Below are 57671 nucleotides of genomic sequence, written 5' to 3' on the forward strand. Positions count from 1 at the left end.
CAATCCGCCGCCTTTCTTATAAAATCCTCATCATTCATTTGATGGGGATTTTTTTTTTTTGGATGAAAATCAAAAATAGCTTTAAACTTTCTTTTGGAGAAGTAATAAATCGCTTTCCTTTGCCTTATGGATAATAGAAAAACCTTATTGATTATCGGGATCGTGTGGCCAGAGCCAAAATCCTCTGCAGCAGGAAGCAGAATGATCCAGCTTGTTGATATTTTTAAGCAATTGGATTTTACAATTGTCTTTGCAAGTGCGGCGCAAGAAGGAGAATTTTCTTTTCCTCTGGATGAAATGGGTATTGAAAGGAAAAATATTCTTTTAAATGATGCTGGTTTTGATGCTTTTGTTTCAGAATTACAGCCAAATATTGTGCTTTTTGATCGATTCATGATAGAAGAGCAATTTGGTTGGCGTGTATCTCAATCGTGTCCAGACGCTTTGAAAATATTGGATACAGAAGATTTGCACTGCCTTCGGTTGGGAAGGCAGAAAGCATGCAAAGAAAATAGAGATTTTGATATTTCTGATTTGTTTTCGGATGTTTCTAAAAGAGAAATTGCAAGTATTTTAAGGTGTGATATTTCTTTAATGGTTTCCGAATTTGAAATAAATCTTCTTAAAGACCAATTTAAAATAAATGCTTCTGCTCTAATGTATCTTCCATTATTTGCAGAAAAGAATTCTGAAGTTAGTGATTTTAATAAAAAAGAAGGTTTTGTATTTATCGGGAACTTTCTTCACGAACCCAATTGGAATTCTGTTTTATACCTAAAAGAAACAATTTGGCCATTAGTTCATAAACAACTGCCAGGTGTCACGCTGAAAATTTACGGTGCTTATCCTTCTCAAAAGGTTTTGCAATTGCATAATCCTAAATCTAATTTTTTAATTGAAGGAAGGGCTGAAAATGCTTCAACGGTAATATCTGATGCCAGGGTAATGCTGGCGCCTTTGCGATTTGGAGCTGGAATTAAAGGAAAACTTTTGGAAGCGATGCAATACGGAACTCCGAGTGTTACCACGTCAATAGGAGCTGAATCGATGCACGATGCGTTATCTTGGAATGGTTTTGTAGAAGATAATCCTCAAGAATTTGCAAACAAAGCGGTGCAATTATATAACGATGAAAATCTTTGGAATGAAAGCCAGCAGAATGGTTTTGAAATATTAAAAGCTAAATTTTCCAGAGAGCTGTATTTTTCAGAGTTTAGTGAGAAAATAAATTACTTGTTACATAATCTTAAAAACCACAGAAATGAAAACTTTATAGGCCAAATCCTGCAACATCATACGTTGCGCAGTACCGAATATATGTCAAGATGGATTACCGCTAAAAACAAGAATTTATAAATAAAAAAATCCCGTTCTGAAAATTCAAAACGAGATTTTTATTTATAAGGAAATTAGCTTATGCTAGCATCGTAACCGGATTTTCCAAGTATTGTCTTAAAGTCTGCAAGAATTGTGCTCCTGTAGCTCCATCAACAGTCCTGTGGTCGCAAGCAAGTGTTACTTTCATTGTGTTTCCAACAACAATCTGTCCGTTTCTTACCACTGGTTTTTCAACAATTGCACCCACAGAAAGAATTGCAGAGTTAGGTTGGTTGATGATAGAAGTAAATTCTGTGATACCAAACATTCCTAAGTTAGAAACCGTAAAAGTACTTCCTTCCATTTCGGCAGGCTGTAATTTTTTGTTTTTTGCCCTTCCAGCAACATCTCTCACATTACCGCCAATTTGAGTCAAGCTCAATTGATCAGCAAATTTAAGAACTGGAACTACCAAACCGTCTTCAACAGCAACAGCAACTCCAATGTGAACGTGGTGGTGGATCACCGTAAAGTCCTCTTTCCATTGTGAATTTACCTTTGGATGTTTTTTCAATGCCATTGCGCAGGCTTTGATAACCATATCATTGAAAGAAACTTTCGTATCTGGCAATGAATTGATTGTATTTCTTGAAGCCATCGCGCTGTCCATTGCTACTTCGATTGTCAAGTAATAATGTGGCGCTGTAAATTTAGATTCAGCAAGACGTTTGGCGATCACCTTACGCATTTGTGAATTTTTAATTTCTTCAGAAGAAGTTTCTCCTGCAGCAACAAATGGTTTTACAGCAGTTGCGCTTTCTGATTTAGAAGCTTGTGCAGCTGGTGCTTGTGCAGGCGTGAAGTTTTCGATATCGCTTTTCACGATACGTCCGTTTTCACCCGTTCCTTTTACTTGAGCAATATTTATTTTTTTCTCTTCAGCAATTTTTTTAGCCAATGGAGAAATGAAAATTCTTTTGCCGTCAGAAACCGTTTCGATTGATTCTTCCTTCGAATCTTCTTTCTTAGTTTCTTCCGTTTTTGTTTCTGATTTTTCCTCAGATTTAGCTTCTTCTTTTGCAGGAGCTGCAACAGCACCGCTATTTTTATAGTTAGCAGCAATTCCAGAAACATCAGTTCCTTCTGGTCCGATGATTGCTAAAACGCTATCAACAGGAGCAGATTCTCCTTCTTTGATTCCGATTTCTAATAAAGTTCCAGAATTGAAAGATTCAAATTCCATTGTTGCTTTATCCGTTTCAATTTCAGCAAGAATATCGCCTTCGGCAATTTTATCGCCTACTTTTTTCAACCAGGTAGCTACAGTTCCGTCAGTCATTGTGTCGCTCAAGCGTGGCATAGTTACCACTACAACACCTTTTGGCAATGAAGCGCTTTCGGCCTTTGGAGCTTCTTCTTTTTTATCTTCTTTCGGAGCTTCCTCTGATTTTTCTTCAGATTTAGTTTCCTCTTTTGGAGTTTCTTCCTTTTTATCAGATGAACTTGCGCCACCTAATAAATCTGAAATATCTTCACCTTCTTTACCAATAATTGCTAAAAGTGAATCAATTGGAGCTGATTCTCCTTCTTGAATACCAATGTGCAATAAAGTTCCAGAATTAAACGATTCGAATTCCATTGTTGCTTTGTCTGTTTCGATTTCAGCAAGAATGTCTCCTTCTTTAATTTGGTCCCCAACTTTTTTCAACCATGTCGCTACAGTTCCTTCTGTCATAGTATCGCTCAAGCGAGGCATTGTGATTTTGATTGCCATATTGATTATAGTTTATGAGGGATGAAAGGATAGTTTTCTTGTTCGTAAACAACATCATAAAGTTGCTGTACTTCTGGAAATGGAGATTCGTCAGCAAATTTTGCGCATTCTTCTACCAATTCTTTTACACGTTCATCAATGGCTTCAATTTCTGCTTCAGTAGCATAATTGTTTTCTTTGATTACATCTAAAACTTGAGTGATCGGGTCAATTTTTTTGTACTCTTCAACCTCTTCTTTTGAGCGGTATAATTGTGCGTCAGACATCGAGTGTCCTCTGTAACGGTATGTTTTCATTTCAAGGAAAGTTGGTCCGTCACCACGGCGCGCTCTGTCGATCGCTTCGTGCATTGCTTCAGCTACTTTCACAGGATTCATTCCATCAACTGGTCCACAAGGCATTTCATATCCTAAACCAAGTTTCCAGATATCAGTGTGGTTTGCAGTTCTCTCCACAGAAGTTCCCATTGCATAACCGTTGTTTTCAACGATAAATACCACTGGAAGCTTCCATAGCATTGCCATGTTAAAAGCTTCGTGCAAAGAACCTTGGCGTGCGGCTCCATCACCAAAATAAGTCATGGTTACACCGCCAGTTTCAAAATATTTGTCTGCGAAAGCGATACCGGCACCAACTGGAATTTGCGCTCCAACGATTCCGTGGCCTCCATAAAATCCTTTTTCTTTAGAGAATATGTGCATAGATCCGCCCATTCCTTTAGAGGTTCCTGTTACTTTTCCAAGCAACTCAGCCATTACAGCTTTTGGATCAACACCCATTCCGATGGGCTGCACGTGGTTTCTATAAGCAGTAATCATTTTATCTTTTGATAAATCCATTGCATGCAATGCTCCAGCTAAAACAGCTTCTTGACCATTGTATAAGTGAAGAAAACCTCTTACTTTTTGTTGGATATACAGAGCGGCTAATTTGTCTTCAAATTTTCTCCAAAGCAGCATGTCTTCGTACCACTTTAAGTAAACTTCTTTTGTAACTTCTTTCATTGTTTGTTTTTTGCTAAACGTTATCGTGCCAGTAAATTGCTAATACACGCGCAAAATAGTTGCCTCACACAAATTTGCGCTCCGAAGTGTCGGAATGCAAAAATAAGACATTCCGACTTAGAACTAAAACTTAAAAGGTAAATTTTAGGTATTTTTATAAATAGTTTTTATCAAACATGAACGGGAGCAGATTTTTTAACGAATCAGACTTGTACACTTCTCCGGATTCTCCCATAAAATAAATTTCAATGGGCGTTTCTTGTTTGAATTCATATTCTGAAATGGATTGCCTGCATCCGCCACATGGAGGAATAGGGGCGAGAACCGGTTTTTCGTCGGAAGTGGCAGAAATGGCCATTTTTAAAATTTTTGAGTCAGGATAAATAGCTCCGGCTTGGAATATGGCAACTCTTTCAGCGCACAATCCTGAGGGATACGCAGCGTTTTCTTGGTTGGATCCTAAAACTATTTTGCCGTTATCTAATGCAATGGCGCAGCCTACCCTGAATTTTGAGTAAGGGGCGTATGCTTTTTTTCTGATTTCAATGGCTTGGTTCATTAAATCCAAAAGGTCAGCGGTAAGCTCTTCTTTTGAATCAAAAACAGAGAAAGTTGTGGTAATGTTTATTTGTTTCATAAATGTATTTAGGAAAAAAAATCCAAATTACTAATGAAAGCAATTTGGATCTTTAGGTCTTTAAATTAGAATGCTAATATTCATCGTATTGGTCTCCGAAAGCAAAGCTTAGAGAGAAACGAAGTGTATTTTCAAGTGGGTTTCTTACTTTTGAAGCCGAGAATAAATAAGATACGTCCAGTTTTACAATGTTATATTTGAATCCGGCTCCAAGAGAAAGGAATTTTCGTGCTCCTTTTTCTTCACTTTCATTAAAATATCCCGCTCTGATAGCAAATGAATCTTGGTACCAATATTCAGCACCTAAAGCCCAAGTGAATTCTTTTAATTCTTCTTTCATTCCATCAGGAGCATCGCCAAAAGATTGGAAAATTCCTTCTGTCCAACCGATGGAATTATAGTCATTTACTTTATCAGGATCGACCTCGCCATTTTCATTACGAAAATCTGGAGTGGGAACTAATAATTTATTTACTTCTAAGTTAAGAGAAACTTTGTTGTATTCGTCAAAGATGAAATCAAATCCACCACCTAATTTCATATTTGCAGGTAAGAAATTAGCATTTGAATCTATATCGTCATTGTTATAGTTAAGTTTTGGACCTAAGTTTTGGAAATTAAATCCACCGCGCCATCTTCCGTTAAAGTCATCATAAGCGATTTCTTCTGATTGATAATATCCAGAAATATCAACGGCAAAAGAAGTTGCGGCAGAAGCGTCTCCGGTTCCGTCGGGAATTCTTAGACTTGAACTAATGAATCGACCAGCAACAGACATAGAAAAACGTTCGTCTAATCTTAATGAGTAAGATAAGTCAACAGCAAGTTCACTTGGTTTTACGATGTTTGGAGTATCATCTGCATTTTGTCTAAATTCTATTTCTCCTAAACTAAAGTATCTTAAACTTGCGGCAAAAGCACTTTGCTCAGAAATTCTATTAAAATAGGTTACCTGACCCAGTGCAATATCATTTGCCAAGTCAGTCAAGTAAGGTGTGTAACTTAAAGAAAAACCTTGTTTGTCAAGTGAAAAGGCATATTTTGCTGGATTCCATTGTTGTGAATAAACGTCAGGAGATGTAGCAACACCAATATCACCCATACCAGCAGATCTAGCGTCACCTGCAATCAACAGAAAAGGTACTCCGGTTGTGATTACGCGATCCTGTGCATTGGAAACATTGAATACTAAAGCGCAAAGTATTATTAAAGCGGTTTTTTTCATTCTGGTTGAATATTTAATTGAACAAATATAATATTTTATTAAAGGATAACAAGTTTCTCGTACTTTTCTGTTTTTTTATTTGTCAAATTAGATCTGACTGTGAGTTTATAAACATAAACTCCTTTTCCGATTCGGTCTCCAAAATCATCTTTTCCGTCCCAAGTAATTTCTCTTGAAAGGAAACCTTCCGTATTTACCACTTGATTAATAGTCTTTACAATTTTTCCTGTAATGGTTAAAATTTGTACTTGAACATCCAATGGTTCATAAGGTTTATTATGCGTAAACCAAAACTGTGTGTAATTCACAAACGGATTTGGATAGTTCAGCACGTTTGTCAAGGTAACATTTTCATCACCCACAACAATAAATTGAATTTCAGCCGTAACAGGATTATTGTAAACATCCCAAGCTTTAAATACAATTGTGTGCAAACCAACAGCTAAATCTCTAAAAGGGAAACGTACTTTTCCTTTGGTGTAATCGTCAAGTTCCGTTTCATAATAATCATTTAAGATATAAGGATTGTTTTCGTCTCCGTCTAAAATAGCAACAATGTCATGACCGATACCGCTGGCTGTGTTGATTCCGTTTTCATCTTCTAAAAAGGCTAAAAATATGGGCGATTCATTGGTGATTCCTCCTGAAATAAATGTTTCGTCATTCATATAAAGACGAACTCTTGGTCCAATATTGTCAGCCACAGCGGTTGGGTTTATGCCTCCAATTTTTATGTCAATATTATATCCGGTTTGATCTTCAAGCGCTTGTGTTTTTTTTGCGTAAAAGCTAACTCTTCCGTTTCCAACCGGGATTGTAATGTCTCTAGGGACAACAAAACTAAATTCAAAATTTCCGTTGGTCACGGAAGCATTTCCTCTGAAAATGGTTTCCCCTAATAAAGTGAAATCCATTAAAATTAATCCACCTCCATCAGAAGTTCCGTCGTTTCCTAAAGTTGATTTTTGTATGTTTTTGTCAAATATATTTACGGACAAATCGCCATTATAGTTTGAAAGCATGTTGTTTCCGGCAATATCTCTCACTTCACCTGTAAATTTCACGGGACTCAAGGCGCTTAAAACGAAGCTTGAAGTTTGAATTGGCTCGTCATTTACTTTTGTTAAAACAATGGTAGGTTTTGGGATTGGTAATTTTATGGCAGGGTCACCAATGTAAGAAACCATTAAAGTAGGTTGTTCATACGTGTTCTTGGCATTTTTTAAAGCTTCTGCCATTGAAATGTCGCTTGAATTGACAAAACCGAAAAGTTCTTCAGCTAGGTGTTCGTTGATGTCTTGACCTGTGTTAACATCGATTTGTCTTGTGGTTGTAACCATTGAAATGGCGCCGCCTTTTGGATTCCAATACATTTGTTCTCCTGCGGTCGGTCGGTAAGGATTGTCAAATCGAGTGAACTCGCAAGTTACTGTAATAAAAAGGGGGTATTTAAATTGGTTGGACAAGGTTTGTGCGTCTGTTTTTTCAAAAATCCTTTCTACAGCCAATCCATCTTCACCGCCGTGTCCAAAATAATTGACGACCAAAGCGCCTTGGTTTATGGCATCAAAGAAATCTTTTCTTGCCTTTGGGTACCTGAATCCTCCAGCAGAAGCTTCTTGGACATAAGAATCAGTGTGGATTTTTTTTACGTTGATAAAAGGTTTTTGAGCATAAATTTCATCCCCAAGGTCGTCAATACCTGTCTGGATTGAGTTTTCCCATGCAGCGTCAACATCATCTGAAACCAAAACAAAATTATTTCTCCATTTTCCATAAGATTCAACTGCGTGGTATTCGATAACTTTGGTTACCATTTCTTCTGCCTGTTTTAAATCTGAAACCAGCATTCGGCCTACGGAAATTTCCATATTGTCAGCTGCAGAACCCATTCTTCCTTCATTAGGGCCATACATGGCATAAAAATCATCAGTCATGTAAGAGCTACCTAAAGAAAAACTGTCCAAGACATGAAAAATCGGGACGATATTAGTATTATTCGGAATTCTGTTTTTGTAGTCAAAAGAAGCATCTCCAAATAAATTTAAATATTTCAGTCTATTATTAGGAGAAGATGCGTTATTGTAAATGTATTTTGCGAAATTTCTTATAGCGGCAATATCTTGCTTTCCCGAAGAAAATTCTTCATAGATTGCTTCTAGACTTATTACTTTTACATTTAACTGTGAATAATTTCTATGAAAATTTGCCAATCGCTCTGCTTGAGAGGTCAAAGATGCTGGTGTAACGATTAAATAATCTAAATCTTGAAAAGCACCTTGATTGTTCTTTAATATCGTTCCTTTTAAATTTTGATTGGCAACTCTTGATTTTGAATCTTTTAAAGGGCTTAAAAAGTTAGCATTGTCAACAGCAATGTAATTTCTGATTTCACCTAAGTAAGACTTAAAAGAAAAGTTGTTTTGGTTAGGGTTTAGCGTTTTTGAAACATTGTAAATATCTGTGATGTCCCAAATTTGGCTAATTCCCGAAGCATTTGAAAATTGATACTCAATTACTCCTGAGTTTAAGGCAGCATCATTTAATTGAAATCGAAACTGTTTCCCAAAACCATTCAATCTTCCTTTTGATCTCAGAATAATATAATCTAAGTAAGCATTTGCACTCGGTACTCCATTATTATTGTAAGTCAATTTTACAGTCACGGTTTCAGTGCTTGGGATATTTCCTGCGGTATTATCAGGGCTTGCCAAAGTAGAAGAGTTTGATCCTATTGCATCAAAGGTCATTGTTCCTATATTTTGGGTATTTGCGGTGACAGTCATATTATTTGTAGAAAATGAAGCGCCAGCAGCAGAAACTTGGATGTTTATTTGAGAAGCAGGCGCAAGATTTGGAAATTGAAATTTAAATTCTTGCTCATTTTCAATATTAAATTGTTCTCCAAACCATTTTCTGCCCAAACGTGCTACATTTATTCGGTCTACTTCGTGAAATTGATAATCGTCAAAAACAGTTGTTGTCATTGTTGGGGCTTGAGTAATAGCAGGCATATTGCCAATTCTTTTTCCTGGGCCTCCATTAGAAGTGATATAATAATAAGATTTGTCAGCAAAAAGATTGTTGTGCGTTTCGCTTTCTTCGTTCCAGTTGTCGACGCCTTCAGCATAAAATAAAATATAATCTGAATTGTCAAATCCTCCGTCTTCTTCGCCAATGATACTGATTGCATTTTCGGCCATATCATCAGGATAAGGAATGCTGTTTAAAAGAGGCAGCATTCGGCCACCGTTTCCATATATTTTTATGTTTCTTGGATCAACTCCGTTTAAATTCATTCCTAAACTTTGAATAAAACTTCGGGAGATTTTATAAACGCCCGATTTTGTAACATAAAAACGATAAAGATCTCCAGAGCTTAAAACAGAATTTGAAATTGCTGTAATGCTATTCGTGGAATAGGAAGTCATTTGGTTTTGTGCAATTGCAAAAGAATAAGAAAACGATTTTATTCTTTGGTAGGTGTTTCCTGATTTTATGATAGGAGAAACTTCAAAATAGGCTTTTTGACCACCATTATTATCCATATTTTTAATGGATGAAACAATAGAATTCGGGATTGATTTTTTGTTTAAATCGCCTAGATTTTCTTCAGATATAGACTCAAAAACAACGTTGCTCACAACGAATGATTTCTCGTCTACAAAACCATTTACAGGGATTTTTTTAACATATTGAATTTTATTTTTGGCAAAATCATAATAAAATGACGAAGACTTAAATGTAGGAATTTTGATTTTTATTTGTTCAGAAAAAACACCTGAGTTTTCAATCCATTCAATAGTAATTGTTTCTTTTTGCTGTGCAAAAGAATGGAGGGAAAAGAGGAGGGATAAGAGTAAAAATGTATTTTTCATCAATTTCAATAACGCTTAGTAATGGTATTTATTACGAATTTCAAAAATAATTTTTTTAACTTAATATTAAGTACAATAAACTGATAATATTTACGTTTTAGAAATGTGGATTTAACAAAAAATTAGTTTTTTATTATAATTTAAATTTTGTGTTGCGGTTTAACGGTTAATTATTATATTGCGGCTCGAAATTTATTACCTACTGAAAGTATGAAAGTAAACAAAATTATGGCTTTGAGGCTGATGCTAACTGCGGCATTAGTTGTGGGTGTTACTAGTTGTAGTAAGAACTCCAGCTCAAAAAACGCATCTTCTGCCACTGGTTGGAAAATCAATGACAAGAAAGGTGGGTTTCAATACAATTCTAATTTCAAGAAGCAAGAAACGGCTCCTGGACTTGTTTTGGTTGAAGGTGGAACATTTACGATGGGTAAAGTTCAGGACGATGTAATGCACGATTGGAACAATACGCCAAATCAACAACACGTTCAGTCTTTTTACATGGATGAGACCGAGGTAACCAATATCATGTATATGGAATACCTTGATTGGTTAAAAAGAGTTTTTGATCCAGAAGATGATAATTACAGAAATATTTATGAAGGAGCCCTTCCTGATACATTAGTTTGGAGAGACAGATTGGGTTATAACGAAACAATGACAAATAACTATCTTAGGCATCCTGCTTATGCAAGCTACCCAGTAGTGGGTGTAAACTGGATTCAAGCGGTTGAATTCAGCAAATGGAGAACAGATCGTGTGAACGAAAATGTTCTTGAAAGAGAAGGTTACTTAAAAAGAGATGCAAAAGTTACTGATGCAAAAGGGGAAAGTACCTTTAACACAGAAACATATTTGAATGCTCCAACAAAAACTTACGGAGGGAATGAAGAAATCGTTCTTAAAGGGAAAAGAGGGAAATCGAAAGATAGTACTAATTTATATGCTCAAAGAACTTCGGGTATCATTCTTCCAGAATACAGGCTTCCAACAGAAGCAGAGTGGGAATATGCTGCAGCTTCTGATGTAGGTAACAGAGAATATAACTTGTACAGAGGCCAAAAGAAATATCCTTGGAAAGGAAACTACACACGTTCTGGAAACAGGAAAGTGAAAGGAGATCAATTGGCTAACTTTAAACAAGGTAAAGGGGATTACGGTGGTATCGCAGGATGGTCTGATGATGGTGCTGATATTACTCAAAGCGTGAAATATTATCCACCAAATGATTTTGGATTGTATGATATGGCAGGTAACGTTGCAGAATGGGTTGCTGACGTTTACAGACCTATTGTTGATGATGAAGCAAATGACTTCAACTATTACAGAGGTAACGTTTACATGAAAAATAAAATCGGTGAAGACGGAAAAGCTGAAATTGTTACAGCAGAAACCATCGCTTATGATACTTTAGCAAACGGTAGAATCATGGCAAGAAATTTCCCTGGTCAAATTGCTCAAGTGCCAATCGACGAAAAAGAAACCTATTTGAGACAAAATTTCGACAAATCTGACAACAGGAATTACAGAGATGGAGACAAACAATCAACCAGATATTTTGACTTCGGAAGTTCTGAAGAAGGAGAAAAAGTAGATGACTCAAAAAGAATGTATGATTCTCCGAAACACAATGTGACTACAGACAGTTTAGGAAACATGGTGAGAAGATTTGACAAGTCTTCAAAAAGAACAACTTTAATTGATGATAATGTTAGAGTTTACAAAGGTGGTTCTTGGAGAGACAGAGCTTATTGGTTAGATCCAGCTCAAAGAAGATACTTCCCGCAAGATATGGCAACTGACTACATCGGATTTAGATGTGCAATGTCAAGAGTAGGTCCAAAATCTGACGGAAAGAAAAAAGCAAGAAATTAATTTTCAGTACATAAATTCCACAAAAGCCCTTTAATTAGGGCTTTTGTTTTATAATACAGTTTCTAAAAAATGGAAATTAAAAACATTCACAATTTATTTTTAAGTTGTAACTCCGTGTCAATCGATACCCGAAAAATCGAAAACAATTCGATGTTTTTCGCAATAACAGGCGAGCGATTTGATGCCAATACTTTTGCCGAAGAAGCTTTAAAAAAAGGAGCCTCTTTTGTAATAATCGACAATCAAGATTATTTTATAGACGAGAGAACCATTCTTGTGGAAGATTCTTTAAGAGCTTTGCAAGAGCTTTCTAAATTCCATAGAAACTATCTAAAACTTCCTATTGTTGCCTTGACCGGAAGCAACGGAAAAACAACGACCAAAGAATTGATCAACGTCGTTCTTTCAAAGAAATACAATACAAAAGCGACGGTTGGAAATCTAAACAACCATATCGGAGTTCCGTTGACGTTGCTTTCTTTCACTTCCAAGACTGAAATTGGAATTGTGGAAATGGGCGCGAACCACCAAAAAGAAATTGAATTTTTGTGTGAAATTGCGCAGCCAGATTTTGGATACATTACCAATTTTGGAAAAGCGCACCTCGAAGGTTTTGGCGGTACCGAAGGCGTAATCAAAGGCAAAAGTGAAATGTATCAGTTTCTTTCCGAAAACAACAAATTCGTTTTTGTCAATTTAGATGATACTATTCAAAGAGAAAAAACCGAAAAAAACCTGCGGATTACTTTCAGTCAAACCGATAAAAATGCGTCGGTTTTGATTAATGAAATTAAAGCCAATCCTTTCGTAGAAATCACTTATGATGGGATAAAAGTAAAATCAAATTTGATCGGTTTGTACAATGCAAATAACATCAACGCGGCGATCACAATCGGGAAGTATTTCAAAGTTTCAAACGAAGAAATTAAAGAAGCGATAGAAAGTTATATTCCAGAAAATAACCGTTCTCAAATGCTGGTCAAAAATTCAAACGAAATTATTTTGGATGCTTACAATGCCAATCCGAGCAGTATGGAAGTAGCGATCAAGAATTTTTTGCAGTTAGAAAAAGAAAATAAAATAGCTGTTTTAGGCGATATGTTTGAGTTGGGCGAAGAAAGTTTTGAAGAACACAAGCACATTGTTTCGTTGTTAGAAAATGAGCCTGAAGTCAAAACCTATTTTGTTGGAAGCCAATTTTACGCAAATAAAATGGATAGTGAATTTGTGTTTTTCCATGAAACTTTTGAGGATTTTTCAAATTTTATTAAAGAGGAAAAACTCCAAAATCAGCTGATTTTAATCAAAGGTTCTCGTGGCATGGCTTTAGAAAGAACACTGGAATTGCTTTAATTCAGATACTATATTTTAAATAGTACAGTTATAATTTTTATACTAAATAAATAACTTTTTTTTTGTTGGTAACAAAACAAGAGATGAGTTTTTTTGGTTTTTACGATAGGGAGCTTTGATTATAAGAATTTCTTACAACTTATGATTACAAGATTAGTTAGGCTTGCCTCAATCTCAAGAACAATTCGAGGTTTATGATTGCAACGGACAAAGAGTAAGACGAAATATAAATGAATAAAAAACGCTTCAGAAAACTGAAGCGTTTTTTTAAAAATTGTTGATGCTACGCTTCGAGTTTATTCCTTGAAAATTTTAAAAGTCTTAGCTTCTTTCTCATTAAATAATTTTAGTATATAAACGCCAACTGCAAGATTAGAAACGTCAACAGTGGTTTCAGGACCCAAACCTGTTTTTTTGTGTACTTCTTGCCCTAATTGATTGTAAATGTGTAAACTGCCAATGGCTGATTTATAAGTTATAGTCAGTGAATTTTTTGCAGGCACAGGGTAAATAGATAGTGACTGTGCATCAAAAGCCGGGTTGCTTAAAGTATTGACGTTCAAAATAAAGTCTAAAGCTTGGCCGTATCCTGGGAATTCGCCAAATCCAAAGGGGCTAAATGATATTGCACAAGGATTAATTACGGCAACTGATTCTTCATCTGTATATGTTTTTGTAATGCGTATACGTGTAGTTGCATTATTGGCGGTTGTAGGAACGGGAATATCCATAGCTACAAAAATGCCGTCAGTTCCGGTTGAATTGGTGAGTGTGCCTACTTCATAAATCTCTCCAGCGTCATTTAATACGCCGTTATTGTTCCAGTCAATAAATGCGACTATGTTAGTGTCAAAATTCCCTTGAGTGTTTCCATATACTTTAAGAGAGTACGTCTGGCCAGAAGCTACGGGAACAGAGGTGGCGGTAAAATCAATTAATACGTCAGTATCGTTAATGTTGTTAATCACCACGTTGTTGAAGCTGATAGAGGTGATTTCCTCAACAACTACTTCATCAGGTTCGGTAATACCACAATAAGGGTTTGGGAAAGTTTGCGCATTTATTACTGCTGTAAAAAAGGCAAAGACAAAAGTAATTTTTCTCATAATCTTGAAATTAGCATAATGCATTCAATTTACGGCAGTTACGCTAAAAACAAATTTTTTTTTGTAATTATTTAACTATTGTTTTTTAATAATAAAAAATAGTTAGATTATAAATACTGCGGTAGATGCCAATACAATGGAGAGAAAAGTTAAGCAAAAGAATTAGTTTTTTGCAAAAAAAATGGCGCTACCTTTTAAAGTTGCGCCATTTGGCATTTTGTGGGCGATGAGGGGTTCGAACCCCCGACCCCCTCGGTGTAAACGAGGTGCTCTGAACCAGCTGAGCTAATCGCCCTTTCGGGTTGCAATGTCTTGCGTTATTGCGTGTGCAAATATAAGCTAGTTTTTTAAATCTGCAAGCATTTTTTTTAAATATTTACAAAATTTCTGCAACTACAAAGGTACTTCCGCCGACATATATAAAATCGTTTTTGGAGGCGTTGTGGTTGGCTGCTTCATAAGCTTCTGAAACAGAATTAAATGCTTTTCCGTTAAGTTCAAATTCAGATGCTTTTTGATGTAAAATGGAAGCGTCTAATCCACGAAAAATATTTGGCTTGCAGAAATAATAGTTTGCATTTTTTGGAAATAAAGGCAGGACATCATCTAAATCTTTGTCATTCACCACGCCTAAAACGATATGTAAGGTGTCGAATTCTTCTCTTGACAACTGTTTCATCACGATTTCAAGTCCGTGTTTGTTGTGTGCCGTGTCGCAAATTATTTTTGGATGGGTTCCCAGTTGTTGCCATCTTCCTTGCAAGTTGGTATTTTTAACAACATTCCAAAAACCATTTTTTATATTTTCTTCCGAAATTTCAAATTGATTCTGACTTTGTAACACACGAATGGCTTGCAAAACCGTTTTCTTATTGTGTGTTTGATAATCTCCCACTAAAACAGATGGATAGGTTTTTTCGATCAAATCAGAGGCAAAAAAGATTTCAGATTGTGTTTTTTTTGCTTTGTTTTCAAAAACAGGTTTTGTTTCCGACGTGTATTCTCCAATGATAACAGGAGTTTTCGGTTTAATAATTCCTGCTTTTTCAGAAGCAATTTTTTCAAGCGTATTTCCTAAAAACTGAACGTGATCCAAACCAATATTTGTTATCACAGAAAGTAGTGGGGCAATTATATTTGTAGAATCTAGCCTGCCACCTAAACCAACTTCAATTATCGCAATATCGACCTTTTCTTCGCGGAAATAATCAAAAGCCAGACCAACGGTCATTTCAAAAAAACTCAACTGATTCTCTTCAAAAAAAGATTTGTGGGACTCGATGAAATCGACAACAAAATCTTCGGAAATATCTTGGCCGTTAATTTTTATTCTTTCGAGAAAATCTTTTAAATGTGGGGAAGTGTACAATCCAGTTTTATAACCCGCTTCCTGTAAAATAGACGCAAGAAAATGCGAAGTAGAGCCTTTTCCGTTTGTTCCGGCAACGTGAATGGTCATGATTTCCTTTTCAGGATTTTGGAGATGATTCGCCAATAAAATAGTATTGTCCAAATCTTCTTTATACGCTGAAGCACCTTGTGTTTGGTACATCGGCAATTGACCGAACATCCAGTCTAAAGTTTCAGAATAGTTCATTTAAAGGAGTATTATTCGCCTAATTTAAAGTTTACGACAATAAATCCGGTTTGTGTTTCTGGAGCATCTGAATCGGGTTGCCATTTGTATTTCCTAGCAGTTGCCAATGCGGGTTCTACCAAGCAAGGATTCGTATTTGTAGTTCCTTTTGCATATTGTGCGGCAATCACATTGCCGCTTCTGTTCACGGTTATCTGAACGACAACTGTTCCAAATTCATTGCACTTTTGAACCTCCTTGCCGCTGTTGCTGAGTTTTCTTCCATTCAAACCCCAGCCTTTACCGCTATTTCCAGTTCCGGTACCATAATAAGAATTGGCATACGGACTTCCGTTTAAAGCACCTTTGTTACCAGGCGTTTTATCTGGACCTTCGCCTTCGGTATTTTTTCCGTCAGATTTTGGTCCGTTTAATAAGTTTGACAAAGCATCTGAAGTGCTTTTTGAAGGTTGTTGTTTTACAACAGGTTTTGGTTTTACGGCTTCTTCTGCTGGTTTCTTCGTTGGCTTTTTGGTTTCTGAAAGAACAGGAGCGTCTTCCATATCTTGCGTTGTCAATTCTTCAGCGCTTGGTGTTGGTTGAGACGAAGAAGTGGGTTGTGGTGCTGATTGCACGGTTTCAGTAGAAGTTTTATTTTCTCCCGAACCCATTTCGGTATTGCCAAAATTAATTGCAATACCGTTTTCAGGTGGCGGATCCATATATGTAAGGCCTAAATAGAAAAAAAGAATAAGCAAGACGGCAATAATTGCTGTGCTTATGCCAAATGATCTTTGCTCTTCTTTTGTTTCTAAATATTTCATAATTTATGAATAAGATGTTCGTTTTGTTATTAATGTGGCTATAAGATTATTTTGGACGAACAGCCAAAACCACTTTTATTTGATTTTTATTGGCAATATCAAGAACGCCTACCGCTTTTTCAATTGGCACGCCTTCTTCAGCTCTTAAAACAATTGCTTTTTCTTTTTCGGTAGCTGCAGCAAAAATTCCAAGTAACCTGGATTCTAATTCAGCTTCGGGAACTTCTTCTTTGTCGATAAAAAATTTCAAGTCTTTGTTGATGCTCACAGAAATACTTTTATTGCTGTCAGTTTTGCCTTTTGCTTTTGGCAATACTAAATCTAAAGCGTTCGTGGTAACCATCGTTGACGTAAGCATGAAGAAAATAAGCAATAAAAAAACGATGTCGGTCATTGACGACATATTAAATTCTGGAGTTACTTTATTTCGGCCTCTAATATTCATATCTTAAGTTGGTTCATTTAACAAATCAAGGAAATCTACCGCATTGGCTTCCATTTGATAAACTACTTTATTGGTTTTTACCACAAGGTGATTGTATCCAATAAAAGCAATAATACCCACAACAAGTCCTGCAACCGTAGTGGTCATTGCAGTATAAATTCCTTCGGCTAAAGCACCAACTTCAATTTGTCCTCCTGCGCTTGCCATTTTATGAAAAGCTAAAATCATCCCGATTACTGTTCCCAAGAAACCAAGCATTGGTCCGGCTCCAGAAATAGTTGCCATCATACTGACATTTTTTTCAAGCTTGTAAATTTCAAGTCTTCCTGCGTTTTCAATCGCCGTATTGATGTCTTCTAATGGTCTTCCGATTCTTGAAATTCCTTTGTCAATCAGCCTCGAAACAGGAGAATTACTTTGCGCACAAAGCATTTTCGCGCTATCAATTTTTCCGGCAAGTATATTTTCTCTAATTCTATTCATAAAATTAGCATCAACTTTTGAAGCTGCATTGATGACCATTATTCTTTCAAAATAAATGTAAAGAGCAACGAAAAGCAATACGCCTATTGACAGCATAATTATTTGTCCGCCAATTCCACCGCTGGTCATTAAGTCCCAGATTGGTAAGGTTTTTTCAGTTGAAACTTCTTCTAAAACTTGTTGTGCCGCTACCGAAGTGGTGTCTGCTTGAAGAAAATATGCCATATAAATTAATTATTGTTTATTAGATAACGTTGTTAGGCGAAGTTAATTGTTTTATAGAAAAATTTATCAATTATTAGACCAATTGTTTCAAGGCAATTTCAAACGCAGTGGCGCTGATGTTTTTCTTGTCTGAATTTAAATTGTGCGCTTTTTGAATTGCATTTTTGATGGTTTCAGAAGTATCGTTGAAGATCGCTTCGTCTGTCATTTCTACTTTTTTCTCCATGAAATAAGCAAAAACTCTTGCCATGCCGCAGTTTGAAATAAAGTCAGGGATTAAGCTTACTTTTTGATCCGTAGCTTCCATAATTGACCCGAAGAAAATTTCTTTATCAGCAAAAGGAACATTCGCGCCACAAGAAATTACTTCTAATCCAGAAGCCGTCATATTATCTAATTGCTCTTGCGTAACCAATCTTGAAGCAGCACACGGAGTGAAAATTTCAGCACCGATTGTCCAGATTTTTTTGTTGATTTCCTCAAAAGGGATCATTCCGTCAGCAACCAACTGGTTTCCGTTTTTGTTTACGAACAGTGTTCGGATTTCTTCAAAAGTGAATCCGTTTTCGTTGATAACACCTCCGTCACGATCAATAATTCCGATAATTTTTGCTCCAGAACTTGCCAAATAATAAGCTGCCGCTGAACCCACGTTTCCAAAACCTTGAACAATCGCTTTTTTGCCTTTAATGCTTCCACCGTAAATATCATAGAAATGGCGGACTGCTTGCGCTACGCCAAATCCCGTAATCATATCTGCAACGGTGTATTTTTTATTTACATCAGGAGAGTAATTTGGATTTTCGATCACCTTCACAACACCTTGGCGCAATTGCCCGACTCTGTTGATTTTGTCAGCTTCTGTTGGTTTGAAATGTCCGTTAAAAACACCTTCTTGCGGGTGCCATAGGCCACATTCTTCTGTCATCGGAATCACTTCGTGGATTTCGTCAACATTTAAATCGCCTCCGGTTCCGTAGTAGCTTTTCAATAATGGAAAAACTGCCTTGTACCATCTTTCTAAAACGCCTTTTTTTCTTGGATCATTAGGGTCAAAGTTGATTCCAGATTTTGCACCGCCAATTGCCGGTCCAGAAACCGAAAATTTCACTTCCATTGTTTTTGCCAATGACAACACCTCGTTCATATCAAGACCTTTTCTCATTCGGGTTCCTCCACCTGCAGCGCCACCGCGAAGCGAGTTGATTACCGTCCATCCTTCTGCTTCTGTTTCGGCATCTTTCCAGTTGAATACAATTTCAGGTTCTTTATTTTCGAACTTATGTAATAAATCTTTCATTTTTTAAGTTGTGTTATTTATAGAATTGCAAATATAGTTTTAAAGTTAAGAGTAACAAAGTTCGTTCTCTTTACGGCAAATAAATTTTTCCAGAACTATGATCGTGTTTTGCGCCCGTTACGCTTGCCAAGGTATTAATTTCGTTTCTCAATTTCAACACGCCCAATAATCCAAAGATCAGGGCTTCCTTAAATTGGATGGTTTTATCATCGGGAATATCAAAAGTCATTTCTGGCAGGAAGTGCTTCATTCGTTCCATCAAAAAATCATTGTAGGCGCCACCGCCGGTCACTAAAAAACGTCCGGTTTTTTTAGGTAAAGCCAAAGCTGTTTGAAGGGCAATATGTTCAACGAAGGTTCGCAATTTGTCTTCCAGAAAAAGTGGCTGTTTTTCAATCAACGGAAGCACGGTTGTTTTTACGAATTCAAAGCCCAGTGATTTTGGATGTTTGGTTGAATAATATTCAAGCGAATTTAATTCGTTCAAAAGAGATTCCGAAATGGCACCGCTTCTTGCGATTTTTCCTTTATCGTCATAATTCAAGCCTAATTTATTGGCATAAAAATTCAAAACCGTATTTACCGGAGAAATATCAAAAGCAATTCTATTTTTATTTTCTTCAAAAGAAACATTGGAGAAACCACCAAGATTTAGGCAATATTCATAATCTGAAAAAAGAAAACGGTCGCCAATCGGAACCAACGGAGCGCCTTGTCCGCCTAATTCCACGTCTTGGACCCTGAAATCGCAAATGACTTTTTGATGTACTAATTTCGAAATATTCGGAAGATTTCCGATTTGCAATGTGAATCCGTTTTGTGGCTGGTGCAAAATCGTGTGTCCGTGAGAACAGATTCCGTCTAAATTTTCTAGCTTATTTTCTTGGATAAAATTCGAAATAATTCCTCCTAATAATAAGGTGTATTCCTCGTTCAGCGTTTTTAGTTCGTCTTCTGAAAAATCAACGGCATTTTTTAATTTAGAAATCCATTCTTCAGAATACGGAATCGCATTTGTTTCTTGAATTTCAAAAAACCATTTGTTTTCCTTATTTTTGAGAATAACATGGGCTAAATCGACTCCATCCAAAGATGTTCCTGACATAACCCCGATAACGTTATAGTTTTCCTTAATCATACTGCCAAAATTAAGTATTCTTATTGAAAATTTGATAATTAATATTTACATTTGGGCACAAAAAAAGAACAAACCGCAAATAATACCTTTATACATTATGGATTTTAAATTAACCGAAGAACACTTAATGATTCAGCAAGCAGCAAGAGATTTTGCTCAAAATGAATTATTGCCAGGTGTAATTGAGAGAGACGAACACTCAAAATTTCCAACAGAACAGGTGAAAATGATGGCTGAACTGGGTTTCATGGGAATGATGGTTGATCCAAAATATGGCGGTTCTGGATTAGACAGCGTATCGTATATTTTGGCAATGAAAGAAATCGCAAAAGTGGATGCTTCTGCGGCTGTTGTAATGTCAGTGAACAATTCATTGGTTTGTGCAGGTTTGGAAAAATACTGCAACGAAGACCAAAAACAAAAATATTTAGTGCCTTTGGCAAAAGGAGAAGTGATTGGCGCATTCTGTCTTTCTGAGCCAGAAGCGGGAAGTGACGCGACTTCGCAAAAAACAACAGCCATTGATAAAGGGGATTATTACCTGATGAATGGTACAAAAAACTGGATTACGAACGGCGCAACGGCTTCCACGTACATCGTAATTGCGCAAACAGATGTGGAAAAAGGGCACAAAGGAATCAACGCATTTATCGTTGAAAAAGGCTGGGCTGGTTTTGATATCGGGCCAAAAGAACAAAAAATGGGAATTCGTGGTTCTGACACGCATTCCTTGATGTTTTCTGACGTAAAAGTTCCAAAAGAAAACAGAATTGGTGCGGATGGTTTCGGATTTAATTTTGCCATGTCAGTTTTAAACGGTGGCAGAATCGGTATTGCTTCCCAAGCTTTGGGAATTGCAACCGGAGCTTATGAACTGGCTTTGAAATATTCAAAAGAAAGAAAAGCTTTTGGGAAAGAAATTTCAAAACACCAAGCAATCGCTTTTAAATTGGCAGATATGGCAACGCAAATCAGCGCGGCAGAATTGCTTTGCATGAAAGCGGCTTATGAAAAAGATAACGGCCAGGATATTTCACAATCAGGTGCGATGGCAAAACTTTTTGCGTCTCAAACTGCAATGGATACCACGATTGAAGCCGTTCAGATTCACGGTGGAAATGGTTATGTTCGCGAATATCACGTGGAAAGAATGATGCGTGATGCAAAAATTACGCAGATTTATGAAGGAACATCTGAAATTCAAAGAATCGTTATTTCAAGAAGTATTTTGGCGGATTAAGGTTCAAAATAAATAGATTCAATTGACATCAAAAAATCCAGCAATTTCTGCTGGATTTTTTTTGGAATAAAAGGTTCTAAAATATTATCTTTATCGTATGAGCCAGAAGCCAAGATCGTTAAAATTAAAAGTTATTATTGGATATTTATTGCTTTTTGCAATAGCAGTTTTGTCTGTTTGGTTTATTTATACCGAAATTTTAAAAACCGCAATTCCTAATAAAGATGCGACTTCAGACAACCAGCAAATCATTCAGATCAGTAATGCAATTGCCAATCTTTACGCTTCTGAAGCCGTGGGCAGAAATTCAATCTTGACAGGTTCTTCCTCTGATTATGCGGAATATAATCGACTTTTGGATAGCGTAAATTCTGAAATTGAAAATATAAAAACCATTAGCGATACTACGCAATTATCAAAATTAGATACGATCCAGGGATTGCTTCAAAAGAAAAGAAATAGTATCAACGAGATCATAAAATTCAGAAATTTCTACAACAAAGAATCAACATTTGACCGCGCAGTAAAGGGAATTTATAATGCAAAAGACTCTTTGTATAGGGAGATTAAGCCGGTAAAATTTTCTAAGAAAAATCAATTTACAGAATTTCTTGAAGCGGCATTGACAGAAAAACAATTAGATTCGTTAGGAAGACTGCAACTTTCAAATGATTCCTTGGCAATGGCTTTTGAAGGGGTTTTAACTAAATTAATTATAAAAGACAATAAGTTAAAATACCAGCTTTTTAAGAAAGAGCAGAAAATGCTGGATGAAAATAGAATTATTTCGGATCAACTGAGGATTGTGCTTTCTTCTTTAGAAAAGCAAATTCTAGAGAAATCCTACGTTAAAATTAACGAATCAAAAACGGCAATTGACAATATTATCCAAACCATTGCTTGGGTTGGAGCGATTACTTTTTGCCTGCTGTTAATTTTTGCCTACATCATTATTCGCGATTTGACGATCAACCAAAATTATCGAAACCAACTTGAAAAATTAAATTCTGAAAAAGAAGATCTGTTGCGAAGTAAAATGATGCTTTTGGCAACGGTAACGCACGATATTCAAACGCCGTTGGGAAGTGTAATTGGTTTTTCTGACTTGTTGAAAAATACAGAAATTAACTCGAAACAAAACCAGTATTTAGATAATATAAAGCATTCGTCTAATTATATTTTAAAGCTGGTGAATGACTTGGTTGATTTTTCGAAACTTGAAAACGACCGAATCAAAATTGAGAAGGTCAGCTTTAATTTTAAGGATTTGATTGAAAGCACGTGCAAGCCTTTAGAGCCGAATGCAGAGAATAAAGGAATCGAGCTGAATTGGGATGTGGAAGAGATCTTAGATAATAATTATGTTTCGGATCCTTACCGACTGAAACAGATTCTGACCAATTTGATCTCCAATGCAATCAAGTTTACGCAAGAAGGTTCGGTGGAAGTGGTTGCCAAAATTGAAGAGGGAAACATTGAAGTGTCTGTTTTAGATACCGGAATTGGAATTGCAAATAACAAACAAAAAGCTGTTTTTAAGGAGTTTACGCAAGCCCATGACGGAATTGAAAAGAAATTTGGCGGTACTGGTTTAGGACTGACAATTGCCAAGAAAATGCTCCGTCTTTTAGATGGAAAAATCAAGGTAGATAGTGAAGAAAATAAGGGTTCCATATTTACCATTACAGTTCCAGCGATAAAATCGGGTGTCCAGAAAATTGAAGAAAAGCCTGCTGTTGTTGATTCTCAGTATGATTTTTTACGGAATAAAAGAATCTTGATTGTTGATGATGACGTGATGCAACTGTCGCTGATTAAAGAAATTTTCTTGAATTATCCGGTGAAAGTCACCACTTTGGTGGATGCTTCAAAGGTGCGAAATCTTTTAGAACACGAACAATTTGATTTGGTTTTGAGCGATATCCAGATGCCAAATATTGATGGTTTTGAATTGGTTCGAATTATCAGGAATAATAATAATCCGAAGATTGCTTCAATTCCTGTTATTGCTTTATCAGGGAAAAGAAACTTAAATCCGGAAGATTTTACAAGTAAAGGATTTACGGCTTTTCATCCAAAACCGTTGAAGCTGGAAGAATTATTGCGTTTAATGGAATCGATTTTCAACGGAAAGCCAATGAATGTTTTCGTTCAGGTTGCAGATGCAAAAAGAGACGAAAAGTTGTTTGATTTGACAAGCTTGAATAAATTCACGCAAGATGATCCAGCTTCTTTAAAATTGATTTTGGATACATTTATTGCAAGCGTGGCAGAAAACACTTCGGTTTTAAATGAAGCTGTGGCGTCAATGGACGAGCATAAAATGTCTGAAGTGGCGCATAAAATGATTCCGATGCTGAAGCAGATGGAAGTTTATACCATTTCAGATTTGCTGGAACCCATTGAAGATGCGGTCTTAGATTTTGATAAAACGCAAATGGAAGACTATGCCAATTTGATTTTTGAGAAGTTGGACGAATTGGTGATAGAATTAAAAAAGTGCGTCGATTAAAGGTCGATGCTGTACAGTTTTAATTTGTTGTAAAGCGTTTTTCGGTCAATGTTCAATAGTTTCGCTGCTTTGCTTTTATTAAAACCAGCTTGTTCTAAAGCTTGGCGAATCGCTGCTTCTTCATTTTCTTTCGTATAAAGAACCACCGGAGGATTTTCACTCGCAGAAAGCATCTCCTGAGGCAAGACTTCAATCGGCACAAAGTCTTCCTTTGTTAGGAGAACAGATCTTTTAATGGTGTTTTTCATCTCGCGAAGATTTCCGGGCCAGTCATAATTCATGAACAAATCAATAACTTCATCATCAAAACCTTTGATGTCTTTTTCAAGATCTTCATTGGCTTGCGCTAAAAAGTGATGCGCAAAAATCATGATGTCGTGCTTTCTTTCGCTGAGCCTTGGTGCCTGAATGCAAAATTCATTAAGCCTGTGGTACAGATCTTCACGGAAATCACCACGTTTTACTGCTTCTGACAAATCTTCATTTGTGGCGGCAATAACCCTGATGTCAACTTTAATTTCGTGATTGCTTCCCACTGGTTTCACTTTTCTTTCTTGCAAAGCTCTCAGTAATTGAATTTGAACTTCATAAGAAAGATTGCCCACTTCGTCTAAAAATAAGGTGCCGCCATTAGCCGCTTCAAAATGTCCCACTTTGTCATTTATTGCTCCGGTAAAAGAACCTTTAATATGGCCAAAAAATTCGCTTGAGGCCAATTCTTTTGGAATAGCGCCACAATCCACAGGAATAAAAGGTTTTCCTTTGCGCTTGCTTTGCATGTGGATGGTGTGCGCAATATATTCTTTTCCGGTACCGCTGTCGCCAATAATCAAAACAGACATATTGGTCGGGGAAACCAGGCTGACGTATTCGTGAAGCTGGTTGGAAGTCGAACTGATTCCTTTTACAAAAGAGGCTTCTGAAGTTGCTGTATTATCTTTTTTCGGAGAATTTGCTTCTGGTTTGTCGGTTTTCTTTTTTAAGCACTGCTCAATGGTATGCAGGATTTCATCTGGATTGATTGGTTTTCCGACATAGTCATAAGCTCCCATTTTCATAGCGCTCACAGCAGTTTTAATGTCAGTATAGCCCGTCATCAAAATTACTTGGGTGTTAAAAGAAACTTCTTTGATAGATTTTAAAATCTGGATGCCGTCACTGTCAGGCAATCTGATGTCAGTCAAAACCACATCAAAAACCTGATCTTTAATTGCATTTTCGGCTTCTCTAGCTGTGAAAGCATTGGTAACTTCGTAGCCTTTTTTTTGTAAAAAAGTCTTCAGCATTACACAAAAAGATGTGTCATCATCAATCACCAAAATTTTCGAACTCATAAATGGATTTTATGTTTTTACAAATTTAAAATTTTAAACCAAATAGGAGTGTTAATATATGTTATAAAACAATAAAGGAGATGCCCCCACATCTCCTTTAGTATTCAGAGAATTAAAAAACTCTCTTTTCAACAAACTTAACTTAAATTTTGCTTCTTTATGAACCCATTTATATAGTAAATGGAACTTTTTATTGTAACTAAATACTTGCTTCTATTTGTTTTTAAAACTTTAAGCAGTAAATTATTATAAAGAATTATCTGTGTAATTCATTTTCATATGAGATAGTGAAAAAAGTGTGCCAAACTTAAATGGAAGGTTTTATTTTTTAGGACCCTTATTGTTGTTGGGTATTTGTCAAATATTTCTAAATACTTTGTTTTCTAAAAAGTGTGGAAGTGTGGAAATTCTCCCCAATAAAGTGTGGAAAAACTTAAAAGGGCCTTTAATTCTGGAAATAGATAGAAACAATAAAGGAGATGCCCCCACATCTCCTTTATATTGCAGTGAATTTTACAATTCACCTTTCAACAAACTTAACTTAAACTATGCTTCTTTAATGAATTCTCCTGTTGATGAAAAATAAGCCGTCACTGTTTTGCCATCTTTTGCCAAAACCAATTTGTATTCTCCATCAGCGGCCGTATGTGCTTCTTTTAATGTGTAACCGCCATATTTTGAACTGATGTTTTTCAACACGTCAGCAGGGATGGCAGAAGCTTCAATCGGAGTATATGTTTTTTCTTGTAAGATATTAATCTCATTCGAATTATTTATTTCTGTAGTGGCATCAGCATTAATTCCGAATCCTAATGCGATAACTGTAAGTGCTACAATCTTTTTCATAATATAAATTTTGTGGTAGTTGTGGTTGGTTTAATTTGATGAGGTAAATGAAATAAATGTGCCAAATGTATAATAGCGATGCGTTTTGTGTTCAAAGTCTTGTTTTGCAGTGCTTTGTGTTTATTTTTGAATATTCTTTAAATCTTTTATTTGTGTAATTGTGTAGAATTATACGGATTAATTTGTGGAATTCAACAGAAAAATCTTAAAAAACTGTCTTTTGACTAGAACACGAATTTTGAGGTGTCCATAACTGTTACTTTTTTTTTATTTTAGCAAAACCAATTTATAAGTTCTATGAAAAAAATTTTCTATCTGTTACCCGTTTTTATTTTTGGATGTAAGCCAAACCAATCCATTAAAGCTGATGCGCCTCAAGCGATAAATGAACTTTATCAAGCTAACGAGCAAGAGGTTTCAAAAACGCTTGAATTCCTGACTTCTGATGAATTGGAAGGAAGAGATCCAGGTTCAGAAAGTATGGAAAAGGCAGTTGCTTTCTTGGAAGATGTTTATAAAAAAAATGGCGTAAAACCTTATTTTGTTAGTTACAGAGATACGCTTTCTAACTTTGATAAAATGGCTTACAATGTGGTGGGTTTTATCGAAGGCAATGATCCCGAATTAAAAAATGAGTTCGTTGTTATCGGTGCGCATTATGACCATATCGGAATCGACCAAAAAGCGCTAGGAGATAAAATAAATAACGGGGCAAATGATAATGCTTCGGGAACAACGGCGGTTACGGAGGTTATTAAGTATTTTTCAAAATTCAAAAACAACAAGCGGAGTATTCTTTTTGCTTTCTTTTCGGCAGAAGAAAAAGGACTTTTGGGTTCTAAACATTTGGCAAAAAAATTAAAAGAGAAAAACTTTAATATTTACACGATGCTGAATTTTGAAATGATCGGTGTCCCGATGAAGCGAAATTACACAGCATACATAACAGGTTATGGAAAATCAAATATGGCGTCGAAGTTCAATGAATATGCAGGCAAAAATTTGGTCGGATTTCTTCAGGCTGAATTGACGTACCGTCTTTTCATGGCGTCTGATAATTATCCTTTTTTCACTGAATTTAATGTTCCTTCGCAAACGGTTTGTACCTTTGACTTCGAAAATTATGAATATTACCACAAACCACAGGACGAGTTTAAGTTGATGGATACAGCACACATGACTTCTTTTATCAATGAAATGTTGCCGGTTATTGAAAAAATGACCAATTCAGAAACAAAAGAAATTGCTTTAAAAAATAAATAAGAGAATACTTCTCGCAATTACATATAATGAAAAATATAATTATCTCGGGGACAAGTAGGGGAATTGGTTATGAATTGGCGCTTTTGTTTGCCAATGAAGGACATCAGGTGCTGGCAATTTCCAGAAAAACGCCTCAAGCATTATTAGAAAATAAAAATATTACGTGTCTTTCAGTTGATTTGGCGGAAGAAAATGACTTGCAAAAAGTTTCAGATTTTCTTTCTTCCACTTGGAAAAAAGTAGATGCAATTGTGCATAACGCCGGAGCTTTGGTTTTAAAACCTTTTGCTGAAACGACTTCTGCAGATTTTGAAAGAGTGTACAAAGTAAATGTTTTTGGAGTTGCATCATTAACCAGAATCGCATTGCCTTATTTGAATCCAGGAAGCCACGTTGTTACGATAAGTTCCATGGGCGGTATTCAAGGAAGTATGAAATTCGCGGGTCTTTCCGCATACAGCTCAAGCAAAGGAGCTGTGATTACACTTTCAGAATTGCTTTCAGAAGAATTTAAAGAAAGAGGAATTTCGTTCAACGTATTGGCTTTGGGTTCAGTCCAAACAGAAATGTTAGCAGAAGCTTTTCCGGGTTATGAAGCGCCACTTTCTGCAAAAGATATGGCTGATTATGTTTATGATTTTACTTTAAAAGGAAATAAATTTTATAACGGAAAAGTGTTGCAGGTTTCTTCTTCAACACCATAGATAATTATAAATAAATTGAACGAAACACTTTCAAAATATCTTCCTGAACACGCTGTCATACCTTGTTTTGAATTAATCAGGCTGAATGAAGTTCATCTGAAAATTGTGAACGAGCGAATGACACGCCACGGCGATTATAGAAAAGGGCCGGGTGGGAAACACGAAATCACGATCAATTCAAGCTTGAATAAATACAAGTTTTTAATGACTTTGATTCACGAAATTGCGCATTTGGTCGCTTTTAAAAAATTTGGAAGAAATATAAAGCCCCACGGAAACGAATGGAAATTTACGTTTCAGCAATTAATGGTTCCGTTTATCCGCCCAGAAATTTTTCCGAATCAGATTTTGCCTTTGTTAGCAAAACATTTCAGAAATCCAACCGCAAGTAGCGATACCGATGCCAAATTGTCATTGGCATTGAAACAGTTTGATGCTCAGAACGATAAAAATTATGTTTTTGAATTGCCTGCGGGAAGCGTTTTTAGAATTCACAACGGCAAGATTTTTAAAAAAGGTGCCTTGCGAATAAAACGCTATGAATGCCAAGAAATAAACTCGGGAAGAGTATATTTGTTTAACCCAAATGCTGAGGTGGAATTATTGCCACATTAAGTGTTAAATGAAATTAAAACTATTTTGATTTTAAATTTTAAATCAGAATATTTACTATAGAATAATACAAGTATAATGAATAAAAATTATTTTGCGATTTTAATGGCGGGCGGTGTAGGTTCCCGATTTTGGCCTGTCAGTACCAACGAATTTCCGAAACAATTTCACGATATGTTGGGAACAGGAGAGACGTTGATCCAAAAGACGTTCAGTCGATTGTCAAAGTTAATTCCTGCCGAAAATATATTGATTTTAACCAATGAACGTTACAATGATTTGGTTTTGCAACAATTGCCAGAAGTAAAACAAGAACAAGTTTTGTTAGAACCGGCGATGCGAAATACAGCACCTTGCATTTTATATGCTTCGCTGAAAATTCAAAAGATGAATCCAGATGCGGTGATGGTGGTAGCGCCAAGTGACCACTGGATCGAAGACGAAACAGCATTTGTGGAAAATTTACAGACGGCATTTGATTTCTGTGAAAAAGAAAATGCATTGATGACTTTAGGGATTCAGCCCACTTTTCCAAACACTGGTTTTGGATATATTGAATATAATAAATCAGACGAAAATTCAATTAAAAAAGTAAGCCAATTTAGAGAAAAACCTGATTATGAAACGGCAAAAACATTTTTGAGTGCGGGTAATTTTGTTTGGAATGCCGGAATTTTTATTTGGAGTGCCACTTCAATTACAAAAGCTTTTGAGCAATTCCAGCCTCAAATGAACGCGCTGTTTAATGAAGGTTTGCCCATTTATAATACGTCGGATGAAAAAACTTTTATTGAAGATAATTATGGTTTAGCCGAAAATATTTCCATCGATTATGCCGTGATGGAAAAAGCAGATAATGTGTATGTTTTGCCGGCCACTTTTGATTGGAATGACCTCGGGACTTGGGGTTCTTTATATGAAAAACTACCTAAGGATAATCAGTTGAATGCGGTTGTAAATGCTAATGTTTACTTAGAAAACGCTTCAAATAATATCATCAGAACCGATGCTAAAAAGCTGATTGTAATCGATGGTTTGAACGATTATATTATCGTGGATAAAGAAGACGTTTTACTGATTTATCCAAAAGGTAAGGAGCAGGAAATCAAGAGAATTACGGCTTTAATTTCAAAGTAAATCCAAAATAAAAATCAAAAAAAATCCTGAAACTCAATTGAATTTCAGGATTTTTTTTATTCAAATAAATCTTTTAATTGATTTTCTAAAGTAATTTTATTGAGGTTACCGCTACCTTTCCATTTTCCAATGATTTTGCCTTTTTTGTCAATTAAAATCTTATGGGGAATTCCGTTTAAAAAATAATCTTTTTCTATTTTTGTGTTGTTTTGAGCTATAGAAAAATGTTTCCAATTTGAAATATCTTCCTTTGAAATTGCAGTTTTTAATCTTTCTAAATCAGAATCGATAGAAACGCTGATAATTTCAAATCCAAGCTTTTTATACTTTGCGTAGGCTTTTTTAATATACGGTAATTCTTCCCGACAAGGAGCGCACCAACTGGCCCAAAAATCAATCAAGACATATTTTCCTTTGAAGCCAGAAAGAGCTATTGGTTTGCCATTTATATCGTTTCCTGAGAATAATGGTGCGATGCTTCCCACTTTACTTTGCTTAAAATACTTAAGCTGATCGGCCATTTTTTTTCCGCTTTCGCTGTTCTTAACTTCTGGGGATGCGTTTTTATAAATAGCTTCGTATTCATCATAAAAATTCTTTCCAGGTTGTCTCGAAATTTCTTGTTGAACAAGTTGAAAAGAGTAAAGGGAGTAAGGATGTTTCTTTGTAAAGTTTAAGTTTGCTTTTAATTGCGCAACATCATTTCTGTCTGAAATATTGTATAAATTATCAATATAATAATCAAGCTGTTCTTTCTCAGAAGCTACTTTGGTGGCTTTCAATTTATCGTTGCTTAGCGAAATAATTTTAAAAATGGAATCTCTGCTTTTACTTGTTTTAGAATTTAAGCTTTCTAATTGTTGCTTAATTTCCGACTCTGATAATTGTTGCGCATTACAAGTGAAAGTAAAAAAAGAAATGAAAATAAATAAGAATATTTTCATAATTAGATAATTTTAGTTTATTTATTATCTTCTTCTTCCGCTTCTGCCAAAAGATTTTCTCTTACTTTTTTAAATAAATCAGAAGAATAAACAAACTCAACAATTGATTTGTTTTTCGTTTCTAAAATCTGCTCGTTATCGCCTTCCCATTCTTTTAAACCGTTTTTTAAGAACACAATTTTCTCTCCAATTTGAAGTACCGAGTTCATATCGTGCGTATTGATAACCGTTGTCATTCCATATTCTTTTGTGATTTCTTGAATCAAGACGTCAATCACAATCGATGTTTCTGGATCCAAGCCAGAGTTGGGCTCATCACAAAAAAGGTATTTTGGGTTGTTCACAATCGCTCTTGCAATGGCCACCCTTTTTTGCATTCCTCCAGAAATTTCAGAAGGCATTTTTTTGTTGGCGTCCACTAAATTTACTCTTTCTAAAACTTGGTCCACTCGCTCTTTAATTTCGCTTCTTCTTTTGTTTGAAAACATTTTCAACGGAAAAGCCACGTTTTCTTCCACGGTCATCGAGTCAAAAAGGGCGCTTCCTTGAAAAACCATTCCGATTTCTGTGCGAAGTTCCCGTTTTTCATCTTTGGACAATTCAGAATATATTCTTCCGTCAAAAGAAATAATTCCTTCGTCAGGCGTATGAATTCCTAACAAAGTTTTAAGCATAACTGTTTTTCCAGAACCCGAACGCCCGATTATAAGATTCGTTTTTCCGGTTTCAAAAGTGGTTGAAATTCCCTTTAAAATTTGGGCTTCACCAAATGATTTTTTTATGTCTTTAACTTCTATCATGCGTTTAAAAGTAATTGTGTTAGGATAAAGTTCATCAAAATGACAACAACTGAAGTCCAAACAAATGAAACGGTACTTGCTTTACCAACTTCCAGTGCGCCACCTTTCATATAATAACCGTGAAATGAGGGAATGGTTGCTAAAATAAAGGCGTAAACCATTGTTTTAATAAAGGCGTAAACAATATGGAAAGGAATAAAATCAGTTTGAAGGCCTGTAATAAATTCTTCGCTTGAAGTTAAATTTCCATAAACCGCGGCCATGTATCCACCAAAAATTCCTAAAAACATACTCAATGCAATCACAAAGGGATAAAGGCATAAAGCAATGATTTTTGGAAAAACCAAGTAATTTAAGGAATTGACTCCCATGACTTCCAAGGCATCAATTTGCTCGGTAACACGCATCGTTCCAATACTTGACGTAATGAATGATCCCATTTTTCCTGCCATAATTATGGAAATAAAAGTAGGAGCAAATTCTAAAATTACCGATTGTCTTGTTGCAAAAGCAATCAACGTTTTTGGAATAATCGGGTTGGTCAAATTTAATGCAGTTTGAATGGCGACAACACCTCCGATGAAAAAGGAGATGAAAGCAACGATTCCTAAAGAGTCGATGATCAGGTCATCAATTTCTTTTAAAATCAGTTGTTTCATGTAAGACCATTTTGTCGGTTTGTTGAAGATTTCCTTCAACATCATGAAATAACGGCCAATTTGGGTCAAGTATCTTCTAATCATTGTGATTTTCTAAATAACGGCTAAAATACGAAATTAGTTATGAGTTGTAAGTTATGAATTTATTTTTTTGAAATAATCATAATCTATTAAAGGTTACAAATAAAGATAGAAAGGAAAGAAATGGCACGCTATTTAATTAACTTTTCTTTCATTTTTTTTAAGCGATAGTTTCTGATGAATTTGGCTTGTTCTTCAGTAACCAAAAGTGGTTTTTTGGCCGATTTGGCTTTCAAATAACCTTTGATGTAATCAAAAAACAAAAGCGGTTTTTTCTTCAATAGTGCCAATTTCGCAGAAGCAATAGACGTGATGATAAAACCATAACCTAAAGTATAAAATGCTTCTCCTTGTTTGTAACGCGCTGTTTTGTTGTAGTTTGCGCCCGTCGGTTTTAAATGTTTTATTTTTAAAGATGGATTGGTAACGACTTTCCAGTCATAAAATTTGCAAAGCAATTCGTCAACAGTATCCCAACCCATAGCTGGTTTTAAGTTGCCAATTTGAAGAAAACATTCTTTTCGATAGGCTTTAAAAGCACCGCGAATGTGATCTTTATCGGTAAGATTTTCTAAAATCCAATCACCACTTTTTTCAATGTAAGCAAAACCGCCGGCCATCCCGATTTTTGAATCTGATTTGAACGTTTCCATTATCGTTTCAAAATAATTATTTGGAAGAATTAAATCGGCGTCTAATTTTACAATCACCTCATAATTTTCGTCTAAAATTTCAAATCCTCTGTGAAACGCCTGAATGACTTTGCTTCCGGGAAGATGAATGGCTTCAGATGTTTTTTTTACCAAAGAAATAAAAGGAAATTTTGAAGCAAATTCTTGAACTATTTCTGAAGTTTTATCGGTAGAATTATCATCAACTACTACCACTTTTGACGGGAGCAATGTTTGTTCTGATAAAGATTGTAACGTTAAAGAGATAAAAGCTTGTTCGTTGTGAGCAGGAATGACAATGTAATAGTTCATAATTTCGATTTAAGAATTAAGAACTTTCTCTGCGTAAACAATGTAGTATCTGTTTGTAAATCTTCGTAATAACGGACGAATTCCAAACTTTTTTACCGGATTGGTCCATTTTTTTCTGTCGATGATTTTCCAGTCTGTTTTTTCAAGAAGCCAGTCTAATTGCCAATCTTCAAATTCGTGGTAATGCCGGTCCCACATATCGGTTTTACTGCGATATGCGGATGAAAACCACAAACGCATTGGGATTGAAATCACCAATTTGTCTGATTTAATGTTTTGTAAAACAGTGTAAGGATTCAGCAAATGTTCGAAAATTTCGAAAGCGGTTGTCACCGAATAGTTTTCGTTTTTTAAAGTCGATTGGTCTACATCTAAATCTTCTCCTTTGGTATTTGAAACTGAAAATCCTTCTTGTTTCATAATTTTTGAAAACGGATTTTCGACTCCTAAATCCAAGATGGTTTCAGAAGTGGTGATGTGTTTTTTAAGAAACTCAAGCGTGTGCCCGAATCGTTTATTTGGAAATGTTTTCTCGTACATTTTTTTGACAATTTTCGGGAGCAAAAGTACGACCTTTTTACCGTTTAGGTTCTTTTTAAGCAGTGAAGTTTGTGGATAGCACCGATTGAAGTGAAAATCCTTTTTTGGGGAATGGCTATTTTTTGCTGGAGAAAAAAAGCGACCAGCGGAAGCTCTTTTTTTGACTTGCAAAAAAAGCCATTCCCTAAAAAGATTGTAACTTAAAGCGGGATGGGCTTCTGAAAATTATAATCGATACGTGAAGGCGTTAATGTTCATTCCGGCACCCACCGATGCGAAAAGAATAACATCACCTTTGTGTAATTCTTGGTTTTTAATTTTGCCTTTCATCAGCATGTCATAAAGCGTCGGAACCGTGGCAACACTGCTGTTTCCGTGTTCATGGATGCTCATTGGCATAATGTTTTCTGGAGTTGGGCGGTCAAAAAGTTTGTAAAAACGATTAACAATCGCTTCGTCCATTTTTTCATTGGCTTGGTGGATCAAGATTTTTTTGACGTCAGAAATGTCAATTCCGCTTTTTTCTAAACAGCTTTTCATCGCGCAAGGCACGTTGCTTAAAGCGAATTCATAAATTTTGCGTCCGTACATTTTAATGTAGCGCACATCTGGGTCTAAATCTTTGTTGAACGAATTTCCGAAATACAAATAATCGGCTTCGTCATAAGCAAAAGTGGCGCTTTCATAAGATAAAAGTCCAGTTTCGTCTGGTGATTCCTCTACAATTGTGGCTCCAGCACCATCGGCATAAATCATCGAATCGCGATCGTGCGGATCGATAACTCTGGATAGCGTTTCGGCTCCGATAACTAGGCAACGTTTTGCCATTCCGGATTTAATAAACGCATTGGCTTGCAAAGTGCCTTCAATCCAGCCAGGACAACCAAAAAGAATGTCATAAGCGACACATTTTGGATTTTTTATGCGTAGTTTATTTTTAACTCTTGTGGCTAAACTGGGAACTGTATCTGCCTGTATTTTTCCGTGTTTTACATCACCGAAATTATGTGCAAGAATAATATAATCGATTGATTCTCTGTCGATTTTTGCGTCAGTAATTGCGTTCTCTGCAGCAATGGCAGCAATGTCTGAAGTCAGTAGATTTTCATCAGCATAACGACGTTCTTCGATACCAGTAATACTTTTAAATTTTCCAATAATGACCTCAGTAGAATGGGTAAGAGGCGTACCGTCCTCATTCAAAAACATATGTTTGTGGAAGTCTTGGTTTGTGACTTTTATTTCTGGAATGTAACTGCCAGAACCTATTATCTTGATATTCATTTTGGAAATTTTATATTATGCTAATGTATTAAAAATAAACTTTCTTACATAATAAAATGCTATGCATGCATATAATTATGAATTATTCAAATTTTTAATTTTTTGTTGCTGATAAATAAGTGATTAGGATAATTTGTGCATTTTAATTTGCATAACCGTAGCAATTGACAATGCTTTTGTTTTAATTATTTCTGAATTTTTGCCAGAAAAACTTTCATCAACAGTTAAATTAAAAGTATTCAGCCAGGTTTTAAAGTGTTTTTCATTCAGTTTTTCTTCTTGGTTCAAATCTAAGTGAATTTTCATCACATTGTTAGAATAATCTCCTTTTCCGAACAAGCTTAGATTCCAGAAATCGATAATTTTTGGAAGATGTGTTTCTAAATTAATTTTGGCAACATCTGTGAAAATATAACTTATAGTTTCGTCAGAAAATAATTTGGTGTAAAATTTAGATAAAAGAATTTCTAAATCTTGTTTGGTTTCAATGTCATGCATCCTTAGAAAATTATAAATTAAATGTACGGATTTTATCAGAAAAATAAAAACCCGATGAAGAATATTCATCGGGTTTTCTATAAATTATTTTGAAAATATTAGCTTTCCATATACGCTTCAATTGGAGCGCAAGAACAAACTAAGTTTCTGTCACCGTAAGCATCATCAACTCTTCGAACGGTTGGCCAGAATTTATTGTCAGCAATATATTCCAAAGGAAATGCAGCGTCTTCTCTTGTGTATGGAAAATCCCAAGTGTCAGAAGTCAACATAGCCAAGGTGTGCGGCGAATTTTTCAAGACATTGTTTTTGTCATCTGCCGAAGCTCTCTCGATTTCTTTTCTGATCGAGATCATGGCATCACAAAAACGGTCTAATTCTTCTAAGTTTTCACTTTCTGTAGGTTCAATCATCAACGTTCCTGCCACTGGGAAAGAAACGGTTGGTGCGTGGAAGCCATAATCCATCAAACGTTTTGCGATATCGGTAACCTCGATTCCCTTTTCTTTAAACGGGCGGCATTCGATAATCATTTCGTGTGCAGCGCGTCCCATTTCGCCAGAATACAAAGTATCAAAGTGACCGCTTAATCTTTCTTTAATATAGTTTGCATTCAAAATGGCGTGATGTGTTGAACTTGTCAAACCGTCAGCACCAAGCATGGTAATGTACCCGTAAGAAATCAAACAAACCAAAGCAGAACCCCAAGGCGCTGCAGAAATTGCTGTAATAGCATTTTCGCCACCTGTTGCAATTACTGGATTTGTTGGTAAAAACTCTACTAAATGTTTTGCAACACAAATTGGTCCAACACCTGGTCCACCGCCTCCATGAGGAATCGCGAATGTTTTGTGTAAGTTCAGGTGGCAAACGTCAGCGCCGATTGTTGCTGGATTTGTTAATCCAACTTGTGCGTTCATATTAGCACCGTCCATGTAAACCTGGCCTCCATTTTCGTGGATAATTTTTGTTACTTCAATGATTGAAGCTTCGTAAACACCGTGAGTTGAAGGATAAGTAACCATCAAACACGCCAAGTTATCTTTGTATTGGATTGCTTTTGCTCTTAAATCTTCCACGTCGATATTTCCGTTTTCAGACGTTTTAGTCACCACAACTTGCATTCCTGCCATTGTTGCCGTTGCTGGATTTGTTCCGTGTGCCGAAGCTGGAATCAAAGCGATATTTCTGTGAGAATCTCCTCTTGATTGGTGATAAGCGCGAATAACCATCAAACCTGCATATTCACCTTGAGCACCAGAATTTGGCTGTAAAGTTGTTCCTGCAAAACCAGTCACAACGTTCAATTGCTCTTCTAATTTTTTAAGCATGATTTGGTAACCTTCTGCTTGTTCCACTGGAGCAAACGGGTGAATGTTGTTCCAATTTGCCATACTTAAAGGCAACATTTCTGCAGCTGCGTTCAATTTCATTGTACAAGATCCCAAAGAAATCATAGAATGATTCAAAGCCAAATCTTTTCTTTCCAAAGACTTGATGTAACGCATCAGAGCGGTTTCAGAATGGTGTTTGTTGAAAACATCATGCGTCAAAAATGTTGAAGTTCTTTTCAACGTCTCCGTTAGCATTGACACATTCGCTAATTCGGTAACTTTTACAGTTTCTTTTCCAACAGCCTCCGCAAAAATAGCAACGATTGCGTTAATGTCAGTCAAGCTTGTTGTTTCGTTGAACGAAATTGAAATACTTTCGTTGTCTATATAATAGAAGTTGAATTCGTTTTTCTCTGCAATTGCTTTTACTTTTTGAGCATCCGCTTTCACCACAATCGTGTCAAAGAAAGAAGTATTCGTTTGGTAAACGCCAATTTTATTCAATGCTTCTGCTGCAGTTACTGCTGCAGCGTGTACTTTGTCAGCAATATATCCCAATCCTTTTGGACCATGATACACCGCATACATTCCAGCCATAACAGCCAAAAGTACTTGAGCCGTACAAATATTTGAAGTCGCTTTTTCACGTTTGATATGCTGCTCGCGCGTTTGCAAAGCCATACGAAGGGCACGATTTCCGTTAGTATCAACAGTCACACCGATGATTCTTCCTGGCATACTTCTTTTGTATTCTTCTTTTGTAGCAAAATAAGCAGCGTGAGGACCGCCATAACCCATCGGAATTCCGAAACGCTGTGTGGTTCCAACAACCACGTCAGCTCCCATTTCTCCTGGAGAAGTCAATTTCACCAAGCTTAAAATATCGGCAGCAACAGCGGTTTTAATATCGCTTGATTTTGCTTTAGAAATAAATTGAGCATAATCGTGAACCTGTCCAAATTTCCCTGGATATTGTAACATCGCTCCGAAAAATTCTGTTCCAAAATCAAACTCTTCGTGGTTTCCAATTACTAATTCCACACCAATTGGAGTAGAACGTGTTTGTAAGACAGAAAGTGTCTGTGGCAGGATTTCTTCCGAAACGAAGAATTTATTTGCGTTGTTTTTCTTTTGGTCACGCGTTCTTACGTCAAAAAGTAACGCCATTGCTTCTGCAGCAGCAGTACTTTCATCTAAAAGTGAAGCATTTGCAATTTCCATTCCGGTCAACTCGATAATTGTGGTTTGGTAATTCAATAAAGCTTCTAAACGACCTTGTGCAATTTCTGCTTGGTAGGGCGTGTACGCCGTGTACCAACCTGGATTTTCGAATACATTTCTTAAAATTGCAGCAGGAACAATGGCTGGATGGTAACCCAAACCAATGTATGATTTGAATACTTTGTTTTTATTTCCTAATTGCTGAATATGGTTTAAATATTCATATTCAGTCATTGCAGGTTCAAGATCCAATGGCGCTTTCAGGCGAATATCGTCAGGAAGCGTTTCATAAATCAATTGGTCAATTGACTCAACACCAATTGTCTTGAACATATGTTGTAGGTCATTTTCTCTGGGACCGATATGTCTTAAAGCAAAAGCATCTGTTTTCATATAATATGTAGTGGGTTGTTTTTTGTGGCACAAAAGTACTTATTAATCCCAAAATTTAATCGTTTTTTAACACGGTTTTTTTAGGAATTTTTCAACTAAAACGGTATGTTGTTAACAGTTTGGTTATTTTTGCAGTATGCACGGTATCAGGCGACTATTTAATTTTTATTTAAACGGAAGTATTCACGTTGCAATTGCTGTGCTTTCCTTGGTTTTGATGACCAATCATATGTTCCAGAATCCTTTTGATTTGGATATGGGGGGTTTCGCTTTTTTCGGAACCATCTTTGGATATAACTTTATAAAATTCGAAAGTTTTTTTAGAAAGAAAAAACCAATTTGGACCGAATTAAAGCTGATTGCTATTCTGAGTATTGTATCACTTTTACTATTCGGATATTTCTTTTTGCAGTTGGAAAGAGTGACTCAAATAACAGCGATTGTCTTCTTCGTATTGACATTTTTATATGCAGTTCCGTTAGTTTCAAACAAACCCAATATTAGAAATTGGAGTGGAATTAAAATTTATATCGTAGCTTTTTGTTGGGCTGGAGTGACGACTTTATTGCCGATGATTAACTCCGGAATCGAAATTTATCAAGATATTTTCATCAAATTTTGCCAACGCTTTTTATTGGTCATCACGCTAATCTTAATTTTTGAAATAATCGATTTAAAAAACGACGATTTGGCTTTAGAAACCGTTCCGCAAAAAATAGGAGTGAAGAAGACCAAGATTTTAGGAATACTTTTATTGGTTCCGTTTTATTTTTTAGAGTTTTTTAAAAGTGAAATCGATACAAACCAGCTTTTTATCAATGCTATTTTAGTCGCAATAACTTCGCTTTTTATGCTTTTTGCCAATGAAAACAGAAGCCAGTATTACACCTCTTTTTGGGTAGAAAGCATTCCGGTTTTTTGGCTGTTTTTACTGTGGATTTTCGGCTAATTCTTTAATGATTTCGTTCCGCTTTTTGATGAACGAAGTCATATAGTTTTTCAGAATTAGTGCATCAAAAAACCTTCCGAAAATACCAAAAGGCGTTTCGTAGAAAATAGTATCTTTCATAACCGTGTTCCCATTTTCAAATTCAAAAAAATGCTCATGGCGGAATGATTTAAAACTTCCTTCTGTCATTTCATCTACAAAATAAGTTGGAAAAACCATTTCAGAAATGAGGCTTTTATGGTTTTGGTAAATCCCAAAATGATTGCCTCGCCAAGTGACCGTTTCATTCAATTCAATCAATCCCGAAGTTCTTCCTGCAATTGCTTTTTCATTGGTTTGATGCGTCGAAAGTAAGTGAATATCGATGTTTCTCGAAAGATTGAAAACGGTTTCGATTGTTGCGTTTATAATTGTTGATAGTTCGATTTTAGCCATCATAGTTCGTAATGTCCAATTAAATTATAGATAAAGAGCCAAGAATTTACAACTGCGAATAATACAAAAAGGGTATTCATACAATAGCTTCCAATCTTGAAAATTAGTTTCTGTGGAATTTGGTACATCGGATAATATGCAATTTGTGTAGCAACTTTTCCAACCCAGTACAAGGCAATTAAACCTGTTAATGCTACTGCTAAAGCTGATTGTTCTTGTAATTCATTCGTGAAGATTATTGCAATTAATCCAAAACAAAAATTCAAGCCTTGAATATATCTTCCATAGGTTTTAGCAATTTCCTGATTCAGCGGTTTTAGTTGTTTGACATCATTATACCAATCAAAAACTTGATGGCGAATGTAAGGATAAATCAAAGCTGTGAATATCTGGCCGATACCACTTAGGATAATCAACCAATTTGGAATTTGAATGTTCATAGTTATAAGATTAGGATTAGAAAAGATAATGGAAAAAGCACCCAAGTGTAACACAAATAATTCGGTAATTCTAAAAGTTTTATCCTTCTGAAATGTTCCAGAAACATTATCAAGACGGTTGTTCCGAACCAACCAATAATCATAATTTCTGGAATACTCAAGAATTGATTCAGTATTAAAATCGGTGTCAAAAGTAAAGAGCCAAATATAGAAACAGTCATTAAGTTTCCGACATAATTCAGAATGACTTTTTTGTCAAATTTCATTAAAAATAAACTCTGAAAAAGGATTTGACCCAAAGCTAAAATCAATTCTTTGCTAAAATTTCCTTTTGGTAAATCGGTAATCAATTCTGAGAAATTATACAAAGTCAAATCCGTCATCAAAATTGCAAAAGCAATGTATAAAATTCGGTATTTGTAATTGAAACTTGGAGTACATTGAATGGTTTTTTCCGTTTTTTTATTCGGAATAATGACTTTTCGATTATAAGAAATAAAAGAATATAATTTTTTCAACAGAAATTTTATTACAGCAAAATTCCCGACTTTTTCCATCCAAGGAAAAGAATTTTCGATGACTTTAAGTAAGCTATCAATTCCATAAATGACTGTTTTGTTTTTGTTATCGACTAATGCAATTTCGTTGGAAGCCCTTTCAATATCAATAAAATTTTTCTCGTCTTCACTTAGGTTAGAAAAAGATTTTTTGCCATTTTCATCAAGCATTCCGGCCTTTATAAAACTAGTCGTATAAACTTGACAAAGCGGACAGTCTTCATCAAAAAGTAAGGTTTGATTTTCAAGTGTTTTCATATTTATAATTTTTTAAACTTTCAGAAAAAAATGAAACTTTTGATTAAATTTTTTTACTCTTATTTAATTCGATAATTAATATTGTTTCTTATTGTTCTCATTGAATAGTTTTTAAATGAATTATTTTTTGTCGGTTGTAAAAACTATTTCATAATTTTCATAACCAAACGGCCAATCCAATTGTCTTTGTATTCTGTTACTTTGTCAATCATATTGTCAGCTTTCAATACAAAATCATATAGTTTTTTTGTTTGGTCTACAAAATGTTTGGTTTCGGCAGATTTGTTTTTATCAATTGAAGAAACGTCTTTTAAAACTTTTAAAGCTGGTTTTATTTCGCGCTTGCTTCTTTCTTGCGCAATTTTTACGGCCAATTCATCCAGGTCTTTTTCAGCGATAAAAAACTCTTTCCGTTCGCCTGATTTGTATTCTTTGTAGACAATTCCCCAATCCATCAAAGCACGTAAATTCATGCTGGCGTTTCCTCTGGAAATCAACAATTCGTCCATAATATCTTCCATCGAAAGCGGTTCTGGCGAAACCATCAACAACGCGTGAATTTGCGCCATCGTTTTGTTGATTCCCCATTGCGAACCTAAAGCGCCCCAAGTTTGAATGAATTTATTTTTTGCTTCCTTAAATTCCATAGTTCAAATGTATCACTTTATTTTTAAACTTTCAATAATAATTGAAACATAATTTTAAATAATTGAAATCAGGTATTTATACGCTAAAGCATTGTTTGATTTTTTTCGTCCTTAGTGTTTTAAAACACAATATTTTTTAAGCCCCAAATTATATTGAAGTTTTTAAAAAAATACTTAATTCTTAACCTACACTAAATTATGCTAAACTTACCTCAAATCTTAGGTCCCGGCTTGTGGACCTATCGAAGCCTGCTCAATAATCCAGACTTCTCAGCAACTTTTGACTCACCTGAATTCGTATTGTATATCGATAAATTATAGGATATGGAAAATTCTATTTCAACTAGAAAAAGCTGTTGCTGTACCGGCAAGGCGATTGAAGATGAAAAGTCAAGTCTCCTAAAAGCAATTCCAAAAACCAATAAGACCTTAAAAGCGATTCCTTCCGTAGTGCTGAGCATTCTCATTGCTTTTTTTCCAAAATGTCCTCTTTGCTGGGCAGTTTACATGAGTATGTTCGGAAGCCTTGGCCTGGCTCAATTGCCTTACATGGGCTGGTTATTTCCGGTTTTAATTGGTTTCTTAGGACTTCATTTATATATGATTTATAAAAAATCAATGCCTGCTACTTACGGACCATTTCTTCTGAGCCTCATCGGGACGTTGCTCATCTTAATGGGGAGATTTTCCTTTGGCCATGAAAAATGGATATTGGTTTCAGGGATGATTTTCATTATTTCTGGATCATTGCTGATGCAGTTTCCAGCAATTTCCATTCATTTATTTAAAACAAAACACAATTAATATTTAATAAAACAATTATGCCTACAGCCAAAAATTTAAAAATTAGAAGATCAATTGCCGAGTTGCAAAAAGATTACAATGGGGGAAACAAAAAAGCCTTGGAAGATTTAATGCGTGCCTGGAAAGGCATCAAAGAGCTTCCTGCAGATAATGAAAATTCATTTTTTAAGCTGGGAGGTTTTCATGGAGAGCCTTTTAGAGGTGCCGGATGGGGGAATTCCGCTTATTGGGGAGGCTATTGCAATCACGGAAACGTGCTGTTTCCAACGTGGCATCGTGTGTATATTTTAAAATTAGAAGAAGCCCTTCAAAGCATCAAAGGTTGTGAAGAGGTGATGTTGTCCTATTGGGACGAAACAGACGAGAAAAGTTTGAAAAAAGGAATTCCATCTTGTTTGACAGATGAGTTTTTTACGCTTGACGGACAGCAAATTGCAAATCCGTTGCGCTCATTTGTTTTTCCTATAAATATTGTTGATAATGTGCAAGGAGATAATAATCTTTACAGCAAGCCAAAAGGATATGAAACAGTTCGTTATCCTTTGTCAGGACTTGTAGGAAGTGATGAAGCCCGTGCTGCAACCGCCGCGCACAATGCCCAATATGCAAATCACAATAAAAATGTTGAGCTGTTGAACGAAAATATTCTGAATTGGATGAATTCTAAAATCATAGTAAACGGAAAAGAAATACCTACAAATGTAAACCAGAAATTTAAAGATAGCCTGAACGCTCCTAATTTTACGGTTTTTTCAAATACCACTTCGGCAGCAGAATGGAATGCAAATCTTGCGGAAGGTGTGGCTCCAGTTGTTCCTCTTGAGTCGCCACACAATAGCATCCATTTGGCAGTCGGTGGCTGTGATTTGCCAACTTACAATCGTTCGCCAATTCCTGGTGCCAATGGCGATATGGGCGAAAATGATACTGCCGGATTGGATCCTATTTTTTACTTTCACCATTGCAATGTGGATCGTGTATTTTGGCTTTGGCAGAAAAAACATGGTTTTACGGACAGGCTTGAAATCATATCAGAATATCCCGGCACAAATTCAGTAGATGATCAAGGGCCAACGCCGGGAATAGCTCCAAATTCATGGTTGGATCTAGAAACTCCTTTGAATCCATTCAAAAAGATGGTAAATGGAAAAGAACAAACCTATACTTCTTTAGATTGTATAAATATTGAAAAACAGTTAGGATTAACTTACAGTGCTGGATCTTTAGAAGAGTCACGCAGCGCTAAATCATTACAGGCAGAAGGACCTGTAAAAGTTATTAAAGTTTCAAGGATTAATAAAGCGCCAATCAGAGGATCCTTTATGATTTCAGCCTATGCTATTATTGATGGAAAGAAAGAACACTTAGGTACAGAAGCTGTTTTGAGCCGGTGGAATTCTCAATTTTGTGCAAATTGTCAGACACATCTCGAAGTGAAAGCTTTTTTTAAATTGCCAATTTCAGAAGAAGTAGCGAAAAAGGGATCATTACTTTCTTTAGAAAACAGTGTAGAAATTGAAATACATGGAAGAGAAAATATGTTAAATCAAGATGGAAAACAAGGATTGCTGAAAGGTAACGCAAAACAGCAAGTGAGTTTTCAAATGGAAATTGTTTAAGCTTTTTAAGTAAAAAAAGCCAGTACTATTAGAAAAGTACTGGCTTTTTGATTTTATAGCAATCCTGCTCTTTTCAACAAAGCATCTGGTTTTGGTTCGCTGCCACGGAAGCGTTTGTACAACACCATCGGATGTTCGGTGCCGCCTTTTGAAAGTATGTTTTCCTGGAATCTTTTTGCTGCTTCTGGATCAAAAATTCCTTGTTCTTGAAAGTATTCAAAAGCATCGGCATCTAAAACTTCTGCCCATTTATAGCTGTAATACCCTGATGAATACCCACCTTGAAAAATATGCGAAAAGGAGGTGCTCATTGCATTTTCATTCACATCTGGATATAATTTTGTAGAAGCAAACTGCTCGTTTTCAAAATCTTTAATCGAAGTAATTCCTGTAGGGTCTTGTCCGTGCCAACCCATATCTAACAATCCAAAACTCAACTGGCGCATGGTTGCCAATCCTTCTTGGAAACTGGCACTTTCTTTAATTTTATGGATATATTCCGTCGGAATCAATTCTCTGGTTTGGTAATGGTGCGCGAATAAAGCCAACGCTTCCGGCTCATAGCACCAATTTTCAAAAATTTGGCTTGGCAATTCTACGAAGTCCCAAAAAACGCTGGTTCCAGACAAACTTGGATACACCGTGTCCGCAAGCATTCCGTGTAAAGCGTGGCCAAATTCGTGGAATAAAGTGGTTACTTCGTTAAAAGTCAACAGCGAAGGTTTGGTTTCTGTTGGTTTTGTGAAATTGCAAACAATTGAAATGTGCGGTCTTTCATTAATTTCATTTAAAACATATTGCGATTTGAACGAAGTCATCCATGCGCCATTTCGTTTTCCTTTTCTCGGAAAAAAATCAGCATAGAAAATCGAAACCAATTCTCCCGAAATGTTTTTTACTTCGTATGTTTTTACATCTTGGTGGTATTTTTCAATGGAATCCACTTCGCTGAAATTCAAGCCAAACAAACGTCCGGCAATCGTAAAAGCGCCGTCTAAAACATTTTCTAATTTGAAATAAGGCTTCAGTTTCTCATCGTCTAAATTGAATAACTGCTGTTTCAATTTTTCAGAATAATACGCGCTGTCCCATTTTTCTAAAGTTTCAATTCCGTCTAAATCTTTCGCGAATTTTTTCAATTGCTCAAATTCTTTTTCAGCGGCTGGTTTTGCTTTTTCAAGCAATTCATTTAAAAAAGCGCTCACTTTCTCAGGGCTTTCAGCCATTCTTTCTTCCAGCACAAAATGCGCGTGAGAAGCATAGCCTAAAAGCTGGGCTCTTTCAAAGCGCAATTTGGCAATTTTCAAGACAATCTCTTCGTTGTCAAATTCATTCTTCTGGAATCCTTTGGAACCAAAAGCAATCGCCATTTTCTTGCGCAGCTCCCTGTTGGCAGCATACGTCATAAACGGAACATAGCTTGGATAGTCCAATGTGAAAATCCAACCTTCTTTTTCTTGGGCAACAGCCAATTCTTTTGCGGCTTCAATTGTTCCTTCTGGCAAGCCTGACAAGTCTTTTTCTTCAGTAATGTGCAGTTCAAAACCTTGTGTTTCTGACAAAACGTTTTCGCCAAATTCCAAGCTTAGTTTTGATAGCTCTTTATCAATTTCACGAAGCTGGTTTTTCTTTTTTTCTGATAGATTGGCGCCGTTTCTGGAAAAACTTTTGTATTTTTTGTCTAATAAAGTCGTCTGTTCTGGATTTAGATTCAAGCTTTCCCTAGCATCATACACCGTTTTTACTCTTTGAAATAAATCGGCATTTAGCCGGATGTCATTTCCGAATTCTGATAAAAGAGGCGAAACTTCCTGAGCAATTTTTTGAATTTCGTCGTTGGTTTCAGCGGAATGCAAGTTGAAAAAAATACTCGAAATTCGGTCTAAAGTCGAACCGCTGAAATCCATCGCTTCAACGGTATTTGCAAAAGTTGGCTTCTCCGGATTGGCAATTATTGCATCTATTTCTTTTTTTGCCGAAGCAATTCCTTCTTTAAAAGCAGGAAGGAAGTCTTCATTTTTTATTTGCGAAAAAGGAGCAGTATCGTGTTGCGTCGTAAATTTTTCTGAAAGTATTGACATATAATTTTTCTAATTAATTTTTTGAACCAAGTAAAAATTATTTTTTTATTTGGCTGATTTCAAAAGTATAAAATTGAGAAATGATTTGAAAGAATCTTGTGAAAACGTTGAGAATTATAACGCAAAGTCCGCAAAGAGTAAACGCAAGGCTCGCAAATATTTTTTGTTTGCGTTCTTTACGAAATTCCTTTGCGGACTTTCTAGTTATAGTTTTATTTTTGTAGTCCTTCCGAAGCTTTGATAACAGCCTGTTTTAGATTTTCTTTATAAGAAATAATGGTTTCTAAAACCGAAGCATTTGAGCTTCCGATAATTTGTGCCGCCAAAATTCCAGCATTTTTAGCTCCGTTTAAAGCCACGGTTGCCACGGGAACGCCTCCTGGCATTTGCAAAATGGACAAGACAGAGTCCCAGCCGTCAATTGAATTGCTTGATTTTACCGGAACTCCGATCACGGGAAGCGGTGACATCGAAGCCACCATTCCTGGCAAATGTGCGGCACCGCCGGCTCCAGCAATGATCACTGAAATTCCTCTGGTGTGCGCATTTTTACTGAAATCAAAAAGTTTTTCAGGCGTTCTGTGTGCCGAAACGATATCCACTTCTGTTTCAATTTTGAATTCTTTTAATATGTCGATGGCTTCCTGCATGACTGGCATGTCAGAAATGGAGCCCATTACAATTGCTACTTTCATATTTTTTAATCTTAAAGTTTAAAATGTCAAGGTTGGATGTCTGAAGTCAAAGAAGTCCAACTGTCAAATGCTCTATTTGCTAATTACCCGAATCAATTTCTTCACTTCTTCTGCCACTTTTCTAGCTTCCGCAATATCTTCATTGACAATCGTCACGTGACCCATTTTTCTAAACGGACGGGTTTCTCTTTTGCCATAGATATGTGGCGTAACACCGTCAATGGCCATGATTTTTTCAATATTTTCATACACCACTTGTCCTGAAAAACCTTCTTCGCCGACTAAATTTACCATAATTCCGGCAACTTTGCTGTCGGTATTTCCTAAAGGCAAGTCTAAAATGGCACGCAAATGGTTTTCAAATTGCGAAGTATAACTGGCTTCGATGGAATAATGGCCTGAATTGTGCGGTCTTGGAGCGACTTCGTTTATCAAAATTTCATCGTCATTGGTTTGGAACATTTCCACAGCCAAAAGGCCAACGTGATTGAATTTTTCAGAAACATTTAAAGCGATTGCCCTTGCTTTTTCTGCCACTTTTTCATCGATTCTTGCCGGGCAGATTACATATTCCACTTGGTTCGCTTCGGGATGAAATTCCATTTCCACAACGGGATAGGTTTTGATTTCACCGCTCGGATTCCTGACAACGATTACCGCCAATTCATTTTTGAACGGAACCATTTCTTCTGCAATACATTCCACATTTGGCAAATTGTCTAAATCTTGGGCAGAACGGACTACTTTAACACCGTTTCCGTCATACCCAAACTCAGCGCTTTTCCATACGAAAGGTAATGAAATTATAGCATTTCCTACTTCTGATTTTAAATCTCCAATAGAATGAAATCGTTTGTGTGGCGACGTTGGGATATTATTTGCTACGTAAAAATCTTTTTGAGTTCCTTTGTTTTGTATGCCTCGCAACGTTTTTGGCGAAGGAAATACTTTAACGCCTTCGCTTTCTAATTTCTCTAAAGCTTCAATGTTGACCAATTCGATTTCAAAAGTCAGCACATCCACTTGTTTTCCGAAATTATATACGGTATCAAAATCCATTAAATTTCCTTGGAAGAATTTATTGCAGGCAATTCGGCTTGGCGCTTCTTCGCTTGGATCTAAAACATACGTCTGGATGTCAAATTTTCGCGTGTCAGAAAGCATCATTTTGCCTAATTGGCCGCCGCCTAAAATGCCGAGCTTAAAATCGGAAGAGAAATAATTCATTGTTTTGTGTGTTGTGTTTTGCAAATATAAGTAGGTGATCTGAATTTTGGAGTATGATTGTGCATTTTTGGCCTGCCTGCCTATTTAAAATTGAAGAAATAAACGATATATTTGTGAGATTGCTTTTTATACTGTAAACCTATTAGCCCAAAATAAAAATGGCACAACAATCTTCTATCCAATGTCCGAGCTGCGGTACCTCAATTGATGTAAACGATATTTTAAAACATCAAATTGAAGATGCTCTGCGCAAAGAATTTCAGCAAAAATTGAATGCCCAAACGACAGAATGGGAAACGAAGAATGAAGCGCTGGAAAAAGCCAAAGAAGATTTTGAATCCAAAAAGAAAAAAGAAAATGAGCTGTTTCAAGACCGTTTAGAGAAAGCAAAAGAAGAGGTTGAAGCAAAAGCCAAACGTGAAAAACAGCAGTTTCAAGAAAAATTAGAATTAGAAAAAAAGGAATCTGAAAAAAATATTCTTTCTGCCTTAAAGATAAAGTTAGAAGAAGAAAACAAAGACCGCATTTCTTTAATGGAAAAAGAGCTTTCTGAAAAATCAGAAAAGTTGCGGGAACTGAATAAAATGCAAGGCGAAATTTCAAAACTGCAACGTGAAAAGTTGGAAATGAAAGATTTGATAGAAGCACAGGCACAGCAACAATTGAATGAAACCTTAGTTTTAGAAAAAGAAAAAATCCGCAAGCAAGAGGAAGAAAAAAACGAGCTGAAAATTAAAGAATACCAAAAACAAGCCGAAGACCAGCGAAAGTTGATTGAAGAAATGAAACGCAAGCAAGAGCAAGGCTCAATGCAGTTGCAAGGTGAAGTTTTAGAACTGGCAATGGAAGAATGGCTGGCCAATAATTTTCCGTTAGATACCATTGATGAGGTAAAAAAAGGAGCAAATGGTGCCGATTGCATGCAAACGATTAATACTTTTGAACTGCAGAATTGCGGTACAATTTATTATGAAAGCAAAAGAACGAAGACGTTCCAACCGCTTTGGATAGAAAAATTCAAGAATGATATTCGTGATAAAAAAGCAAGCATCGGTGTTTTGGTAACCGAAGTTTTACCAGCCGATATGCAACGAATGGGCATGAAAGAAGGTATTTGGATTTGTACTTATGAAGAGTTCAAAGGATTGAGCGCTGTTTTAAGACAGTCGTTGATTCAAGTGAGTCAAGCGCTACAATCTCAGGAAAATAAAGGCGACAAGATGACCTTGCTTTATGATTTTTTAACCAGTACTGAATTTAGAATGCAAATTGAAGGCATTGTGGAAGGTTTTTCTCAAATGCAGATTGATTTGGTTAAAGAGAAAAATGCTATGAAAAAAATCTGGACGGCTAGGGAAAAACAAATTGACAAAGTCATTAACAATACCATCGGAATGTATGGTTCTATAAAAGGAATTGCTGGAAATGCGGTTCAGACCGTAAAAGCCTTGGAGCTAGATTATGACCCTGGGGACATTGAAGAATTAGAAAATTAGTTCAAGTAAATTTAATTGCGCGTGTTTTTTCGGTTAACAATGCAACCGCTGATCACAATGCACTTTTTAGGCAGGCATTTCCATACCCTTGTAATGGCATATTCGCTTTGGACAGGAATGTTATTGAGTAAGCCTAAACGTTTTTCAATACTCGAAACGATGGCATAATTATCATGAAAATTAACTTTCCGGTCTAATAATTCGATAGACTGAATTTTTATAATGGAAGCGTAATGAGTATGTAAAGATATAATTCCTGAAAAAGTTTCTGCAGATTCAGTGACGAAAATAGCTTTCGGGTGAGTGAGTGCCACTAATTTTTTATAATCGATGTCAATCAATGCCTGAATGAATTTTTGTTCTGATTCTAACAATAATTTTTCAAAATTGGAAGCCATATTCTGATCTTTGGTTGGGGGTTGCCATAAAAAAGGTTAATAGACGTAAATATAGAAAATCAAATACAACTTGGCGGGAGCAATGTGTTATTTTTTGGAGTAAGCGTTGCGCCAGCAGAGGCTGTAATGACAAAGAGAACAGCCAGGGCTTCATGAAATAGTAGTCGTTCTGCTAAAAAAAGAAGCGCACAAAGGGCGGCAAAAGGGTTTGGTGAAAAGAAGCTCTTAAATACAAGGTACTGAGGATGTGAAATGTTCTGAAGAAAAAAATAGGAGAAGTAAATTTATAATTTTAAGTATATATTAAATCAAGTATCTAGCTGGACGCTTGTCCAGAAATAACCGGTGGTAGGTTATCTGATGCCTGATCGGGTTGGTTATTGATTAGAGGAATTATTTGAAAAACCAACCTAACTGGATGGGATCGCGTGTTTTAGCGATCCCATTTTTTTATTTTAAGTCCGTTTTTATTCTAAAAAGGCAACTAGAATTTATTTGTAACCTCTGGCTTGCAACTGAAATAGTTCATTATAACGTCCTTTTAACGAGAGAAGCTCTTCGTGGGTTCCCATTTCCAAGATTTGACCGCTTTCTAAAACCAAAATTCTGTCTGCAAGTCGGGCGGTTGAAAAACGATGTGAAATTAAAACGGCAGATTTTTTCTCGGTTATTTTTGAAAATCTTTGAAAAACTTCATATTCTGCTCTTGCGTCTAAAGCTGCTGTGGGTTCATCTAAAATTAAAACCTGAGACTCTTTCATATAGATTCTGGCCAATGCCACTTTTTGCCATTCTCCTCCTGATAATTCAACGCCATTATTAAATCTTTTTCCTAAAGCTTGGTCAAATTTATTAGGAAGTTTTGCCGCTAAAATATCGGCCATACTTCCGGCAGCAGCAGATTTAATCAGTTGTTCGTTTTCTTTTTCTTGAATATTTCCAACAGCAATATTGTTTGAAAGTGTCATTTGGTATCGCAAATAATCTTGAAAAATAACACCAATATTTAATCGTAATTCTTCAGGATCATACTCTTTTAAATCAATTCCATCTAAGAGAATTTTTCCTTCAGTAGGTTCATACAAACGCGCCAATAATTTAACTAAAGTTGTTTTTCCAGCGCCATTTTCTCCAACTAAAGCTAAAGTTTCTCCCGGAAGTAAGGTGAAGTTCAAGTGTCGATTGGCCCATTTTTCTGAATTTCGATACTTAAAACCTACATTTTCAAATTGAAATCCTTCTTTAATCGGATTAGGAAACGCAACAGGTTTTTCTGTTTTTTTAATTTGGGAATGGATTGCAAAGAAATCTATGAAATCATTTAAGTAAATCGCTCCTTGTGAAATGGATGTGAGTCGAGAGAGAAGTCCTTCGCTCAAGGTTCTTAATTGGCGAAATGATCCGGCCAAAAAGGTCAAATCTCCCACAGAGAGAACTCCACTAATTGTTTTTACAACAATAAAAACGTAAGCGCCATAATATCCCGAGGTTCCTAATATTGAAAAGAAAGTTCCCCAAGCAGATCTTTTGATGGCAAGTTTACTATTATCAGCATAAAATTTATCTGATAAGGTTTTAAATCGTGAAGCAATAAAATTTCCAAGATTAAACATTTTTATTTCCTTGGCTGTTTCGTCACTTGCGCCCAGAAACCGAAGGTAATCCAACTCGCGGCGTTCAGGTGTTTGGCTTCTTGAAAGAGAATAATTTTGGTTGTTAAAATGAGACTCTCCTAAAAAAGAGGGAATTATCGCAATAATCAATAAAATTATAAGCCACGGATTAAATGCGACCAATCCGGTGATTAGAAAAGCCATTGAAATCAGATCTTGAATTTGGCTCATGATCTGGGAAAGCAACATTGTTCGCCCGGCGGTTTGTTGTCTGGCTCTTTCTAGTTTATCATAAAATTCAGAATCTTCCAGTTGGTCAAGATCTAAACTTGCTGCGTGACGCATGATTTTTAAAGAGGTGAAATTTGAAAAAGAATCGCCTAAAAGACTATCGAGCAAACTAATAATTCGGTTTAAAGCATCGGTTAAAATGGCCAAGCCAAATTCTAGTGCAATTAGTTTCCACAAATAAGTAGGGTCTGAAACCGAAGTGCTTCCGTTTAAAAAAATCACTTCGTCCACAATTAATTTTCCGATATACAATAAAGCGACAGGCATTGCGGAACGAATGATGCGGAATAAAAAACTTAAAGCTGTTTTCTTTGGACTGCTTTCCCAAACTAATCTAAAAAATTCAGGAAAATTTGAAAAAGCGGAAAGCCTTTCGCGAAAAGTAATCTTCTCAAAATTGACAGTATTTCTGGTGGGTCTCATACTGCAAAATTCTTAATTAATTATTGAAATCTACATCTTCATCTGATTTAAATTTCTAAACGCTTATTTTTCTACTTTTTTTTCTAAAACTTCAATTTCAGTTTTTTCTTTTTTGATTGATTGCCGCAGTAAAGCAAACAAACTCATGTACGCATTGGCCACAAAAACCAAGGCAAAACCAGCAATTACATATCCTTTCCAATCAAATAAAAGCAAATGATAATCGGTAAAAAAAAGTGCAGCAACGGTTACATAATGACTGAAACAATACTCACAAGTAAAAAGGTAGAAAAATTTTCTTTTCAAAAATGTCTTTCCATCTTTGCTGTATTTGATGCAAAAATCTCTGGGCTCTCGAAAAACTTCTTCGTGAGTTACCGTCCAAGAAATACAAGCAATGGGAATCGCAAGAATGAAGAGCCATAAAAGTTGAGTGGTACTATCCATTTTAAAAGGGAATGTTTATTCACTAATTTAAGAATAAAAATTCCCCTTTGAAAGTTTTTTATAAAAGTATTATTATTTCATCTTGAAGTCAGGATGGCCAGTTTGCCACATTATAAAGGCATATTGATCCGCAAAATTGGCATAGGTTACATCTTTGTCTTCTGTAAAATGCCCGTTGTCATAATTTACTTTTAACAATACAGGTTTGTCAGAAGACGTTGCGTTTTGCATTGCTCCAGCAAACTTTCCGGGTTGCCAAGCCACCACTCTGGGGTCATTCCAGCCAGCGATTGACAAAACAGCTGGATATTTTGTGCCTTGAACCACATGATGCATCCCGTCCATTTCATGTAGAGCTTTGCATTCTGCTTCATTTTGCACAGTTCCAAATTCAGGAATATTTACGGGACCATTTGAAGAAAATTCACCACGCATCGTATTTGCGCATCCAACGTTGCAAATTGCAGCAGCAAATAATTCAGGTCGTTCTGTAATAGCTCTTGTAATTAAAATTCCTCCCGCACTTGTACCTGCTCCAGCGAGTTTTTCAGATGAGGTATATCCTTCTTTTATGAGGTATTCGGCACAACTTATAAAATCTTTCCAAGTATTTGGTTTGGTAGTTTTATAGCCGCCAAGATACCATTCTTGTCCTTTTTCACTACCACCTCGAACGTGAGGAATTGCAAGAATAACGTCTTTAATGGCCAAGGAGTTTTTTCTTACACTAAAAAAGGGACTTGCACTTATTCCGTAAGCGCCATAGCTTTCCATAAAACAAACATTTGAACCGTCTTTTTTCATTCCTTTTTTATAAATAATAGAAAGTGGAATCTTAACGCCATCATGTCCTTTGACCTCGACCTCTTCAACAATAAGATTTTTATATTCATCGGGATAAGAAGAAGTTTTGTTAAAGGGACTTTCAGAAAATGTATCTGTTTTCGGACTATATGAAAAGTCTGTGAAAGGCATGTTCCAAGAAGTGATTGAAACAATAAAGTCATTTGTTTTTTTATCTAAGGAAACCACATTTACAGAACCATTAAAAGGTAATTTTACTTCCGAAGTTTTTCTGTCTTTGATGTCATATTTGTATAATTTGCTATTGATTCCATCCGTATAATTTAAAATCAAATAATTTTCAGATGCCACAAAAGATTCCAAAGTCATGTCTTTTTTTTCTGGCGCAATCACTTTAGCATTTGCCCAATCGGGTTTTTTTAAATCGGTCACAACCAGCTTGTAATTTTTGGCACCGTTGTATGTTATAGCATAAAATTGATCTCCGATGACATCAAGACTTCTGACAATTTTATCGTTTGTGGTTGCCAAAGGTTTCCATTGAATTTTACCAGAATTTAATTGAGAAATTGGCGCGTAATATAATTGCATTTCCCTTTGCACTGTGCCGAGATACGCAAAAACATACTCTTTAGAAAACTTTGAAAGTACAATTCCGGGATAGGCTTTTTCTTCAATTTTTAATTCGGGATAGGCTTCATTGCTAAAAAAATCGGCATCTTTTTTTGGGTCATCACCAATCTTATGAAAACGGGTTTTTGGATTTAAGCGAGAAGTGGAATCAGTATTGTCAGCTGATTTTATCCAAGTGTAAAAAAATCCTGAGTTGTCAAATGCCCAAGTATCAACTCCGGCAACGGCATTAATTTCATCGCTCAAGAATTTTTTAGTATCCACATTCATTACTTTTAAAGTTGCAACTTCAGCACCTTTTTCAGTGTAAGCAATAATAATTTTTTTTCCGTCAAAATTTGGGACTATCTGCTGTACAGCCAGTGTTTTTCCTGAAATAAAATTTTGAGGGTCAAAAAGGAATTGTTCTTTTCCGTTAATTCCTTCTCTAAAGTAAACCTTGCTGACTACTTCTCCAGGCATTCTTTTTTGATAAAAATAGCGACCATTTTCTTCAATTACAGAAAAATAAACGGCAGGCTGAATTTTATCTAATTTTTTCCATTCGGTAATAAGTTCGTCACGTCCAGAGATTTTACTCATAGTAGAATTTGTCAAATCTGCTTGAGATTTAAACCAAGAAATTGCTTCGGGATCTTTCAAGTTTTCTAGCCAACGATAAGAATCTTTATAATCAACGCCAAAATAAGTGTCAATGACCTCAATTTTTTTTGTTTCGGGATATTTTAATTGAGCAAAGAGGCTGATGCTGAGCAAGCATAATACGGATGTGTGTTTCAATTTTTTCATGACTGTATTGATTTAGTTTTGAGATTTAAAATCAAATGGGTCATCATGTTCTTGGAAGTAAATTTTGAAAAAATAATACTTTTTTCAAAGTACTATCAAATGTAGTGAATAAATTAATCTGTAAGTAATTGTATTTCAGATATTTTATTGCTTTGTGGTCTATGGGTTTTTGAAAAAAAAGCAAAGTTTAATTTAAACTTGTTAAGGTTATTGTAACACGAAAACGATTTCAAAAGTAATTTCTTACCTTTAGTTAAAGCCTAAAATACCACATTTCAAGGTTTTACAAACAACAATATTAATTCAAAACAAAATTACAATGAAAAAGGTAAGCTTAATTCTGTGTACAATTATGGCATTGGCAGCCGGCACAAAAAGTAATGCTCAAGAATTTTACGTTAGAGGTGGACTCGGATATTCATTAGAATCAGGAGGTACAGAATTCAATAATGCGGATCCAAATGGCCTGACGATGATTCGACAATCAACCGATATTACCGTAAATCCTGATGGAAGCCAGAGAATCAAATCATTAAACGGAACTCTTGGTAGCGGATTTAAAGGTAATGTGACTTTTGGATACATGTTCAATCCTTACATCGGTGCGGAACTTGGTTTTAATTATTTTTGGGGTGAAGAAAAAGCAATAGGAAAATTAAACAGTCCGATGATGCAGTCAGAAGCTAAGGCATTTCTTGAAGGGCTTGATGTGATGCCAGCCATTTATTTGACTCCAGCTTTTAGTAAATTAAATCCCTATGCTCGAATTGGATTGCTGATTCCTGCTGCTGGAAAACTACATATTGACAGCCAAGCCTATGCGCCAAACGGTGGTGGTGAAGGTGTTGATGTAAATGTTCGAGCAAGAACCGAAGTAGAGTCTCGCTTTAGTGTTGGTTTTGCAGGAGCGTTGGGAGTAACCTATCCGATTGGACCAAAACTTCATCTTTTTGGAGAGATTGAATTTAAAAACTTGAGCATAAAAAGTAAATCAGCAGAAATTAAAGAATATGAAACCACGGCTATGACTCCGGCTGGAACGATATTGGTTCCGGGACAGCAATTGGCTGATTTACCAAAAAATGAAACCCACTTTCAATTTGAGGACGAATATACGCAAGGTGCTGAAAATCCAGATGCTGCAAGAAAAATTCCTACTCAATATGTTAATGCAAGTGGCTTCGGGTTTAATTTTGGTGTAAGATATAGTTTTGGGAAATAATGAAAAAGAAAATCTTATACAGTGTCATATTGGTCATTGCCGTAATTGTATCGGGTAATGCGCAAACCGCTTTAGGGAAATGGAAAACCATAGATGATGCAACCGGAAAGGCAAAATCAGTTGTAGAAATCTATGAGAACAATGGAAAGATTTATGGAAAAATTGTTGATATTTTAGATAAATCTAAAGAAGATAAAGTGTGCGACGAATGTGATGGCGCCAAAAAAGGAAAGCCAATAAAAGGAATGATTATTCTGGAAGGCTTGAAAAAGAAAGGATCAAGCTGGGAAGGTGGAACCATCTTAGATCCAAATTCGGGGAAGGTTTACAAATGTAGTTTAACCCTAGACGGGCCAGATAAGCTAAAAGTTCGAGGTTTTGTTGGGATTTCATTATTAGGACGAACACAAAGCTGGCAACGTGTTAAATAAATTTTTTATTATTACTAAAAAAAACCGCTAATGAAGTTATTTTCATTTAGCGGTTTTTTTTTTGTAGTTAATTGCAGAATCATTGAATTCATTACGCTATAAAAGTGGGAATTGCGCAACAAATGTGGGAATTATATAAACTTGTGGCTTTGAATAATTCTTACTTTTGGAAAATGACTATATACGACTAGACTAAAGTCATTAAGCACCACAAGATTTTACAAGTATTATTGAATCAATTTGCTATAAAAAAATATACTTTAAACATGATATTGATTGTTGACGATAAAAAAGAGAATATACTCCCACTAAAAAAGATATTGGAACTGCACTCACTATCGGCTGATTCAGCAGAATCTGGCGAAGAGGCCTTAAAAAAGATTTTAAAAGTCAATTATTCATTGATTATAATGGATGTTCAAATGCCAGGAATGGACGGTTTTGAAGTCGTTGAAACTTTGGCAGGAAGCAACAGGACAAAAGATATTCCGGTTATTTTTTTGTCAGCCGTTAACAAGCAGAAAAAATTTATTTCAAGAGGATATGAATCGGGAGGCGTTGATTATATAACAAAACCCGTAGATTCTGACCTTCTTATTTTAAAAGTAAAAACATTTCTCAAGTTATTTGAACAGCAAAAAGAGCTGAAAAACATCAGGGATATTCTTTCAAAAGAAGTTGAAATAAGAAAAGAAGCTGAAGAAAACTTAGAACGAAAAGTAGCAGAAAGAACAAGAGAATTACTGGAGAAAAATCAAGAATTAGAATTCAGTAATCACGAGCTGCAACAATTTACTTGGGTGGTTTCTCACGATTTAAAAGAGCCACTTCGAAAGATTGAAATTTTTACCAAAATCATCAAAGACA

General features: G+C 35.8%; 49 protein-coding genes and 1 tRNA gene (1 of these 50 cut by a window edge). 16 read left to right on the forward strand and 34 right to left on the reverse strand.

The genetic code is table 11. The features are described from left to right. The first annotated feature begins 126 nt into the window (after window positions 1–126). Window positions 127–1356, forward strand: a complete 1230-nt coding sequence (locus EG849_RS08800) for a glycosyltransferase (RefSeq protein WP_125012713.1) — start codon at window positions 127–129, stop codon at window positions 1354–1356. Between the two features lie 58 nt (window positions 1357–1414). Here EG849_RS08800 and EG849_RS08805 read toward each other — a convergent pair whose 3' ends face one another. The 5 genes from EG849_RS08805 to porU all read right to left on the reverse strand — a co-directional run bounded on the left by EG849_RS08805 (window position 1415) and on the right by porU (window position 9835). Then, a complete protein-coding gene (locus tag EG849_RS08805; RefSeq protein ID WP_125012714.1) occupies window positions 1415–3091 on the reverse strand; it encodes a pyruvate dehydrogenase complex dihydrolipoamide acetyltransferase in 1677 nt (558 codons plus the stop codon). 5 nt (window positions 3092–3096) lie between these two features. Beyond that, window positions 3097–4095, reverse strand: a complete 999-nt coding sequence (gene pdhA / locus EG849_RS08810; RefSeq protein ID WP_125012715.1) for a pyruvate dehydrogenase (acetyl-transferring) E1 component subunit alpha — start codon at window positions 4093–4095, stop codon at window positions 3097–3099. Window positions 4096–4249: 154 nt separating this feature from the next. Beyond that, window positions 4250–4732, reverse strand: a complete 483-nt coding sequence (gene cdd, locus EG849_RS08815) for a cytidine deaminase (protein ID WP_125012716.1) — start codon at window positions 4730–4732, stop codon at window positions 4250–4252. A 73-nt stretch (window positions 4733–4805) separates the two neighbouring features. After that, window positions 4806–5957, reverse strand: a complete 1152-nt coding sequence (gene porV / locus EG849_RS08820) for a type IX secretion system outer membrane channel protein PorV (protein ID WP_125012717.1) — start codon at window positions 5955–5957, stop codon at window positions 4806–4808. Window positions 5958–5995: 38 nt separating this feature from the next. Further along, window positions 5996–9835, reverse strand: coding sequence for a type IX secretion system sortase PorU (gene porU, locus EG849_RS08825; protein WP_125012718.1), 3840 nt, complete (start codon window positions 9833–9835; stop codon window positions 5996–5998). A 210-nt stretch (window positions 9836–10045) separates the two neighbouring features. Between porU and gldJ the strand changes: the two genes are divergently transcribed. Both gldJ and EG849_RS08835 read left to right on the forward strand, forming a co-directional pair. After that, window positions 10046–11710, forward strand: coding sequence for a gliding motility lipoprotein GldJ (gene gldJ, locus EG849_RS08830; protein WP_125012719.1), 1665 nt, complete (start codon window positions 10046–10048; stop codon window positions 11708–11710). Window positions 11711–11779: 69 nt separating this feature from the next. Further along, the gene (locus EG849_RS08835; protein WP_125012720.1) at window positions 11780–13063 is read left to right on the forward strand and encodes a UDP-N-acetylmuramoyl-tripeptide--D-alanyl-D-alanine ligase; all 1284 of its coding nucleotides are present in this window, start codon (window positions 11780–11782) and stop codon (window positions 13061–13063) included. A gap of 296 nt (window positions 13064–13359) precedes the next feature. On the opposite strand, the gene EG849_RS08840 is transcribed toward EG849_RS08835, so the two are convergent. The 8 genes from EG849_RS08840 to EG849_RS08875 all read right to left on the reverse strand — a co-directional run bounded on the left by EG849_RS08840 (window position 13360) and on the right by EG849_RS08875 (window position 20160). Then, entirely contained in the window at window positions 13360–14169 is an 810-nt protein-coding gene (locus tag EG849_RS08840) for a T9SS type A sorting domain-containing protein (RefSeq protein ID WP_125012721.1), read from the reverse strand. A gap of 220 nt (window positions 14170–14389) precedes the next feature. Continuing rightward, window positions 14390–14464: transfer RNA gene (locus tag EG849_RS08845), tRNA-Val, on the reverse strand. A gap of 81 nt (window positions 14465–14545) precedes the next feature. Further along, complete coding sequence (locus EG849_RS08850) at window positions 14546–15766, reverse strand: bifunctional folylpolyglutamate synthase/dihydrofolate synthase (protein ID WP_125012722.1); 1221 nt, start codon at window positions 15764–15766, stop codon at window positions 14546–14548. 11 nt (window positions 15767–15777) lie between these two features. Beyond that, window positions 15778–16569 carry an energy transducer TonB gene (locus EG849_RS08855; RefSeq protein ID WP_125012723.1) on the reverse strand — a complete coding sequence of 264 codons (792 nt, stop codon included), beginning with the start codon at window positions 16567–16569 and terminating at the stop codon, window positions 15778–15780. Window positions 16570–16615: 46 nt separating this feature from the next. Continuing rightward, window positions 16616–17014 (reverse strand): ExbD/TolR family protein, encoded by a 399-nt coding sequence (locus tag EG849_RS08860; RefSeq protein ID WP_125012724.1) that lies wholly within the window; start codon window positions 17012–17014, stop codon window positions 16616–16618. A 3-nt stretch (window positions 17015–17017) separates the two neighbouring features. Further along, a complete protein-coding gene (locus EG849_RS08865; protein WP_125012725.1) occupies window positions 17018–17722 on the reverse strand; it encodes a MotA/TolQ/ExbB proton channel family protein in 705 nt (234 codons plus the stop codon). A gap of 73 nt (window positions 17723–17795) precedes the next feature. After that, window positions 17796–19022 (reverse strand): Glu/Leu/Phe/Val dehydrogenase dimerization domain-containing protein, encoded by a 1227-nt coding sequence (locus EG849_RS08870; protein ID WP_125012726.1) that lies wholly within the window; start codon window positions 19020–19022, stop codon window positions 17796–17798. Between the two features lie 70 nt (window positions 19023–19092). Beyond that, complete coding sequence (locus EG849_RS08875) at window positions 19093–20160, reverse strand: anhydro-N-acetylmuramic acid kinase (protein WP_125012727.1); 1068 nt, start codon at window positions 20158–20160, stop codon at window positions 19093–19095. 97 nt (window positions 20161–20257) lie between these two features. Between EG849_RS08875 and EG849_RS08880 the strand changes: the two genes are divergently transcribed. Together EG849_RS08880 and EG849_RS08885 are read left to right on the forward strand one after the other, a co-directional pair. Beyond that, complete coding sequence (locus EG849_RS08880) at window positions 20258–21400, forward strand: acyl-CoA dehydrogenase (protein ID WP_125012728.1); 1143 nt, start codon at window positions 20258–20260, stop codon at window positions 21398–21400. 97 nt (window positions 21401–21497) lie between these two features. Further along, the gene (locus EG849_RS08885; RefSeq protein ID WP_125012729.1) at window positions 21498–23912 is read left to right on the forward strand and encodes a hybrid sensor histidine kinase/response regulator; all 2415 of its coding nucleotides are present in this window, start codon (window positions 21498–21500) and stop codon (window positions 23910–23912) included. Here EG849_RS08885 and EG849_RS08890 read toward each other — a convergent pair. Both EG849_RS08890 and EG849_RS08895 read right to left on the reverse strand, forming a co-directional pair. Then, the gene (locus EG849_RS08890) at window positions 23909–25246 is read right to left on the reverse strand and encodes a sigma-54-dependent transcriptional regulator (protein WP_125012730.1); all 1338 of its coding nucleotides are present in this window, start codon (window positions 25244–25246) and stop codon (window positions 23909–23911) included. The two genes, EG849_RS08885 and EG849_RS08890, sit on opposite strands and share 4 nt — an antisense overlap. A 546-nt stretch (window positions 25247–25792) precedes the next feature. Next, window positions 25793–26092, reverse strand: a complete 300-nt coding sequence (locus tag EG849_RS08895; protein WP_125012731.1) for a hypothetical protein — start codon at window positions 26090–26092, stop codon at window positions 25793–25795. Window positions 26093–26389: 297 nt separating this feature from the next. Between EG849_RS08895 and EG849_RS08900 the strand changes: the two genes are divergently transcribed. The 4 genes from EG849_RS08900 to EG849_RS08915 all read left to right on the forward strand — a co-directional run bounded on the left by EG849_RS08900 (window position 26390) and on the right by EG849_RS08915 (window position 29808). Beyond that, on the forward strand, window positions 26390–27355 hold the full coding sequence (locus EG849_RS08900) for a M28 family metallopeptidase (protein WP_125012732.1): 966 nt from the start codon (window positions 26390–26392) through the stop codon (window positions 27353–27355). 26 nt (window positions 27356–27381) lie between these two features. Next, complete coding sequence (locus EG849_RS08905; RefSeq protein WP_125012733.1) at window positions 27382–28059, forward strand: SDR family NAD(P)-dependent oxidoreductase; 678 nt, start codon at window positions 27382–27384, stop codon at window positions 28057–28059. 15 nt (window positions 28060–28074) lie between these two features. Beyond that, window positions 28075–28674, forward strand: a complete 600-nt coding sequence (locus EG849_RS08910; RefSeq protein WP_125012734.1) for a SprT-like domain-containing protein — start codon at window positions 28075–28077, stop codon at window positions 28672–28674. 75 nt (window positions 28675–28749) lie between these two features. Beyond that, window positions 28750–29808 carry a mannose-1-phosphate guanylyltransferase gene (locus EG849_RS08915; RefSeq protein WP_125012735.1) on the forward strand — a complete coding sequence of 353 codons (1059 nt, stop codon included), beginning with the start codon at window positions 28750–28752 and terminating at the stop codon, window positions 29806–29808. Window positions 29809–29864: 56 nt separating this feature from the next. Here the strand turns inward: EG849_RS08915 and EG849_RS08920 are convergent, their stop codons facing one another. From EG849_RS08920 to gcvP, 8 genes are all read right to left on the reverse strand, one after another. Beyond that, on the reverse strand, window positions 29865–30752 hold the full coding sequence (locus tag EG849_RS08920; protein WP_125012736.1) for a TlpA family protein disulfide reductase: 888 nt from the start codon (window positions 30750–30752) through the stop codon (window positions 29865–29867). Between the two features lie 17 nt (window positions 30753–30769). Continuing rightward, a complete protein-coding gene (locus EG849_RS08925) occupies window positions 30770–31552 on the reverse strand; it encodes an ABC transporter ATP-binding protein (RefSeq protein ID WP_125012737.1) in 783 nt (260 codons plus the stop codon). Further along, window positions 31549–32295 (reverse strand): MlaE family ABC transporter permease, encoded by a 747-nt coding sequence (locus tag EG849_RS08930; protein WP_125012738.1) that lies wholly within the window; start codon window positions 32293–32295, stop codon window positions 31549–31551. The genes EG849_RS08925 and EG849_RS08930 overlap by 4 nt, the downstream gene beginning before the upstream one ends. Window positions 32296–32423: 128 nt before the next feature. After that, window positions 32424–33275: a glycosyltransferase family 2 protein gene (locus tag EG849_RS08935; protein ID WP_125012739.1), complete on the reverse strand. Its 852-nt coding sequence runs from the start codon at window positions 33273–33275 to the stop codon at window positions 32424–32426. Window positions 33276–33284: 9 nt separating this feature from the next. Beyond that, window positions 33285–33815, reverse strand: coding sequence for a methyltransferase domain-containing protein (locus EG849_RS08940; RefSeq protein WP_125012740.1), 531 nt, complete (start codon window positions 33813–33815; stop codon window positions 33285–33287). A gap of 225 nt (window positions 33816–34040) precedes the next feature. Further along, window positions 34041–35099: a 3-oxoacyl-ACP synthase III family protein gene (locus tag EG849_RS08945; RefSeq protein ID WP_125012741.1), complete on the reverse strand. Its 1059-nt coding sequence runs from the start codon at window positions 35097–35099 to the stop codon at window positions 34041–34043. A gap of 123 nt (window positions 35100–35222) precedes the next feature. Further along, window positions 35223–35597 carry a group III truncated hemoglobin gene (locus EG849_RS08950; protein ID WP_125012742.1) on the reverse strand — a complete coding sequence of 125 codons (375 nt, stop codon included), beginning with the start codon at window positions 35595–35597 and terminating at the stop codon, window positions 35223–35225. Between the two features lie 98 nt (window positions 35598–35695). Continuing rightward, entirely contained in the window at window positions 35696–38545 is a 2850-nt protein-coding gene (gcvP, locus tag EG849_RS08955) for an aminomethyl-transferring glycine dehydrogenase (protein WP_125012743.1), read from the reverse strand. A 136-nt stretch (window positions 38546–38681) separates the two neighbouring features. Between gcvP and EG849_RS08960 the strand changes: the two genes are divergently transcribed. Beyond that, window positions 38682–39494 carry a UbiA prenyltransferase family protein gene (locus EG849_RS08960; RefSeq protein ID WP_125012744.1) on the forward strand — a complete coding sequence of 271 codons (813 nt, stop codon included), beginning with the start codon at window positions 38682–38684 and terminating at the stop codon, window positions 39492–39494. Here the strand turns inward: EG849_RS08960 and EG849_RS08965 are convergent. From EG849_RS08965 to EG849_RS08980, 4 genes are all read right to left on the reverse strand, one after another. Further along, complete coding sequence (locus EG849_RS08965) at window positions 39474–39932, reverse strand: SRPBCC family protein (RefSeq protein WP_317125194.1); 459 nt, start codon at window positions 39930–39932, stop codon at window positions 39474–39476. The genes EG849_RS08960 and EG849_RS08965 overlap by 21 nt on opposite strands. After that, a complete protein-coding gene (locus EG849_RS08970) occupies window positions 39929–40369 on the reverse strand; it encodes a hypothetical protein (RefSeq protein WP_125012745.1) in 441 nt (146 codons plus the stop codon). The genes EG849_RS08965 and EG849_RS08970 overlap by 4 nt, the downstream gene beginning before the upstream one ends. Before the next feature lie 2 nt (window positions 40370–40371). After that, window positions 40372–41184, reverse strand: coding sequence for a DCC1-like thiol-disulfide oxidoreductase family protein (locus tag EG849_RS08975; protein WP_125012746.1), 813 nt, complete (start codon window positions 41182–41184; stop codon window positions 40372–40374). Between the two features lie 143 nt (window positions 41185–41327). Continuing rightward, the gene (locus tag EG849_RS08980; RefSeq protein ID WP_125012747.1) at window positions 41328–41831 is read right to left on the reverse strand and encodes a GbsR/MarR family transcriptional regulator; all 504 of its coding nucleotides are present in this window, start codon (window positions 41829–41831) and stop codon (window positions 41328–41330) included. A 324-nt stretch (window positions 41832–42155) separates the two neighbouring features. Here EG849_RS08980 and EG849_RS08985 point away from each other — a divergent pair, with 324 nt between their 5' ends. Then, the gene (locus tag EG849_RS08985) at window positions 42156–42635 is read left to right on the forward strand and encodes a hypothetical protein (RefSeq protein WP_125012748.1); all 480 of its coding nucleotides are present in this window, start codon (window positions 42156–42158) and stop codon (window positions 42633–42635) included. Window positions 42636–42652: 17 nt separating this feature from the next. Next, a complete protein-coding gene (locus tag EG849_RS08990; protein ID WP_125012749.1) occupies window positions 42653–44254 on the forward strand; it encodes a tyrosinase family protein in 1602 nt (533 codons plus the stop codon). A 53-nt stretch (window positions 44255–44307) separates the two neighbouring features. On the opposite strand, the gene EG849_RS08995 is transcribed toward EG849_RS08990, so the two are convergent. From EG849_RS08995 to EG849_RS09005, 3 genes are all read right to left on the reverse strand, one after another. Continuing rightward, entirely contained in the window at window positions 44308–46335 is a 2028-nt protein-coding gene (locus EG849_RS08995; RefSeq protein WP_125012750.1) for a M3 family metallopeptidase, read from the reverse strand. Window positions 46336–46547: 212 nt separating this feature from the next. Next, the gene (gene purE, locus EG849_RS09000; protein ID WP_125012751.1) at window positions 46548–47030 is read right to left on the reverse strand and encodes a 5-(carboxyamino)imidazole ribonucleotide mutase; all 483 of its coding nucleotides are present in this window, start codon (window positions 47028–47030) and stop codon (window positions 46548–46550) included. Between the two features lie 72 nt (window positions 47031–47102). Continuing rightward, window positions 47103–48257 carry a 5-(carboxyamino)imidazole ribonucleotide synthase gene (locus tag EG849_RS09005; protein WP_125012752.1) on the reverse strand — a complete coding sequence of 385 codons (1155 nt, stop codon included), beginning with the start codon at window positions 48255–48257 and terminating at the stop codon, window positions 47103–47105. A gap of 158 nt (window positions 48258–48415) precedes the next feature. Between EG849_RS09005 and EG849_RS09010 the strand changes: the two genes are divergently transcribed. After that, complete coding sequence (locus EG849_RS09010; protein WP_125012753.1) at window positions 48416–49753, forward strand: DUF2130 domain-containing protein; 1338 nt, start codon at window positions 48416–48418, stop codon at window positions 49751–49753. 11 nt (window positions 49754–49764) lie between these two features. Here EG849_RS09010 and EG849_RS09015 read toward each other — a convergent pair whose 3' ends face one another. The 4 genes from EG849_RS09015 to EG849_RS09030 all read right to left on the reverse strand — a co-directional run bounded on the left by EG849_RS09015 (window position 49765) and on the right by EG849_RS09030 (window position 55151). Then, complete coding sequence (locus tag EG849_RS09015; RefSeq protein WP_125012754.1) at window positions 49765–50151, reverse strand: nuclear transport factor 2 family protein; 387 nt, start codon at window positions 50149–50151, stop codon at window positions 49765–49767. Window positions 50152–50642: 491 nt separating this feature from the next. After that, complete coding sequence (locus tag EG849_RS09020) at window positions 50643–52478, reverse strand: ABC transporter ATP-binding protein (protein WP_125012755.1); 1836 nt, start codon at window positions 52476–52478, stop codon at window positions 50643–50645. A 63-nt stretch (window positions 52479–52541) separates the two neighbouring features. Beyond that, a complete protein-coding gene (locus tag EG849_RS09025; protein WP_125012756.1) occupies window positions 52542–52925 on the reverse strand; it encodes a hypothetical protein in 384 nt (127 codons plus the stop codon). Between the two features lie 72 nt (window positions 52926–52997). Next, a complete protein-coding gene (locus EG849_RS09030) occupies window positions 52998–55151 on the reverse strand; it encodes a prolyl oligopeptidase family serine peptidase (protein WP_125012757.1) in 2154 nt (717 codons plus the stop codon). 319 nt (window positions 55152–55470) lie between these two features. Here EG849_RS09030 and EG849_RS09035 point away from each other — a divergent pair, with 319 nt between their 5' ends. From EG849_RS09035 to EG849_RS09045, 3 genes are all read left to right on the forward strand, one after another. Then, window positions 55471–56373 (forward strand): outer membrane beta-barrel protein, encoded by a 903-nt coding sequence (locus EG849_RS09035; RefSeq protein ID WP_125012758.1) that lies wholly within the window; start codon window positions 55471–55473, stop codon window positions 56371–56373. Then, the gene (locus EG849_RS09040; protein ID WP_125012759.1) at window positions 56373–56804 is read left to right on the forward strand and encodes a DUF2147 domain-containing protein; all 432 of its coding nucleotides are present in this window, start codon (window positions 56373–56375) and stop codon (window positions 56802–56804) included. The genes EG849_RS09035 and EG849_RS09040 overlap by 1 nt, the downstream gene beginning before the upstream one ends. A gap of 266 nt (window positions 56805–57070) precedes the next feature. Then, window positions 57071–57671: the start of a hybrid sensor histidine kinase/response regulator gene (locus EG849_RS09045; protein WP_125012760.1), read on the forward strand. It continues 608 nt past the right edge of the window; 601 of the gene's 1209 nt are visible here — the first part of the coding sequence; it begins with the start codon at window positions 57071–57073; the stop codon falls past the right edge of the window.

It is taken from the genome of Flavobacterium macacae, from assembly GCF_003865365.1.
Taxonomy (GTDB): Bacteria; Bacteroidota; Bacteroidia; order Flavobacteriales; family Flavobacteriaceae; genus Flavobacterium; species Flavobacterium macacae.

Bases quoted from the DNA above. Each gene is read 5' to 3' on its own strand.
- EG849_RS08800 (WP_125012713.1), top strand. From the start codon at position 127: ATGGATAATAGAAAAACCTTATTGATTATCGGGATCGTGTGGCCAGAG.
- EG849_RS08805 (WP_125012714.1), bottom strand. From the start codon at position 3,091: ATGGCAATCAAAATCACAATGCCTCGCTTGAGCGATACTATGACAGAA.
- pdhA (WP_125012715.1), bottom strand. From the start codon at position 4,095: ATGAAAGAAGTTACAAAAGAAGTTTACTTAAAGTGGTACGAAGACATG.
- cdd (WP_125012716.1), bottom strand. From the start codon at position 4,732: ATGAAACAAATAAACATTACCACAACTTTCTCTGTTTTTGATTCAAAA.
- porV (WP_125012717.1), bottom strand. From the start codon at position 5,957: ATGAAAAAAACCGCTTTAATAATACTTTGCGCTTTAGTATTCAATGTT.
- porU (WP_125012718.1), bottom strand. From the start codon at position 9,835: ATGAAAAATACATTTTTACTCTTATCCCTCCTCTTTTCCCTCCATTCT.
- gldJ (WP_125012719.1), top strand. From the start codon at position 10,046: ATGAAAGTAAACAAAATTATGGCTTTGAGGCTGATGCTAACTGCGGCA.
- EG849_RS08835 (WP_125012720.1), top strand. From the start codon at position 11,780: ATGGAAATTAAAAACATTCACAATTTATTTTTAAGTTGTAACTCCGTG.
- EG849_RS08840 (WP_125012721.1), bottom strand. From the start codon at position 14,169: ATGAGAAAAATTACTTTTGTCTTTGCCTTTTTTACAGCAGTAATAAAT.
- EG849_RS08850 (WP_125012722.1), bottom strand. From the start codon at position 15,766: ATGAACTATTCTGAAACTTTAGACTGGATGTTCGGTCAATTGCCGATG.
- EG849_RS08855 (WP_125012723.1), bottom strand. From the start codon at position 16,569: ATGAAATATTTAGAAACAAAAGAAGAGCAAAGATCATTTGGCATAAGC.
- EG849_RS08860 (WP_125012724.1), bottom strand. From the start codon at position 17,014: ATGAATATTAGAGGCCGAAATAAAGTAACTCCAGAATTTAATATGTCG.
- EG849_RS08865 (WP_125012725.1), bottom strand. From the start codon at position 17,722: ATGGCATATTTTCTTCAAGCAGACACCACTTCGGTAGCGGCACAACAA.
- EG849_RS08870 (WP_125012726.1), bottom strand. From the start codon at position 19,022: ATGAAAGATTTATTACATAAGTTCGAAAATAAAGAACCTGAAATTGTA.
- EG849_RS08875 (WP_125012727.1), bottom strand. From the start codon at position 20,160: ATGATTAAGGAAAACTATAACGTTATCGGGGTTATGTCAGGAACATCT.
- EG849_RS08880 (WP_125012728.1), top strand. From the start codon at position 20,258: ATGGATTTTAAATTAACCGAAGAACACTTAATGATTCAGCAAGCAGCA.
- EG849_RS08885 (WP_125012729.1), top strand. From the start codon at position 21,498: ATGAGCCAGAAGCCAAGATCGTTAAAATTAAAAGTTATTATTGGATAT.
- EG849_RS08890 (WP_125012730.1), bottom strand. From the start codon at position 25,246: ATGAGTTCGAAAATTTTGGTGATTGATGATGACACATCTTTTTGTGTA.
- EG849_RS08895 (WP_125012731.1), bottom strand. From the start codon at position 26,092: ATGAAAAAGATTGTAGCACTTACAGTTATCGCATTAGGATTCGGAATT.
- EG849_RS08900 (WP_125012732.1), top strand. From the start codon at position 26,390: ATGAAAAAAATTTTCTATCTGTTACCCGTTTTTATTTTTGGATGTAAG.
- EG849_RS08905 (WP_125012733.1), top strand. From the start codon at position 27,382: ATGAAAAATATAATTATCTCGGGGACAAGTAGGGGAATTGGTTATGAA.
- EG849_RS08915 (WP_125012735.1), top strand. From the start codon at position 28,750: ATGAATAAAAATTATTTTGCGATTTTAATGGCGGGCGGTGTAGGTTCC.
- EG849_RS08920 (WP_125012736.1), bottom strand. From the start codon at position 30,752: ATGAAAATATTCTTATTTATTTTCATTTCTTTTTTTACTTTCACTTGT.
- EG849_RS08925 (WP_125012737.1), bottom strand. From the start codon at position 31,552: ATGATAGAAGTTAAAGACATAAAAAAATCATTTGGTGAAGCCCAAATT.
- EG849_RS08930 (WP_125012738.1), bottom strand. From the start codon at position 32,295: ATGATTAGAAGATACTTGACCCAAATTGGCCGTTATTTCATGATGTTG.
- EG849_RS08935 (WP_125012739.1), bottom strand. From the start codon at position 33,275: ATGAACTATTACATTGTCATTCCTGCTCACAACGAACAAGCTTTTATC.
- EG849_RS08940 (WP_125012740.1), bottom strand. From the start codon at position 33,815: ATGTACGAGAAAACATTTCCAAATAAACGATTCGGGCACACGCTTGAG.
- EG849_RS08945 (WP_125012741.1), bottom strand. From the start codon at position 35,099: ATGAATATCAAGATAATAGGTTCTGGCAGTTACATTCCAGAAATAAAA.
- EG849_RS08950 (WP_125012742.1), bottom strand. From the start codon at position 35,597: ATGCATGACATTGAAACCAAACAAGATTTAGAAATTCTTTTATCTAAA.
- gcvP (WP_125012743.1), bottom strand. From the start codon at position 38,545: ATGAAAACAGATGCTTTTGCTTTAAGACATATCGGTCCCAGAGAAAAT.
- EG849_RS08960 (WP_125012744.1), top strand. From the start codon at position 38,682: ATGCACGGTATCAGGCGACTATTTAATTTTTATTTAAACGGAAGTATT.
- EG849_RS08965 (WP_317125194.1), bottom strand. From the start codon at position 39,932: ATGATGGCTAAAATCGAACTATCAACAATTATAAACGCAACAATCGAA.
- EG849_RS08970 (WP_125012745.1), bottom strand. From the start codon at position 40,369: ATGAACATTCAAATTCCAAATTGGTTGATTATCCTAAGTGGTATCGGC.
- EG849_RS08975 (WP_125012746.1), bottom strand. From the start codon at position 41,184: ATGAAAACACTTGAAAATCAAACCTTACTTTTTGATGAAGACTGTCCG.
- EG849_RS08980 (WP_125012747.1), bottom strand. From the start codon at position 41,831: ATGGAATTTAAGGAAGCAAAAAATAAATTCATTCAAACTTGGGGCGCT.
- EG849_RS08985 (WP_125012748.1), top strand. From the start codon at position 42,156: ATGGAAAATTCTATTTCAACTAGAAAAAGCTGTTGCTGTACCGGCAAG.
- EG849_RS08990 (WP_125012749.1), top strand. From the start codon at position 42,653: ATGCCTACAGCCAAAAATTTAAAAATTAGAAGATCAATTGCCGAGTTG.
- EG849_RS08995 (WP_125012750.1), bottom strand. From the start codon at position 46,335: ATGTCAATACTTTCAGAAAAATTTACGACGCAACACGATACTGCTCCT.
- purE (WP_125012751.1), bottom strand. From the start codon at position 47,030: ATGAAAGTAGCAATTGTAATGGGCTCCATTTCTGACATGCCAGTCATG.
- EG849_RS09005 (WP_125012752.1), bottom strand. From the start codon at position 48,257: ATGAATTATTTCTCTTCCGATTTTAAGCTCGGCATTTTAGGCGGCGGC.
- EG849_RS09010 (WP_125012753.1), top strand. From the start codon at position 48,416: ATGGCACAACAATCTTCTATCCAATGTCCGAGCTGCGGTACCTCAATT.
- EG849_RS09015 (WP_125012754.1), bottom strand. From the start codon at position 50,151: ATGGCTTCCAATTTTGAAAAATTATTGTTAGAATCAGAACAAAAATTC.
- EG849_RS09020 (WP_125012755.1), bottom strand. From the start codon at position 52,478: ATGAGACCCACCAGAAATACTGTCAATTTTGAGAAGATTACTTTTCGC.
- EG849_RS09025 (WP_125012756.1), bottom strand. From the start codon at position 52,925: ATGGATAGTACCACTCAACTTTTATGGCTCTTCATTCTTGCGATTCCC.
- EG849_RS09030 (WP_125012757.1), bottom strand. From the start codon at position 55,151: ATGAAAAAATTGAAACACACATCCGTATTATGCTTGCTCAGCATCAGC.
- EG849_RS09035 (WP_125012758.1), top strand. From the start codon at position 55,471: ATGAAAAAGGTAAGCTTAATTCTGTGTACAATTATGGCATTGGCAGCC.
- EG849_RS09040 (WP_125012759.1), top strand. From the start codon at position 56,373: ATGAAAAAGAAAATCTTATACAGTGTCATATTGGTCATTGCCGTAATT.